Annotated in this window: 50 protein-coding genes, 3 tRNA genes and 3 rRNA genes (2 of these 56 cut by a window edge); 27 read left to right on the forward strand and 29 right to left on the reverse strand. The window is 64.3% G+C overall.

Features of this window, described 5'->3' with window-relative positions:
* Positions 1-102 carry the 5' end (the start) of a DUF1214 domain-containing protein gene (locus tag DCN14_RS26295; RefSeq protein WP_096508656.1) on the reverse strand. The gene continues 1,008 nt to the left of window position 1, outside the view, so only the first 102 of its 1,110 coding nucleotides appear in the window; the start codon lies at positions 100-102; its stop codon lies beyond the left edge, outside the window.
* Between the two features lie 213 nt (positions 103-315).
* Here DCN14_RS26295 and cysD point away from each other — a divergent pair, with 213 nt between their 5' ends.
* From cysD to DCN14_RS26325, 5 genes are all read left to right on the forward strand, one after another.
* Positions 316-1,212, forward strand: coding sequence for a sulfate adenylyltransferase subunit CysD (cysD, locus tag DCN14_RS26300; RefSeq protein ID WP_096508657.1), 897 nt, complete (start codon positions 316-318; stop codon positions 1,210-1,212).
* Positions 1,212-3,152 carry a sulfate adenylyltransferase subunit CysN gene (gene cysN, locus DCN14_RS26305; protein ID WP_096508658.1) on the forward strand — a complete coding sequence of 647 codons (1,941 nt, stop codon included), beginning with the start codon at positions 1,212-1,214 and terminating at the stop codon, positions 3,150-3,152. The genes cysD and cysN overlap by 1 nt, the downstream gene beginning before the upstream one ends.
* 121 nt (positions 3,153-3,273) lie before the next feature.
* Positions 3,274-4,461 carry a helix-turn-helix transcriptional regulator gene (locus DCN14_RS26310; RefSeq protein WP_096508659.1) on the forward strand — a complete coding sequence of 396 codons (1,188 nt, stop codon included), beginning with the start codon at positions 3,274-3,276 and terminating at the stop codon, positions 4,459-4,461.
* Positions 4,462-4,716: 255 nt separating this feature from the next.
* Entirely contained in the window at positions 4,717-6,078 is a 1,362-nt protein-coding gene (locus DCN14_RS26320; protein ID WP_096508661.1) for an MFS transporter, read from the forward strand.
* Positions 6,065-7,114: a beta-propeller fold lactonase family protein gene (locus DCN14_RS26325; RefSeq protein ID WP_096508662.1), complete on the forward strand. Its 1,050-nt coding sequence runs from the start codon at positions 6,065-6,067 to the stop codon at positions 7,112-7,114. Before DCN14_RS26320 ends, DCN14_RS26325 begins: the two co-directional genes overlap by 14 nt.
* Before the next feature lie 63 nt (positions 7,115-7,177).
* On the opposite strand, the gene DCN14_RS26330 is transcribed toward DCN14_RS26325, so the two are convergent.
* A complete protein-coding gene (locus tag DCN14_RS26330) occupies positions 7,178-8,215 on the reverse strand; it encodes an AraC family transcriptional regulator (protein WP_096508663.1) in 1,038 nt (345 codons plus the stop codon).
* 225 nt (positions 8,216-8,440) lie between these two features.
* Here DCN14_RS26330 and DCN14_RS26335 point away from each other — a divergent pair, with 225 nt between their 5' ends.
* Positions 8,441-9,553: a fatty acid desaturase gene (locus tag DCN14_RS26335; RefSeq protein ID WP_096508664.1), complete on the forward strand. Its 1,113-nt coding sequence runs from the start codon at positions 8,441-8,443 to the stop codon at positions 9,551-9,553.
* Between the two features lie 29 nt (positions 9,554-9,582).
* Here the strand turns inward: DCN14_RS26335 and DCN14_RS26340 are convergent, their stop codons facing one another.
* From DCN14_RS26340 to DCN14_RS26375, 7 genes are all read right to left on the reverse strand, one after another.
* Positions 9,583-10,203: an HAD family hydrolase gene (locus DCN14_RS26340; protein ID WP_096508665.1), complete on the reverse strand. Its 621-nt coding sequence runs from the start codon at positions 10,201-10,203 to the stop codon at positions 9,583-9,585.
* 137 nt (positions 10,204-10,340) lie between these two features.
* Complete coding sequence (locus tag DCN14_RS26345) at positions 10,341-11,207, reverse strand: hypothetical protein (RefSeq protein ID WP_162826246.1); 867 nt, start codon at positions 11,205-11,207, stop codon at positions 10,341-10,343.
* Positions 11,208-11,258: 51 nt separating this feature from the next.
* Positions 11,259-11,915 (reverse strand): TerD family protein, encoded by a 657-nt coding sequence (locus DCN14_RS26355; RefSeq protein WP_096509030.1) that lies wholly within the window; start codon positions 11,913-11,915, stop codon positions 11,259-11,261.
* Positions 11,916-12,003: 88 nt separating this feature from the next.
* Complete coding sequence (locus DCN14_RS26360) at positions 12,004-13,020, reverse strand: DUF475 domain-containing protein (RefSeq protein ID WP_096509029.1); 1,017 nt, start codon at positions 13,018-13,020, stop codon at positions 12,004-12,006.
* Between the two features lie 43 nt (positions 13,021-13,063).
* On the reverse strand, positions 13,064-13,801 hold the full coding sequence (locus DCN14_RS26365; protein WP_096509028.1) for a VWA domain-containing protein: 738 nt from the start codon (positions 13,799-13,801) through the stop codon (positions 13,064-13,066).
* Positions 13,802-13,811: 10 nt separating this feature from the next.
* On the reverse strand, positions 13,812-14,900 hold the full coding sequence (locus DCN14_RS26370; RefSeq protein ID WP_096509027.1) for a toxic anion resistance protein: 1,089 nt from the start codon (positions 14,898-14,900) through the stop codon (positions 13,812-13,814).
* Positions 14,901-15,507: 607 nt separating this feature from the next.
* Entirely contained in the window at positions 15,508-16,137 is a 630-nt protein-coding gene (locus DCN14_RS26375; protein WP_096509026.1) for a LysE family translocator, read from the reverse strand.
* A gap of 470 nt (positions 16,138-16,607) precedes the next feature.
* Here DCN14_RS26375 and DCN14_RS26380 point away from each other — a divergent pair, with 470 nt between their 5' ends.
* Both DCN14_RS26380 and DCN14_RS26385 read left to right on the forward strand, forming a co-directional pair.
* A complete protein-coding gene (locus DCN14_RS26380; protein ID WP_096509025.1) occupies positions 16,608-18,809 on the forward strand; it encodes a TonB-dependent siderophore receptor in 2,202 nt (733 codons plus the stop codon).
* Between the two features lie 114 nt (positions 18,810-18,923).
* Positions 18,924-19,014, forward strand: a tRNA-Ser gene (locus tag DCN14_RS26385).
* 119 nt (positions 19,015-19,133) lie between these two features.
* Here DCN14_RS26385 and DCN14_RS26390 read toward each other — a convergent pair.
* The 3 genes from DCN14_RS26390 to acs form a co-directional block, all read right to left on the reverse strand.
* On the reverse strand, positions 19,134-21,149 hold the full coding sequence (locus tag DCN14_RS26390) for a sodium:solute symporter family protein (protein ID WP_096509024.1): 2,016 nt from the start codon (positions 21,147-21,149) through the stop codon (positions 19,134-19,136).
* Positions 21,150-21,152: 3 nt separating this feature from the next.
* Complete coding sequence (locus tag DCN14_RS26395; protein ID WP_096509023.1) at positions 21,153-21,503, reverse strand: DUF4212 domain-containing protein; 351 nt, start codon at positions 21,501-21,503, stop codon at positions 21,153-21,155.
* 85 nt (positions 21,504-21,588) lie between these two features.
* Entirely contained in the window at positions 21,589-23,571 is a 1,983-nt protein-coding gene (gene acs, locus DCN14_RS26400) for an acetate--CoA ligase (protein WP_115531451.1), read from the reverse strand.
* 332 nt (positions 23,572-23,903) lie between these two features.
* Between acs and DCN14_RS26410 the strand changes: the two genes are divergently transcribed.
* The 9 genes from DCN14_RS26410 (at position 23,904) to DCN14_RS26450 (ending at position 31,191) form a co-directional block, all read left to right on the forward strand.
* Positions 23,904-24,821 carry a DMT family transporter gene (locus tag DCN14_RS26410; RefSeq protein WP_096508957.1) on the forward strand — a complete coding sequence of 306 codons (918 nt, stop codon included), beginning with the start codon at positions 23,904-23,906 and terminating at the stop codon, positions 24,819-24,821.
* Between the two features lie 114 nt (positions 24,822-24,935).
* Positions 24,936-25,517 (forward strand): TIGR00645 family protein, encoded by a 582-nt coding sequence (locus DCN14_RS26415; RefSeq protein WP_096508958.1) that lies wholly within the window; start codon positions 24,936-24,938, stop codon positions 25,515-25,517.
* A gap of 44 nt (positions 25,518-25,561) precedes the next feature.
* A complete protein-coding gene (locus DCN14_RS26420) occupies positions 25,562-27,085 on the forward strand; it encodes a fumarate hydratase (RefSeq protein ID WP_096508959.1) in 1,524 nt (507 codons plus the stop codon).
* 194 nt (positions 27,086-27,279) lie between these two features.
* Positions 27,280-27,756 (forward strand): bacterioferritin, encoded by a 477-nt coding sequence (gene bfr / locus DCN14_RS26425; RefSeq protein ID WP_096508960.1) that lies wholly within the window; start codon positions 27,280-27,282, stop codon positions 27,754-27,756.
* Between the two features lie 34 nt (positions 27,757-27,790).
* Positions 27,791-28,648 carry a glutamate racemase gene (gene murI, locus DCN14_RS26430; RefSeq protein ID WP_096508976.1) on the forward strand — a complete coding sequence of 286 codons (858 nt, stop codon included), beginning with the start codon at positions 27,791-27,793 and terminating at the stop codon, positions 28,646-28,648.
* 150 nt (positions 28,649-28,798) lie between these two features.
* Entirely contained in the window at positions 28,799-29,035 is a 237-nt protein-coding gene (locus tag DCN14_RS26435; protein WP_096508961.1) for a (2Fe-2S)-binding protein, read from the forward strand.
* 217 nt (positions 29,036-29,252) lie between these two features.
* Complete coding sequence (locus DCN14_RS26440) at positions 29,253-29,981, forward strand: energy transducer TonB (protein ID WP_096508962.1); 729 nt, start codon at positions 29,253-29,255, stop codon at positions 29,979-29,981.
* 36 nt (positions 29,982-30,017) lie between these two features.
* On the forward strand, positions 30,018-30,749 hold the full coding sequence (locus tag DCN14_RS26445; protein ID WP_096508963.1) for a MotA/TolQ/ExbB proton channel family protein: 732 nt from the start codon (positions 30,018-30,020) through the stop codon (positions 30,747-30,749).
* 13 nt (positions 30,750-30,762) lie between these two features.
* Positions 30,763-31,191, forward strand: coding sequence for a biopolymer transporter ExbD (locus DCN14_RS26450; protein WP_096508964.1), 429 nt, complete (start codon positions 30,763-30,765; stop codon positions 31,189-31,191).
* 368 nt (positions 31,192-31,559) lie between these two features.
* Here DCN14_RS26450 and DCN14_RS26455 read toward each other — a convergent pair whose 3' ends face one another.
* On the reverse strand, positions 31,560-32,537 hold the full coding sequence (locus DCN14_RS26455; protein WP_096508965.1) for a LysR family transcriptional regulator: 978 nt from the start codon (positions 32,535-32,537) through the stop codon (positions 31,560-31,562).
* A 122-nt stretch (positions 32,538-32,659) separates the two neighbouring features.
* Here DCN14_RS26455 and DCN14_RS26460 point away from each other — a divergent pair, with 122 nt between their 5' ends.
* The 3 genes from DCN14_RS26460 (at position 32,660) to DCN14_RS26470 (ending at position 34,497) form a co-directional block, all read left to right on the forward strand.
* Positions 32,660-33,532, forward strand: a complete 873-nt coding sequence (locus tag DCN14_RS26460; protein ID WP_096508966.1) for a pirin family protein — start codon at positions 32,660-32,662, stop codon at positions 33,530-33,532.
* Between the two features lie 98 nt (positions 33,533-33,630).
* Positions 33,631-34,113: an SRPBCC family protein gene (locus DCN14_RS26465; protein WP_096508967.1), complete on the forward strand. Its 483-nt coding sequence runs from the start codon at positions 33,631-33,633 to the stop codon at positions 34,111-34,113.
* A gap of 138 nt (positions 34,114-34,251) precedes the next feature.
* Complete coding sequence (locus tag DCN14_RS26470; protein ID WP_096508968.1) at positions 34,252-34,497, forward strand: hemin uptake protein HemP; 246 nt, start codon at positions 34,252-34,254, stop codon at positions 34,495-34,497.
* Between the two features lie 322 nt (positions 34,498-34,819).
* Here DCN14_RS26470 and DCN14_RS26480 read toward each other — a convergent pair whose 3' ends face one another.
* The 5 genes from DCN14_RS26480 to uvrB all read right to left on the reverse strand — a co-directional run bounded on the left by DCN14_RS26480 (position 34,820) and on the right by uvrB (position 40,364).
* Positions 34,820-36,217 (reverse strand): 4Fe-4S binding protein, encoded by a 1,398-nt coding sequence (locus DCN14_RS26480; protein WP_096508970.1) that lies wholly within the window; start codon positions 36,215-36,217, stop codon positions 34,820-34,822.
* Positions 36,214-37,056 (reverse strand): FTR1 family protein, encoded by an 843-nt coding sequence (locus DCN14_RS26485; protein ID WP_096508971.1) that lies wholly within the window; start codon positions 37,054-37,056, stop codon positions 36,214-36,216. The genes DCN14_RS26480 and DCN14_RS26485 overlap by 4 nt, the downstream gene beginning before the upstream one ends.
* 58 nt (positions 37,057-37,114) lie before the next feature.
* Positions 37,115-37,447, reverse strand: a complete 333-nt coding sequence (locus tag DCN14_RS26490) for a cupredoxin domain-containing protein (protein WP_096508972.1) — start codon at positions 37,445-37,447, stop codon at positions 37,115-37,117.
* Positions 37,448-37,502: 55 nt separating this feature from the next.
* Positions 37,503-38,054 (reverse strand): iron transporter, encoded by a 552-nt coding sequence (locus DCN14_RS26495; protein WP_096508973.1) that lies wholly within the window; start codon positions 38,052-38,054, stop codon positions 37,503-37,505.
* Between the two features lie 219 nt (positions 38,055-38,273).
* On the reverse strand, positions 38,274-40,364 hold the full coding sequence (gene uvrB, locus DCN14_RS26500) for an excinuclease ABC subunit UvrB (RefSeq protein WP_096508974.1): 2,091 nt from the start codon (positions 40,362-40,364) through the stop codon (positions 38,274-38,276).
* Positions 40,365-40,613: 249 nt separating this feature from the next.
* On the opposite strand from uvrB, the gene DCN14_RS26510 reads away from it, so the two are divergent.
* A complete protein-coding gene (locus tag DCN14_RS26510; protein ID WP_096508975.1) occupies positions 40,614-41,813 on the forward strand; it encodes an amino acid aminotransferase in 1,200 nt (399 codons plus the stop codon).
* Positions 41,814-41,916: 103 nt separating this feature from the next.
* Here DCN14_RS26510 and DCN14_RS26515 read toward each other — a convergent pair whose 3' ends face one another.
* Entirely contained in the window at positions 41,917-42,705 is a 789-nt protein-coding gene (locus DCN14_RS26515; protein ID WP_115531452.1) for a 3-hydroxybutyrate dehydrogenase, read from the reverse strand.
* Positions 42,706-42,866: 161 nt separating this feature from the next.
* Between DCN14_RS26515 and DCN14_RS26520 the strand changes: the two genes are divergently transcribed.
* Positions 42,867-43,838, forward strand: coding sequence for an aldo/keto reductase (locus DCN14_RS26520; protein ID WP_096509053.1), 972 nt, complete (start codon positions 42,867-42,869; stop codon positions 43,836-43,838).
* A gap of 112 nt (positions 43,839-43,950) precedes the next feature.
* Entirely contained in the window at positions 43,951-44,796 is an 846-nt protein-coding gene (gene rlmJ, locus DCN14_RS26525) for a 23S rRNA (adenine(2030)-N(6))-methyltransferase RlmJ (RefSeq protein WP_096509052.1), read from the forward strand.
* 15 nt (positions 44,797-44,811) lie between these two features.
* Here rlmJ and DCN14_RS26530 read toward each other — a convergent pair whose 3' ends face one another.
* From DCN14_RS26530 to DCN14_RS26565, 8 genes are all read right to left on the reverse strand, one after another.
* Positions 44,812-45,180 (reverse strand): hypothetical protein, encoded by a 369-nt coding sequence (locus DCN14_RS26530; RefSeq protein ID WP_096509054.1) that lies wholly within the window; start codon positions 45,178-45,180, stop codon positions 44,812-44,814.
* A 114-nt stretch (positions 45,181-45,294) separates the two neighbouring features.
* Entirely contained in the window at positions 45,295-45,441 is a 147-nt protein-coding gene (locus DCN14_RS26535; protein ID WP_006478295.1) for a DUF3563 family protein, read from the reverse strand.
* Positions 45,442-45,656: 215 nt separating this feature from the next.
* Positions 45,657-46,061, reverse strand: a complete 405-nt coding sequence (gene cueR, locus DCN14_RS26540; protein ID WP_096509051.1) for a Cu(I)-responsive transcriptional regulator — start codon at positions 46,059-46,061, stop codon at positions 45,657-45,659.
* Positions 46,062-46,303: 242 nt separating this feature from the next.
* Positions 46,304-46,416, reverse strand: a 5S ribosomal RNA gene (rrf, locus tag DCN14_RS26545).
* A gap of 150 nt (positions 46,417-46,566) precedes the next feature.
* Positions 46,567-49,447 (reverse strand): 23S ribosomal RNA (locus DCN14_RS26550).
* 276 nt (positions 49,448-49,723) lie between these two features.
* A tRNA-Ala gene (locus tag DCN14_RS26555) sits at positions 49,724-49,799 on the reverse strand.
* Positions 49,800-49,840: 41 nt separating this feature from the next.
* A tRNA-Ile gene (locus DCN14_RS26560) sits at positions 49,841-49,917 on the reverse strand.
* Positions 49,918-49,979: 62 nt separating this feature from the next.
* A 16S ribosomal RNA gene (locus DCN14_RS26565) occupies positions 49,980-51,512 on the reverse strand.
* The 16S, 23S and 5S rRNA genes sit together here with 2 tRNA genes alongside, the layout of an rRNA operon.
* Positions 51,513-52,078: 566 nt before the next feature.
* Between DCN14_RS26565 and DCN14_RS26570 the strand changes: the two genes are divergently transcribed.
* From DCN14_RS26570 to DCN14_RS26585, 4 genes are all read left to right on the forward strand, one after another.
* The gene (locus DCN14_RS26570) at positions 52,079-53,296 is read left to right on the forward strand and encodes a DUF2863 family protein (protein WP_096507593.1); all 1,218 of its coding nucleotides are present in this window, start codon (positions 52,079-52,081) and stop codon (positions 53,294-53,296) included.
* Between the two features lie 209 nt (positions 53,297-53,505).
* Complete coding sequence (locus DCN14_RS26575; RefSeq protein ID WP_096507594.1) at positions 53,506-54,342, forward strand: response regulator transcription factor; 837 nt, start codon at positions 53,506-53,508, stop codon at positions 54,340-54,342.
* Between the two features lie 70 nt (positions 54,343-54,412).
* The gene (locus DCN14_RS26580; RefSeq protein ID WP_096507595.1) at positions 54,413-55,087 is read left to right on the forward strand and encodes an energy-coupling factor ABC transporter permease; all 675 of its coding nucleotides are present in this window, start codon (positions 54,413-54,415) and stop codon (positions 55,085-55,087) included.
* Positions 55,088-55,226: 139 nt separating this feature from the next.
* Positions 55,227-55,871, forward strand: a complete 645-nt coding sequence (locus DCN14_RS26585) for a hypothetical protein (RefSeq protein WP_096507596.1) — start codon at positions 55,227-55,229, stop codon at positions 55,869-55,871.
* An 83-nt stretch (positions 55,872-55,954) separates the two neighbouring features.
* On the opposite strand, the gene DCN14_RS26590 is transcribed toward DCN14_RS26585, so the two are convergent.
* Together DCN14_RS26590 and yaaA are read right to left on the reverse strand one after the other, a co-directional pair.
* Complete coding sequence (locus DCN14_RS26590; RefSeq protein ID WP_096507597.1) at positions 55,955-57,109, reverse strand: M14-type cytosolic carboxypeptidase; 1,155 nt, start codon at positions 57,107-57,109, stop codon at positions 55,955-55,957.
* A gap of 88 nt (positions 57,110-57,197) precedes the next feature.
* A protein-coding gene (yaaA, locus tag DCN14_RS26595) for a peroxide stress protein YaaA (RefSeq protein WP_096507598.1) crosses the window boundary here: on the reverse strand, positions 57,198-57,671 show its 3' portion. It continues 309 nt past the right edge of the window; 474 of the gene's 783 nt are visible here — the last part of the coding sequence; its start codon lies beyond the right edge, outside the window; it ends in the stop codon at positions 57,198-57,200.

Consider the following 57,671-nt stretch of genomic DNA (forward strand, 5'->3'; position numbering starts at 1 on the left):
CTCGGTGCGCAGGATCTGCTGTCCGCTGCGCTTCAGGGTGTCGCAGAAATCGGCCCAGGTCTGGCCCGAAAGCAATTGCGTGGCACGTGTGTCGTCCGTCATGTGTCGTCTCCGCCGATGGTCGAGCGCTCACCTTAAGCGAGCGTCCGGCGCGCCACTTCGTCCGGGTGGACTAAGGAAAGATCCGCTGCCCGACGGCGCCCGGGGTTAGTCCACCCGGACGAAGAGCGGCACCGCCCGTGCTCGATACCTTGGTGCCATGCACGAAACGCCGCACATGTCGCGCGGCGCCGGCATGAAACAAGGAGACGAACGATGTTGACCCACTTGGAGCGGCTGGAGGCCGAGAGCATCCACATCATGCGCGAGGTGGTCGCCGAAAGCGAAAACCCGGTGATGCTCTACTCGATCGGCAAGGACAGCTCGGTGATGCTGCATCTCGCGATGAAGGCGTTCTACCCGGCGAAGCCGCCCTTTCCGCTGCTGCACGTCGATACGACGTGGAAGTTCCGCGAGATGATCGCGTTTCGCGACGAAACGGCCGAGCGCCTCGGCCTCGACCTGCGCGTGCACGTGAATCCCGACGGCCTGTCGAACGACATCAATCCGTTCGCGCACGGCTCGGCCGTGCACACCGATGTGTGGAAGACGCAGGGGCTCAAGCAGGCGCTCGACCACTACGGCTTCGACGCCGCGTTCGGCGGCGCGCGCCGCGACGAGGAGAAATCGCGCGCGAAGGAACGCATCGTGTCGCTGCGCTCGGAGCAGCACCGCTGGGATCCGAAGCGTCAGCGGCCCGAGCTCTGGTCGCTGTACAACGCACGCAAGCGCAAGGGGGAAAGCCTGCGCGTGTTCCCGATTTCCAACTGGACCGAGCTCGACATCTGGCAGTACATCCAGCTTCACGACATTCCGATCGTGCCGCTCTACTTCGCGAAGGAGCGCCCCGTCGTGGAACGCGACGGCGCACTGATCATGGTCGACGACGACCGCCTGCCGCTGCGTGACGGCGAAGTGCCGCAGATGCGCAAGGTGCGCTTTCGCACGCTCGGCTGCTATCCGCTGACCGGCGCGATCGACAGCGATGCGACATCGCTCGACGACATCCTGCAGGAGATGCGCGACACGCGCACGTCCGAGCGCCAGGGACGGCTGATCGACAGCGATTCGGCCGGTTCGATGGAAAAGAAGAAACAGGAGGGATATTTCTGATGGCACACGTTCTCGCTTCCCCCGACGCGCTCGCGCACGCGGCGTCCGATCTGCGCGATACGCCCGATACGCTCGACAGGCACACCGACGATACGCAAACGAAGGACCTGCTGCGCTTCATCACCTGCGGCAGCGTCGACGACGGCAAGAGCACGCTGATCGGCCGCCTGCTCTACGAATCGAACATGCTGTTCGACGATCAGCTGACGCAGCTCGAAGCCGATTCGAAGAAAGTCGGCACGCAAGGCGGCGAACTCGATTTCGCGCTGCTCGTCGACGGCCTGTCGGCCGAGCGCGAGCAAGGGATCACGATCGACGTCGCGTACCGCTTCTTCGCGACCGCGCGGCGCAAGTTCATCGTCGCCGATACGCCCGGTCACGAGCAGTACACGCGCAACATGATCACCGGCGCATCGACCGCCGATCTTGCCGTCATCCTGATCGACGCGCGCAAGGGCGTGCTCACGCAGACGCGCCGCCACAGCCATCTCGTCGCGCTGATCGGCATCAAGCGCATCGTGCTCGCGATCAACAAGATGGACCTGGTCGACTACGATCGCGCGGTGTTCGAACGCATCGATGCCGACTATCGCGCGTTCGCGGCCGAACTCGGTCTCGAGGAGATCGTCAGTATTCCTATGTCGGCACTACGCGGCGACAACGTGATCGCGCCGAGTTCTCGGATGCCGTGGTATGCGGGCCCGACGCTGATGCAGCATCTCGACACGCTACCGCTCGTCGAGCGCGTGACGCGCGACGAACCGTTCCGGCTGCCCGTGCAATGGGTCAATCGCCCGCACCTGAACTTCCGCGGTTACGCCGGCAGCATCGCGTCCGGCGAAGTCCGCGTCGGCGAGCGCGTGCGCGTGCTGCCGTCCGGCAAGGAGAGCCGCGTCGTGTCGGTGATCACGCCGGCCGGCGAAGCCGACGTCGCGCGCGCCGGCGAAGCGGTGACGCTCACGCTCGCCGACGAAATCGACATCAGCCGCGGCGACATGATCGCGCGCGCCGACGCGCCGCCGGAAGTGGCCGACCAGTTCGAGGCGACGCTCGTGTGGATGCACGACGAACCGCTGCTGCCGGGCCGGCCTTATCTCGTGAAGCTCGGCACGCAGACCGTCAGCGCCACCTGCGCGACGCCGAAATACAAGATCGACGTGAACACGCGCGAGCATCTCGCCGCGCGTACGCTCGCGCTGAACGAGATCGGCGTGTGCAACCTGAGCTTCGACCGGCCCGTCGCCTTCGATCCGTACGACCGCAACCGCCACACCGGCGGCTTCATCGTGATCGACCGCTTCACCAACGACACGGTCGGCGCGGGGATGCTGCACTTCGCGCTGCGCCGCGCGCACAACGTGCACTGGCAGGCCGTCGACGTCGACCGCGACGCGCGTGCGCTGCAGAAGGCGCAGACGCCGCGCATCGTGTGGCTGACCGGCCTGTCGGGCGCCGGCAAGTCGACGATCGCGAATCTCGTCGAACGGCGGCTGCATGCGCTCGGCAAGCACACGTACCTGCTCGACGGCGACAACGTGCGGCACGGGCTCAATCGCGATCTCGGCTTCACCGAGGCCGATCGCGTCGAGAACATCCGGCGCGTGGCCGAAGTCGCGCGGCTGATGCTCGACGCGGGGCTCATCGCGCTCGTGTCGTTCATCTCGCCGTTCCGCGCGGAGCGCGACATGGCGCGCGCGATGGTCGGCCCGGACGAGTTCGTCGAAGTGTTCGTCGACACGCCGCTCGCGATTGCCGAGGAACGCGATCCGAAGGGGCTGTACAAGAAGGCGCGCAAGGGCGAGCTGAAGCACTTCACCGGCATCGACTCGCCGTACGAGCCGCCCGCGCAGCCGGAATTGCGCATCGATACGGTGGCCGAATCGCCGGAAGCCGCGGCGGACCGGATCGTCGCGTACCTGCTGCGCGAACGCGCCGTATAAGCCGCTTCGGCGGCGTCGTACGGGCACGGCCCGCGTCGTCTACTCCGTTCGGATGACGCGGGCCGCTGGCCGGTCGGTATGCTGGGTCGGGAGCATTCACCCGATCGAGGAGAACACGAGCATGCTGATCGCGCTGGCGCCCGGCGATACGGCCGCGCACGACGGTTTCGACGACGCCGCCTGGAGCGCCCGCGAGCTGAGCGCGTGGCTTGGGCTCGTCTACCAGGGCCCGTCCGAAGCGACGCCGTGGGCGGGCTTTCTCGAAGCGATCCGCGTGCGGCTCGACGCGAGCTTCACGACGCTCGTGCTGCGCAATCCCGGCGGCACGCGGCGCGGACTCATCATCAACGCATCGAGCCACGGCCCGCTGCTGCCCGGCGAGCCGTCGTACAGCGAGCAGTTCTATGCGCTCTGCCCGTTTCTCGACCAGCCGGCCGGCCAGGTCTTCACGGCCGATGCGCTGTTCGGCGAAGCCCGCTGGCGCGCGCATGACTTCTATCGGCAATACCTGCAGCCGCTCGACCTGCGCTACATCCTCGGCGCGAACCTGCGCGGCGAGCGCGGCGTCGAATGCGCGTTCTTCGTGAGCCGCGCGCATGGCGGCCGCGAGTTCGACCCGGCCGAGCGCGCGCGGGTCGCCACGCTGCTGCCGCACCTGCAGCGCGCAGTCGAGCTGCACGCGGCGCTCGACGTGCTCGATGCCGAACGCGCGCTGTACGCCGGCACCGTCGACCGGCTCGATGTCGGCACCGCGATCGTCGACGAGGACGGTCGCGTGATCAAGCACAACCGCATCGCCGAGCGGCTGATCGAGCAGCAGAACGGCCTGTGCCTGCGCCAGGACCGGCTGCATGCGTCATGCCCGCTCGACGAGCGCCGGCTGCAGAAGGCGCTGCAGGCCGCGCTCGAGCATTTCCGCACGGGTGCGCTCGCGCGCATCGAAGCCACCACGCTGTCGCGCCCCGGCGGCGCGATGCCGTTGAACGTGCTGCTGCGCCCGCTCGCGCCCTATCGCGGCGCGCAGGACCGCCAGCACCGGCCGGCCGTGGCGGTCTTCATCCGCGATCCGGCGGCGTCGCCGCAGACGTCGCGCGACATGCTGCACCGGCTGTTCCGGCTGACGCCGATGGAAACCGAGATCGCGCTGCTGCTCGTCGACGGCCTGACGCTCGACGAGGCGGCCGCCGCGACCGGCATCACGAAGAACACCGCCCGCGCACACCTGCGCGGGATCTTCGCGAAAACGGGCGCGACGCGACAGGCCGTGCTCGTGAAGACGCTGCTGAACAGCGTCGTGTCGATGGCATAACGGACGACACACCGCCGGGCCGGCGTCGCCCGGCAGCAACCGGATACTCACACCCGATGTCATACGTCATCGGATGTGATTCATCCGCTGCACGGCTTCATGACATTCCCCAATATCTGAACAATTCCCGGGTAAACCCGCAACCTCATGGATCGATCTCAGGCGTACCATGTTGTACGACAACATACTACTTAACCCATCACCTCGACGCCAACGCGGGCCGCCGCCCCGTTCGCCGCCCGACCGGAGACTCCGTTGACCTCGCCTGCCCTGTCCGGCCGCGACCCGCTCGCGTCCGCCGTCTCGAAAGTGAAGTGGCACGTGCTGCCGCTCGTGCTGATCATGTTCATCGCGAACTACATCGACCGCGTCAACGTCGGCTTCGTCGACCGCCACCTCGAGGCGTCGATCGGTATCGGCGCGGCCGCCTACGGGCTCGGCGCCGGCCTGTTCTTCGTCGGCTACGCGCTGTTCGAAGTGCCGTCGAACCTGTTGATGCAACGCTACGGCGCGCGCCTCTGGCTCGCGCGGATCATGGCGACCTGGGGCATCGTCGCGGCCGCGATGGCGTTCGTATGGAACGACACGTCGTTCTACGTGCTGCGCTTCCTGCTCGGCGCGGCCGAGGCCGGCTTCTTCCCCGGCGTCGTGCTGTACCTGTCGCAATGGCTGCCGCCGCAGGAACGCGGCAAGGCGATGGCGATCTTCCTCGGCGGCTCCGCGTTCGCGTCGGTGCTGTCCGGCCCCGTGACGGGCGCGCTGCTGTCGGTCCACGGCCTCGGCCTGCAGGGCTGGCAGTGGATGTTCCTGATCGAAGGGATGTTCTCGGTCGCGCTGTGCGGCGCGAGCTGGCTGCTGCTGAAATCGCACATCGGCGACGCGACGTGGCTCACCGCCGACGAACGCACGGCGCTGCAGAACGCGCTCGACGAAGAGCGTGCGATCCGCGACGGGCGCTCGACCGTGCGCGTATCGGCCGCCACGCTGCTGCGCGACCCGCAGATCGTGCTGTTCTGCTTCCTGTATTTCGCGATCCAGCTGACGATCTACGCAGCCACCTTCTGGCTGCCGACGATCATCCGCAAGATGGGCGGCCTCACCGATTTCCAGGTCGGCCTGTACAACACGATTCCGTGGATGATCGCGATCGGCGCGATGTACGGCTTCGCGGTGCTGTCCTCGAAATGGAAGCATCCGCAGCGCTGGCTGTCGTTCGCGCTCGTGCTCGCCGCGTGCGGGCTGTTCGCGTCGACGTCGCATGACCCGGTCTGGTCGTTCGTGTCGATCTGCTTCGCCGCGCTCGGCTTCAAGGCCGCGTCGTCGCTGTTCTGGCCGATTCCGCAGGGCTACCTCGACACCCGCGTGGCCGCGGCCGTGATCGCGCTGATCAACTCGATCGGCAACCTCGGCGGCTTCGTCGCGCCGACGGCCTTCGGCTATCTGAAGCAACATACGGGTTCGATCACGGGCGGCCTGTATGCGCTCGCGATCGCGTCCGTCGTCGCCGCGGTCGCCGCGCTGTTCGCGCGCACGCACCGGCGCGGCGATCCGCCGCGCGGCCTGCCGGCCGACGATTCCTTCACGAACACCGCAATGCTCCGCCATGCCGAACACTGACCGCCTGACCGTCGTCGTCTCGAATGCCGCCGACGGCGACCTCGCCACGTTCTCGCTCACGTCCGACGGCGCGCTCGCGCCGCTCGCCCGCTACCCGGCCGGCGACGTCGCGATGCCGATCGCCGTGCAGCCCGATCGCGCGCGGCTCTACGTCGCAACGCGCGGCGAGCAACCGACGATCGTCGCGTTCCGCGTCGCGGCCGCGACCGGTGCGCTCGCGCGTATCGGCACGACCGCGATCGACGCGAGCCACGCGTACCTGTCGCTCGATCGCGGCGGCCGGTGGCTGCTCGGCGCGTCGTACGGCGGCAGTTCGCTGAGCCTCTACGACGCCGCGCGCATGCGCGACGGCGACGGCGCGCCGCTGCAGGTCGCGGACGGCATCGCGAACGCGCATGCGGTCGTCGTGTCGCCGGACAATCGGTTTGCCTACGTGAGCTCGCTCGGCTCGGACCGGATCTTCACGTTCGCGCTGGTCGAGGATGCCGGCGGCCTGCGCGCGCACGAACACGGCGAAACGCGCGTGCCGGGCGGCTTCGGCCCGCGTCACCTGCGCTTCGCGCGCGACGGCCGTACGCTCGTCGTGGTCAGCGAATTCCTCGCGACGCTCGCCACGTTCCCGCGCGACGCCGACAGCGGCCGCCTCGGCGATGCACGCGTGAGCGCGCGCCACCCTGCCGTCGCCGGCCTCGCACAAGGCCATGCGCGCCCGCCCGCGCCGGTCGAGCCTTCCGTCTGGGCCGCCGACGTCCACCTGACGCCCGACGAGCGCTTCGCGTACGTCAGCGAACGCACGTCGAGCCAGTTGCTCTGCTATCGCCGCAATGCGGACGGCACGTTCGAACCCGCGCACGCGACGACCACCGAAACGCAGCCGCGCGGCTTCACGATCGATCCGTCGGGACGCTGGCTCGTCGCGTGCGGCGAGCAATCGGAATACGTGTCGGTGTACGCGATCGCGCCGGACGACGGCGTGCTGACGCCGCATGCGCGCGTACCGGGCGGCCGCGGTGCGAACTGGGTGGCGATCGTCTGATCGATTGATCGGCACCGGCCTCGCGAGCGATACCGGTCCGCGCCGCTCGCCGGCTCTTCGCCTTCAGCGCCGTTCGCTCGGCGCCACGCCGGTCCAGCGCTTGAACGCCCGCGTGAAATTCGCGCGGTCGGTATAGCCGACCCGCGCCGCGATCTCGTCGACCGGCAGCCGTGTGCCCTCGAGTAACCTGAGCGCGTCGCGCAGCCGGATTTCGTCGAGCAGCGTCGAATAGGTCGCGCCGAACTCCGCGAGCTTGCGCTTCAACGTGCGCGCCGACACGTGCAGTTCGCGCGCGACGTCGTCGACCGACGGATAACCGGCCTCCCCGCAGATCAGCAGGTTGCGCACGCGCTCGACGATGCTTTCCGCATAGCCGAGCCGCGCGAGCTCGGCCTCGCACTGCTGGACGATCATCTGCGCGGTCTGCGCGTTCGCGGTGCCGATCGGCTCGTCGAGCAGCGCGGCGTCGCAGCGGATGCGGTTCGCGCTCGCGTCGAAATGACAGCGCGGCAGCCGCACGCGATAGCGCTCGAACCACGGCGGCTCCGGCCATTCGAAGTGCAGTTCGGCACGCGACTGCAGCGTGCGCCCGGGCGCCGGATCGAGCAGCGAATTGAACAGGATCGCCGTCTCGACCAGGAAGTTCTCCATCGCGAACTGGCGCAGCCGGCCGAGCGGAAATGCCTCCAGCACGTCGATGTCGACGATTCCGTCGAGCTCGGCGAGCCGCACCGAAAAGAACGGCACACGGGTCGGCAAGTAACGGATGCCGAGCGCGATCGCCTCGCCGAGCGTGGCGCAACTCATCAGCCCGAAGCCGATCAACCCGGATTTCGTGAGGCTGCTGCGCAGGCCGATCTCGATCGCAATCGACGGATCGCCCGTCGCATCGAGCAGGTTGAATACGATCGCCGCCTGTTGCAGCGGCGTGATGCGCGCATCGGGCTGCGCGAGCCGCTCGCGCGCGACGCCCGAGCCGGCGAGAATGCGGCTCGCCTCGATGCCGCGCTCCTCGGCGAGCATCAGCATGAACAGCGCATACGCGGACGATACCGTCGCCTTGTTCAACTGGCGCGCGGCATCCGGGACGGACAGGGCCATGCGGCGGACTCCGGAGCGGTTTCGGCGGATTGTAGCGTCGCTGGCCCGCAATGACACCCCCGCGGCACTCTAGCCGCGCGGCGCGGGCCAGGGCGCCGGCGCATCGGCCAAGGTGGCCCGAAATGACACCATCATTGGCACCGGCGGCCCTCGCGTGCGCTCCGGGGCGCGCCTATGCTTGTCACATCGGCATTGCGCCCTACTCTTTCCCCTGGATTCCGCTCGATGAGCCAACCCGCACGAACCGTCTTTCGCAACGACGCAGACAAGGTCGCGTACGTCCGCCGCGAGGTCAACGCCGCGAGCGATGCGCTTCGCGCGCGTTTTCCGCTGCTCGACCGCCAGAACGTCGTCGGTGCGACCGTGATGACCGTGTCGGTGAGCGCGATGCTCGCGATCGCGTGGCTGTATGCGCGCGGCGCGATCGCGTGGTACGTCGCGCTGCCGCTTGCCGCGTTCGTCACGTCGCTGATCCACGAGCTCGAGCACGACCTGATCCACCTGATGTACTTCAAGAAGACGCCGTGGGCCTATCACCTGATGATGGCGCTGTGCTGGCTCACGCGGCCGGGCACGATCAACCCGTGGACGCGTCGGCGCATGCACCTGCATCACCACAAGGTGTCGGGCGGCGAATCGGATCTCGAGGAATTCGGCATCACCAACGGCGAACGCTGGGGCGTGAAGCGGCTGCTGATGATCGCGGACGGGATGCTCGCCGTCGTGCTGCGGCCGGACGCGATGCGCCGCAAGGTCAAGCAGTACGTCGCCGCGCAGCCGGTGCAGGATGCGGCCGAGCGCGCGCAGTTGCGCGTCGAACAGGTGTCGTCGTACATGCCGATCGGTCACGCGTACTACGCGCTGTGGCACGCGTTCATCGTCTATCACGCCGGCCTGTTCGCGCTGCATGCGTTCGGCCATGCACCGAACGTGCCGCCGATCGTCGGGCACGTGATGAGCGTCGTCGATTTTCTCGCGGTGGTGTGGCTCGGGCCGAACTTCGTGCGCAGCTTCTGCATCAACTTCGTCAGCTCGAACATCCATTATTTCGGCGACATCGATTCGCGCAACGTGATCCAGCAGACGCAGGTGCTCAACCCGTGGTGGATGCTGCCGTTCCAGCTGTTCTGCTTTAACTTCGGCAGCACGCACGCAATCCATCACTTCGTGGTGCGCGATCCGTTCTACATCCGCCAGCTGACCGCGCGAACCGCGCATGCGGCGCTGCGTGAAGTCGGTGTGCGGTTCAACGACGTCGGCACGTTCAGGCGCGCGAATCGCTGGGGTGCTTATCAACCGTATCGCGGTACGCGTGGCGCGCAGCAGGCCGACGCATAACGCACACGGCCGCGGCCCCCTTCACCGGATCAATCGCCGATCGCCGGCATCGGGCCGTGTCCGCGAATCCATGCCCAGTTCGCGAGTTCGGCCATTTCCTTGTCGCCGCGGCTGTCGCCGTACGCGAACAGTTTCGCGGGCGGCTGATTCCCCCACCAGCCGCGCAAGCGCACGACCTTCTGCGGCCCCCAGCAATTCTCGCCGTTCAGCCGTCCGGTGAACACGCCACGCTCGAACGCGAGGCGCGTCGCGAGCACCGTGTCGATGCCGGCCGTCGTCGCCCACTTCTCCAGATACAGCGACGGCGACGCGCTGACCAGCACGACTTCGTGCCCGCGCGCCCGATGCTCGCGAATCCGCTCGAGCATGTCCGGACGCACGAGGTTCGGCAGATAGCCGTCGACGAACCGGCGCGCCAACGTGTCGAGCGCGTCCTCGCGCATCGGCCCGAACGCAAACCCGGCGAACTTCGCCTTCGCGTCGCCGCGCGACAGCAGCCCCGCCTTCATCGCGACGATCCACGGCAGCGCGCACAGGCCGGCCCATGCGAAACGCGGCGTGCCGACCGCGTAGCGGACGAAATGACGGAAGCTGTCGGTAGTCGTGATGGTGCCGTCGAAATCGAAGGCGGCAACGATGCGGTCGGTCATGGCGAGACGGGGAAGCAGTGAGATGCCCCGGAAGATAGCAGAATCGCGCCGGTCCACGCGAAACGGCGTGCTGCCGTACGCGTCGCGCCGCGAACGCGCGCACCGGCGCGCGCGTGCGTGCGGTTCGTGTCGTTTGCTCAGCGCTGCGGCCGCGCCGCCAGCGCAGCCGGCAGCACGACGTTCATCAGGTGATCGGCGCGCGACAGCAGATCGGTCACGCGCTCGTCGAGCCCGCGCAGTTGCGCGGGCTGCATCCGGATCTGCTGGACAGCCTGCCCGACGATGTTGCGACGGTCGAACAGCGTGCGCTCGATACCGGCGTCATCCGGCGCGCGCACGACGTCCGACACAGCACTCAGCGCCGCGAGCACCACCACGAGGTTTTCTTCCGCATGACGGACCTTCGCGGCGAGTTCCTCGGTGCGCCGCGGGAAAAAACCGAGCGACTGCTTGAGCGCGCCGAGCGCCGCACGGTAGTCGACGTGCGCCGACGCCGCGCCGAACCAGCGGTCGAGCATGCCGGCCTTGCGCGTCGCCTGCGCGAGCATCCCGGCCATCATGTCGGCCGCGCCGAGTTCGTTGAATTCGCGCGTCGTCGCCGCGACGGCTTCGACGAGATTGCCGGCCGTCTCCAGCGCCCCGTCGCCGATCGTCGCGACCGTCGCGAGCTTGAGCGGCACCAGTTGCCGGATATGCCGCTCGATGCGCGGCGCGTAATCGGGATAGAGATTCGGGAAGCTGGCCTGCGCGGCCCGAAAGCATGCTTCGAGCTGCGGATGGTTCGATCCGCCGAACAACGCGCGGCCCAGCGCATCGGCAGGCGCCGCGCGCGCGGCCTGCCCGGGCGCCGGCCCCAGGTCGAGCGCCTGCGGCGCCGGCCGCTCGGGCGCACGCGCGGCCGGCACACCGGCCGCCGCCGGCGTGTCGAACGCAAGACGCCCGGGCGTGCGCTCGGGCGTCGTATCGAACTCGAGCCGCTTCGGCTCGTCGGACGGATTCGTCATCGATGCTTGCTGCCCGGCGCCGCGCAGTCGCGCCGGCCGGGCTGCCGCCAGTCAGACCGCGCCGCCGTACGCGCGCACGAAATCGCCGAGGCCACGGTTGTAGCCGGCGCCGACCGCCTTGAACATGAAGTGGCCGTCGCGACGATAGAAGCTGCCCACCTGCACCGACGTCTCCATCGAGAAGTCTTCCTCGAGCGTGTACTTCGCGATCACCGCGCCCGACACCTCGTCCGCGATCTGGATGTAGCTGTTGCGAACCTGCCCGAAATTCTGGCGGCGCGCTTCGGCCTGGTCGATCGTCACCACCACCGAGATTTCCTCGACGTCGGCCGCGAGCTTCGTCACGTCGATGAAGATCACCTCGTCGTCGCCGTCGCCGCTGCCCGTGCGGTTATCGCCGCTATGCACGACGCCCAGGCACTTCGAGGCGGGCATCCCGCGCTTCGGGAAATCGTCGCCCGGCTGGATGAAGGTTTCCTTGCGCTCCATCGTGCGCACTTCGCTGTTGTAGAACACGAAGTGCTGGTCCGAGATCAGCTTCGGATTGCTCTGCCCGTCGTACTTGCACAGGAACACCGACACGTCGAGATCGAAATCCGAACCCGTGTCCGTCGCGTTCGCGTCCCAACCGAGACCGATGCGGAATTTCTGCGTGCCGGGCGCTTCCTTCGACAGGTTGACGCGACCGCCTTTCGACAAATTGATCATCTGAACCTCTTCTGCTGGAACCGCCGTTGTGCCGGCGGCAATGCCGGGCCGCACCGCGCGGCCCCTGGTTGATGTGGTGCGTGCTGCGTTACTCGCCTGCCACCGCAGTCCGGTCTTCCCTGCGCTGCACGATGATCGACGACCACACGGCCGCCGCGATCATCGCCGCGCCGATCAGGCCCGTGATGACTTCGGGCACGTCGAACTTCACGCCGAGGAACATGATCGCCGCGAGCGCGCCGATCGCCCAGAACGCGCCGTGTTCGAGATAGCGGTACTGCGCGAGCGTGCCCTTCTTCAGCAGCACGAGCGTCATCTCCCGGATGTAGGCCGCGCCGACGCCGAGACCGAGCGCGATCAGGAAGATGTTGTTCGACAGCGCGAACGCGCCGATCACGCCGTCGAAGCTGAACGACGAATCGAGCACTTCGAGGTACAGGAAACCAGCAACACCTTCGCGCACCACGCGGGTGCCCGTGTCCTCGCCGCCGACCAGGTCGCCCACGCCGTGCGCGATCACGAAGCCGATCACGCCGAACGCGCCCGCGAGCAGGAAGCTCACCTGCTCCGCGGCCGGCACGTAGAACGACGCGACGATCACGATCGCGAGCGTCAGCGCCACTTCCAGCGCCGTGATGCGGCCGAGATGGCGCATCGGGCCTTCGAGAAAGCCGATCCAGTGTTCGTCCTTCTCGGTGTCGAGCATGAACTTGAAGAACACCATCAGCAGGAACGCGCCGCCGAACGCCGACACCTCGTGATGCGCGGAGGTCAGCACCGCCGCGTACTTCCCGGGCGATTCGATCGCGAGCGTCAGCGCGTCCCACAGGCCGATGTGGCCGATCACCGCGACGATCAGCAGCGGGAACACGAGCCGCATGCCGAACACGGCGACCGGCAGGCCGAACACCATGAAACGGTTGCGCCACTTCTCCGACCAGTTCTTCAGCACGGAGGCGTTGACGACCGCGTTGTCGAGCGACAACGAGATTTCGAGTACCGACAGGACCGCGACGATCAGCATGTCCTTCACGCCGCCGAGCAGATAGGCGGCAACCAGCGCGATCACCGTGAGCGACAGCGGAATCTTGAAGTCTTTCAACATGATTGGGGTATGGGGTTCCGGAAAATGGGCGTGCGGGCTGCGCTTACTTCGCGCGCACCCAGTCGCAGAATTCCTGCGTGATCAGTTGTTCGTAAATGTGTTCGTCGCTCACGTCGAGCGATTCGAGATGCAGGAAGCCGACGTTCGGCATCTCGTCCGCGACTTCCGCGAGAAAATCGAATTCGCTCGGATCGCCGACACCGACGAGCGACCAGTACAGCGGGAAGTGCTGCGACTCGGCCAGCAGCTGGCGTACGCGCTTGCGGTCGTTCTTCGGGTTCTGGCCGTCGGTGACGAACAGCACCCATGCGGGCAGATCGCCGTTCACCGGTGCGGACGCGGCCGGGGCGGCGGTTTCGGCACCGCCGAACAGCCGGCTCAGAAAGCCGCGCTTTTCTTCGCGCCTGGGCTCCGGCGCGCGGAAGAAGAAGTCGACGATGTCGTTCATCACCGGCGCATACTGCGTGCCGCCCCACTTGTCGATCCGCGCTTCGAGCACGTGATCCGAAATGTACGAGCCGTAGTTTTCCGGCGTCGCGGTCGGCAGGCGGTCGTAGCCTTCGGTGAAGGTCCACGTGTCGACTTCGCCGTTGTCGTCGAACTTCAGTGCAATGCCGAGGATCCGGTCGTGCGTCTCCTGGATCACGCCCGACTGGTAAAGCGGCTTCGCGGAACCCGAGATGTCGAGCGCCGCGCCGACGCGCACGACGGGCGGCTTCAGGATCTGGCGTTTTTCGAGGACGATCGCGACCTTCGCCGCGCGTTTCTCAAGCGTAATCATGCGGTGTTCCTCAATGGTGCTTCGGAGCGAATCGGGTGATCAGGTCTTGCTCGAGCTGGCGCAGGCGCGGTGCGTCCTGCTCGCGCTGGCGCTTGCCGTCGGCGATGATCTGCGTGATGTCGTCGAACGCGCCGAACAGTTGCTGTTGCGCATATTCGAACGTGTCGGTCGAGATCACCGGGCGCTGGCCGAGCTTCGCGACTTCCTGCGCGTTCTGCCGATTCAGGTCGGCTTGCGCGCGAATCGCCTCGTCGGCCGCGTCGTACGTCGCGTTCGCGAGCGCCGCCGCGCGCTTCGTGCCGAGTTGCTCGAGGTAGAGCGCGAACGCGTTGGTCCACGCGGGAATCAGCACCGTCTTGATCGTCATGAACTTCGACGTCAGCGTGCGTTTCTGGTCCTGCTCCATCCGGATCTGCGGCGCGAGCTGCTTCGACATCAGCATCGCGCGGTCGAGATCGTCGAGCTTGCTTTCGAGCGCGTCGACCTTGCGCTTCACGTCGAGCAGGCGCTGCGCGGCAAACGCATCGTCCGCCGGCTGCTGGCCGGCCGCGAGATGCGCACGCAGCGCCGCGAGCGCCGTTTCGCCGAGCGCCTTCGCCTGCGCGAGCTCCTGGTGCAGCGCGTAGTTGTCGTTGTACATGCGCTCGAGCTCGTCGATGCCGGCCTTCTGGCGCTGCGCATGCGTCTCGAGTTCGACGACGAGCGTATCCATCCGCTTGCTCACCGACTCGTATTGCGACAGCAGCTTCTCCTTGGTCGAGCGGAACAGCCGCGTGACCTGCGTGAGCAGCCCGCCCTTGTCGGCGCCGCGCGGGTCGAGCCCCTTCGCGGTCGCGATCAGCTCGTTGAGCTTGTCGCCGAACTGGTCGGCATCCGACGCGCGCACGCTCGTGAGAATCTGCTGCGAGAAAGCGGCGATTCGCGTGCCCTGCGCCGCACCGAGCTGGTCGATCTCGTCGACGGTGATCAGGCGCACGTTCTCCGGCGCGGGTGCGACCGGCGCGACGGCGGCGACAGGAACCGCGACGGGGGACAAAGACGGGGTGGAAGGACGATCGCTGACCGCATCGGATTTCTTGTCATCGAATAGCGGTTTCATGTGGCTGCCACGTTTCCTTTTTTGCTTTTGCTGCGTGTTGTCGTGCGCGCGAGGCGCGCATCCGATTGCCGTCGTGCTCTCTCACGGGCGGCAGACGGACAATAAATGCCGTGGCCGCATGGCGTCAAGGGATCGAATTCTTTCAAATTCCATTCATTTTGTAATCAGACACGTCGATGCCTCGGCCACGCAATGCCGCGCCTGCGGCCATGTCCGGCTGCCGCGCGGGATTCCGGCGCGTCCAGGCTTACATGTCGGATCAATGCGAAATGAAGTTGAAATAATCGGATTTCCGGAGATTCCGGACGACCTGGATGCCGTCGACGGATGCCCGCGCCGATCGACCGCGGGTTATCGGGCCTGCACGTGGAACAGACCGGCGGGGATGGGACGCGCAACCTCAACCGGTCACGAATCGTGAAATTGCGCCGTCAGTCGATGCCCACGGAACGTCGGCACGGCACGTAACGTCACGTCATGCACACATGCATGACGCGGACACCGCATCGACCGTGCATCGCGCGTGCAACGTCGGCAGGTCCTTCAACACGCGAGCGGGCACGATGCCGGCCGCGGCGTGCCGCTTTCCCGATGCATCGGCGTGTCGTCAGTTCACGCTCTTCCGATACAACGCCACATACCCGGCGAGCATCAGCAGCAGCGATCCGCTGACCCGGTTCAGCCACTTCTCCCCGGCCGCCTTCCAGACGCGCACCGAATGCACGCCGAGCAGCGCGTAGCCGGTCATCCCGATGACGTCGATCGCGACGATCGTCGCCGCGAGGATCGCGTATTGCGGCGCGACCGCATGCGAACGGTCGACGAACTGCGGCAGCAGCGCCGACATGAACAGGTAGTACTTCGGATTGCTCATCGCGACGAAGAAGCTCTTCAGGAAGGCAGTCCGGCGATCGGGCGTCGTGAGATCCGGCTCCTGTGCGGCAGGCGCACGGCCGCTCGACATCAGCATCCGGATGCCGACGTACGCGAGCCACGCGGCACCCAGCAGCTTCAGCGTCACGAACGCGGTTTCGGACGCTTCGAGAATGACGCCTAAGCCGAACCCGACCAGCGCAACCAGCACCACGTCGGCCGTCACCGCACCGAGCATGCCGACCATCGCGTGACGCAACCCGTAGCGCGAACCGTTGCTCATCGCGAGCAACACCGTCGGGCCGGGCGTCGCCACGCCGACGGACAGAATCAGGGCAAATGCGAGCAGTGCGGGGATCGTCATGAGCGGGCGGGCGTTGTGAAAGGGATTCGTGATTCGTGCGGGCGGCATGCGCGTCGTTTCGGCGGTGGGGCTGCGCCGGCCGGTTCGCGAGGCGAGGCAGGAATCGACGCGTTCAATGATCGCACGATTGCCGCGCCACGCGCTTGCCGGCCGAACGGTGAACGTTCGATAAGAAACATGACTGCCGAATCTCGTGACCACGCGGCGGCGAATCCGTCCGCCACCCGGATTTCGGCGCGACGAGCCGCCCTTCCCGCTCCCCCTCCCGTCGCGCCGCCCGACACACCATTTCGAGACGATTTTCCCAAATAGAGACACGTCTCATTATCAAACGACAATGATTCTCGTTTACGCTATACTCCGCGCCCATATCCAAAACGGCGTCCGCGACAGCACGGACCCGACTCTCCGCCCGGATTCCGACTTGCCACCCTGGGACGGACCACCCGACCACATCCGTTTTGCGTCCCATGTCGACACTCTCGTTTCCTGTCCGGCGTCTTACGCCAATTGCTTTCGGCATTGCGCTTGCCTGCGCGATGCCTGCCGCCGCGCTCGCACAGACGGCCGCCGCCTCGGCCGTCTCCTCCGACACCGCGCCGGCGCCCGCCGCCGACACCGCCGTGCTGCCATCGATCAACGTCACCGGCACCGCCGATCCGCTGCCGGGCGACCTCGCGCCGACCTATGCGGGCGGTCAGGTCGCGCGCGGCGCGGACTTCGGCGTGCTCGGCCGGCAAAAGGCGAGCGACGTGCCGTTCAGCATGACCACCTATACGTCGAAACTGATCGAGGACCAGCAGGCGCGCACGCTCGCCGACGTGCTCGACAACGATCCGGCCGTGCGCAGCGCATCCGGGTACGGCAACTACTCGCAGGTGTTCGTGATCCGCGGCTTCGAGCTCGACGGTGACGACGTGTCGCTGAACGGCCTGTACGGCGTCACCCCGCGCCAGCTCGTCGAAACCGACGCGATCGAGCGCGTCGACGTCTTCAAGGGTGCGAATGCGTTCCTGAACGGCGCGTCGCCGAACGGCTCGGCGATCGGCGGCGGCGTGAACCTGCAGTTGAAACGCGCGGACGACAAGCCGCTCACGCGCGTGACCGTCGACGGCTCCGTATCCGGCTCGCTCGGCACGCACGTCGACGTCGGCCGCCGCTTCGGCAACGAAGGGCAGTTCGGCGTGCGCGTGAACCAGTCGATCGGCGGCGGCGACACGGCCGTCGACGGCGAGCGCCGCCGCAACAATGTGACGGCCGTGTCGCTCGACTGGCGCGGCGACAAGCTGCGCGTGTCCGGCGATTTCCTGTATCAGCGGCAGCGGATCGACGGCGGCCGCTCCGTCGTGCTCGTGAACGGCAACCAGTTGCCGGGCGTGCCGTCGGCCACGCACAACTATGCGCAGCCGTGGAGCTACAGCGAGCTCGAGGACACCGTCGGCATCGTGCGCGCCGAATATGACTTCCTGCCCGCGTGGACCGCCTATGTCGCGGCCGGCGTGCGTCACACGAACGAGCATGGCGACTACTACACGCCGACCTACTCGTCGTCCGGCACGACCGGCTCGCGCCTGAGCGTGCCGCACAAGGAGGACGCGCAGTCGGCCGAAGCCGGCGTGCGCGGCCGTTTCACGACCGGCCCCGTGTCGCATTTCGTGACGCTCGGCGCGTCGTTCATCCGTATCGACAGCCAGTCCGCCTACACGATGTCGAGCGCGTTCCCGACGACGCTCTACGATCCGTCGGCCGTCGCGTTTCCGTCGACCGCCTATGCGGGCGGCGACATGGATGATCCGGGCACGGTGATGAAGACGTGGCTGCGCAGCGTCGCGGTGTCCGACACCATCGGCTTCCTCAACGATCGCGTGCTGTTCACGATCGGTGCGCGCCGCCAGTCGATCTCGGTCGACAACTTCGACTACACGGGCGCGGTGTCGTCCACGTACAGCGACGCGATCACGACGCCCGTGTTCGGTCTCGTGTTGAAGCCGTGGCAGAACGTATCGATCTTCGCGAACCGCAGCGAGGCGCTCGCGCAGGGCGAAATCGCGCCGAGCACCGCGCGCAACGCAAACCAGTCGCTGTCGCCCTACCGCTCGAAGCAGGTCGAGGCCGGCATTCGCTACGACACGAACAAATACGGCGCCTCGCTTGCGCTGTTCCAGATCGAGAAGCCGATGGCGTACACCGATCCGTCGTCGAACGTGTTCGGCGCCGACGGCACGCAGCGCCATCGCGGCATCGAGACGGCCGTGTACGGCGAACCGTGGAAGGGCGTGCGATTGATCGCGGGCGCGACCTACCTGAACGCGACGCTGCAGAACACGGCCGGCGGCACCAACGACGGCAACCGGCCGATCGGCGTGCCGTCGTTCCTGCTCAATGCGGGCGCCGAATACGACGTGCCGGCGCTGCACGGCCTCACGCTGACCGCGCGCTGGATCCACACGGGGCCGCAATACCTCGACGTCGCGAACACGATGTCGATCCCGGCGTGGGACCGTTTCGATCTCGGCGCGCGTTATGCGACCGAACTGTTCGGCAAGAAGACGACGTTCCGCGCGACCGTGCGCAACGTCGCGAACAAGTCGTACTGGTCGTCGACGATCGGCGGGTATCTGACACAGGGCGATCCGCGCTCGGTATGGCTGTCGATGACGACGGACTTCTGACGCGGGCGAAGGCCCGCCGCGCGGGCCCCGGCGGCCGGATTCCGGGCAGCTTCGACGGGTCGTCGAAAGGGGGTGGCGAGGGGCCGCCAGAGTTTGCTATACTCTCGGTCTTCCGGAGAGATGGATGAGTGGTTTAAGTCGCACGCCTGGAAAGCGTGTATAGGTTAATCGCCTATCGGGGGTTCGAATCCCCCTCTCTCCGCCAGACATACTGAAAGCCCCGCAGAATCAACGATCTGCGGGGCTTTTTCTTTATCGCTCGCTGAACACCGGCGTTGCGCCCGCCGACGGAAAATCCCGCGCCGCCGGGATCGGTCGCGCCCCTCACGGATGCCTGATGTAATCCACCAACGCCCGCGTATATTCATCCGGCGGCCGGTCGAGCAAGCTCACCGCAATCGCCACCGCGAACCCGGCCGGCACACCGAACACGCCCGAACTGATCGGCTCGATCCCGAACCACGTGCGCCCGGCAAACCCCGTGAGCTGCGTGAAGTACGGATACGTCGACACGATGTAGTACACGCACACCGCGAGCCCCGTCACCATCCCGGCGATCGCACCGCGCGTCGTCGTCCGTTTCCAGAACACCCCGAGCACCAGCACCGGAAAGAAACTCGACGCCGCGAGTGAAAACGCCGCCCCCACCAGAAACAGGATCTTCCCCGTATTGAGCGACGCGACATACGACGCGAACAGCGCGACGCCGAGCAGCAGCACCTTCGAGATCGTCACGCGCCGCTGGCTCGACGCATCCGGCGCGACCATGCAGTAATAGACGTCGTGCGACAACGCATTCGCGATCGTCAGCAGCAACCCGTCCGCGGTCGACAACGCAGCCGCCAGTGCACCGGCCGCGATCAACCCCGACACCACATACGGCAACCCCGCGATCTCCGGCGCGGCCAGCACGACCATGTCCGGCTGCATCTGGATTTCCGACCAGTGCACGATGCCGTCGCGAATCACCTCGACGACACTGATCAGGTCGGGTTCGAAGTGATGCCACTGCGTGACCCACGCGGGCAATTCGGCGATCGGCCGCCCGACGAGGTTCGCAAGAATCTCGTACTTGATCATCACCGCGAGCACCGGCACGCTCAGGTAGAACAGCGCGATGAAGAACAGCGTCCACCCGACCGAACGGCGCGCGGACGCCACCGACGTCGTCGTGTTGTAGCGCGTCAGGATGTGCGGCAGGCTCGCGGTGCCGAGCGACAGGCACAGCAGCAGCGCGAGGAAATTCCGCTCGCGCGGCTTGCGCTCGTCGTCGTTCGCGGCGGGAAACGGCTCGTGCATCGGCACCGGCGGCTCGGCGCGCGCAAGCAGGTCGTCGCGCGTCTGTGTCCACGCGACGCGCGCCGCCGTCGGGTCACGCGGAAAATCGGCCAGCTCGCGCTCGCGCTGATTGATCTCGCGCAGCGGACCGTTGTGGCGCCGCAAGTCGGCAAGCTGGTCGACGAGTTGTCGCCGCGCATCCGCATACGACGCCGGCAAGCGGTCGAGCTGCGTCTGGATGACCGCGGCCTGCCGCCGATACGCATCGCGCACCTGCTGCTCTTCGGCTGCGTCGCGCACCTGCGCCTCGCGCGCCGCCACCCGCTCCATCAGCTTGCCGTAATTGAACTGCGGCACCGGCCCGAGCCCGTTCTTCATCGCGATCAGCGACACCGGTATCAGGATCGCGCTGATCAGGATGATGTACTGCGCGACCTGCGTCCACGTGACCGCGCGCATCCCGCCGAGAAACGAACACACGAGAATGCCGGCGAGCCCGCAGAAGATCCCGATCGCGAAATCGACACCGATGAAGCGCGTCGCGATCAGCCCGATCCCCTGGATCTGCGCGACCAGATAGACGAACGAGCACAGGATCGCCGCGCCGGCCGCGAGCGCGCGCACGGCGGTGCTCGAAAAGCGCGTGCCGAGAAAATCGGGAATCGTGTAGCGCGCGAGCTTGCGCACATACGGCGCGAGCAAAAACGCGACGAGGCAGAAGCCGCCCGTCCAGCCCATCACGTAGGCGAGCGCATCGTAGCCGGTGGCGTAAAGCGAGCCGGCGAGCCCGATGAACGACGCCGCCGACAGCCAGTCGGCCGCCGTCGCCATCCCGTTGAACGCGGACGGCACGCGCCGCCCGGCCACGTAGTATTCGACGAGATCGGACGTGCGCGACAACAGTCCGATCACCGCATACACGGCGATCGGCACGAACAGGAACACGTAGCCGATCCACACGCCGGAGCCGGTCGCGCGCTCGATTCGCCACAGCAACGCGATGAAGCCGAGAAAGCCGAGCGTGTAGAGCGCGTACGCGCGAATCAGTCGATGCGTCAGCATGGATCAGCGGGCATTGTGCGCATCGCTCGCGTGCATGGCATGGTCGTCGTACGCGCGGCGCAGCATGCGATCCGCGCGCTGCATCAGGCCGATGTAGACGACGATCAGCACGAGATACACGAGAATCGCGCCTTGCGCGCCGACGTAGAACGGCAGGCTGAAACCGGCGAAGCGAAAGCCCGCGAGCGCGGGCGCGAAGAACGGCACGACGAACGACACCGTAAAGCCGATCGCCATCAGCACCGCGATCAGCGCGACGTTGAAGCGCCAATAGCGCGCATGCGCACGCGCAAGCGGCTCGGGAACGGGTGGCGGCACGGCGCGCGCCGGACGCGGACGGGACGAAACGGTCATGCCGTTATTTAGCAAAAAGCCCCTGCGCGGGCAATCGGGATTGCCGCGCAGGGGCTCGTACGCGCAATGCGCGCAACTGGCGCGATCAGCGCACTTCGGCGAGCTGGTCGAGGATCGCCGGGTTCTCGAGCGTGGAGGTGTCCTGCGTGATCGCCTCGCCCTTCGCGAGCGAGCGCAGCAGGCGCCGCATGATCTTGCCCGAGCGCGTCTTCGGCAGGTTGTCGCCGAAGCGGATGTCCTTCGGCTTCGCGATCGGCCCGATCTGCTTGCCGACCCAGTCGCGCAACGACTTCGCGAGCGCCGCGGCCTCCTCGCCTTCCGGACGCGAACGCTTCAGCACCACGAACGCGACCACTGCCTCGCCCGTCGTGTCGTCCGGGCGCCCGACCACCGCCGCTTCGGCAACCAGTTCGTGCGACACCAGCGCCGACTCGATCTCCATCGTGCCGAGCCGGTGGCCCGACACGTTCAGCACGTCGTCGATCCGGCCCATGATCGTGAAGTAGCCGGTGTCCTTGTCGCGCACGGTGCCGTCGCCGGCCAGATACAGCCGCCCGCCGAGCTCCTCGGGGTAGTAGCTCTTCCTGAAGCGCTCCGGGTCGCCCCAGATCGTGCGGATCATCGCCGGCCACGGACGCTTGACGACGAGGATGCCGCCTTGCCCGTTCGGCACGTCCTGGCCCGTCTCGTCGACCACCGCCGCCATGATGCCCGGCAGCGGCAGCGTGCACGAACCCGGCACCGTCGGCGTCGCGCCCGGCAGCGGCGTGATCATGTGGCCGCCGGTTTCGGTCTGCCACCACGTGTCGACGATCGGGCAGCGTTCCTGGCCGACGTGCTTGTGGTACCACATCCACGCTTCCGGATTGATCGGCTCGCCGACCGTGCCGATGATGCGCAGGCTCGACAGGTCGTAGCTCTTCGGGTGGACCTTGTCGTCGGCCTCGGCGGCCTTGATCAGCGAACGGATCGCGGTCGGCGCGGTGTAGAACACCGTGACCTTGTGGTCGCCGATCATCTTCCAGAAGCGGCCGGCGTCCGGCCAGGTCGGCACGCCCTCGAACACCACCTGCGTGCCGCCGCATGCGAGCGGGCCGTACGTGATGTACGTGTGGCCGGTGACCCAGCCGATGTCGGCCGTGCACCAGAACACGTCGTCGGGTTTCCAGTCGAAGGTCCACTTCATCGTCTGCGCGGCCCACAGCAGGTAGCCGCCCGTGCTGTGCTGCACGCCCTTCGGCTTGCCGGTCGAGCCCGACGTATAGAGGATGAACAGCGGATGCTCGGCGCCGACCCATTCCGGCGCGCACGTGTCGGACTCGGCGTCCGCCAGCGCGTGCATCCACAGGTCGCGCTCGGCATGCCAGTCGATCTTGCCGCCGGTGCGGCGATAGACGATCACGCTCTTGACGGCTTCGCAGCCGCCCATCGCGATGGCTTCGTCGGCGATGCTCTTGAGCGGCAGCGTCTTGCCGCCGCGCGCCTGTTCGTCGGCGGTGACGAGCGCGACGGCGCCGACGTCGACGAGCCGCTCGTTCAGCGATTTCGCGGAGAAGCCGCCGAACACGACCGAGTGCGTCGCGCCGATGCGCGCGCAGGCCTGCATCGCGACGATGCCTTCGATCGACATCGGCATGTAGATGACGACGCGGTCGCCCTTGGCGATCCCGCGTTTCTTCAGCGCATTGGCGAAGCGCGACACGCGTGCGAGGAGGTCGGCATAGGTGACGCGCGTGACGGTGCCGTCGTCGGCCTCGAAGATCACCGCGACGCGCTGGCCGTTGCCGGCTTCGACGTGGCGGTCGAGGCAGTTGTACGACGCGTTGAGCTCGCCGTCGTCGAACCACTTGTAGAACGGTGCGTCGCGCTCGTCGAGCACCTGGGTGAACGGCTTGTGCCAGCTGAGGCCTTCGCGTGCGAGACGCGCCCAGAAGCCTTCGTAATCGCGCTCGGCTTCGGCGGCCAGCGCCTGGTAGGCCGGCATGCCGGAAATGGTCGCCGCCTTCTCGAGCGCCTCGGGCGGCGCAAACTGGCGGGTTTCGTGAAGAACCGATTCAATCGCAGACATCGACTACCCCTTGGTGAACATGAATCCTCTGCATGGCGGCGCGATCGTGCGCGCCGCGCGTCTTGGCCGGCGCATGCGCGCCGCTGTCTCCCACTCACCCGCGCGCAGCCCGAAGGCTGCGCGCGATGCTGCGCCGCACCACGTCACGAGACGGTGGACGTACGGCCCGGCGGTTTCCACGATAAGCGCCTGAACTTACCCGTCACTTACGCGACCGCGCCGTTTCGCACACCGGGCCGCGCCGCTTTACGGTCAGCCGCTGCACGGTCAGCTTTACGCTGTTACAACCGCGACTCTACAATCCTAACTGAACTCGCCTCCCGGATTCCAGCTTGAATCGCTACGCCCTCTTCCTCATCCTGTCGATGCTGTTCGTCGGCAGCAACGTCGGTATCGGTAAATCCATCGTCGTCTTCGTCCCGGTCGCCATCCTCGCGACGCTGCGGTTCGTGATCGCGATCGCCGTGCTGTGGCCGCTGTTCAGTCCGGTGAAGATGCGGGCGGTCCGCCGCGCGGAATGGCTGAACCTGTTCCTGCAGGCGTTCTTCGGCACCTTCATGTTCACGCTGCTGATGCTCAACGGCGTGCAGCACACCAGCGCGGTCGCGGCCGGCGTGATCACGAGCACGATCCCGGCCATCGTCGCACTGTTCGCGTGGCTGATCCTGCGCGAAAAGCCGAACGGCCGCGCGCTCGTGTCGATCGCACTCGCGATCGCGGGCGTCGTGACGATCAACCTCGCCAACGGTAGCGCGGGCAGCGCGTCCGCGCACGGCGCCGGCGGCGCATCGTCCGGCTCGCTGACCGGCAACCTGCTGATCCTCGGCGCCGTATGCTGCGAATCGATCTACGTGATCCTGTCGCGCCGTCTCACGCAGACGCTCGCGCCGATCGACATCTGTGCATACACGCACCTGTTCGGCCTGCTGCTGATGCTGCCGCTCGGCGCGACGGCGCTGTGGCATTTCGATTACGCGAGCGTGCCGGCCGGCACCTGGGCGCTGGTGGTCTGGTACGGGCTGTCGGCCAGCATCTTCTCGTTCTGGCTGTGGATGAAGGGGATCCGCCACGTGCCGGGCAGTCTCGCCGGCGTGTTCAGCGCGGTGTTGCCGATCGCGGCAGCCGCCTATGGCATCGCGTTCCTCGGCGAGCGCCCGACGCTCGCACACGGCATCGCGCTCGCGTGCGTCGTCGCCGGCATCGGCCTCGCCAGCCTGCGCGGCAAGCGCGTGCCGGCAGCAGCAGCCTGATCCGTCCCCGGAAGTACCGGCGCGTCGCTGCAGTCGCGCCGGCCGACGCGTTACAATAGCGCGCCTTTTCGAGATTACCCCCCGATACCTGCGCACCGCGCCCGCACCTCAATCATGTCTGCCCCGCATTTGCCCGGCCCCGCCCGTCGTCCGCTGCGCCCGCTGCCCGCGCTGATCTTCATGAGCCGCTGGCTCCAGGTTCCGCTTTATCTGGGCCTGATCGTCGCGCAAGCCATCTACGTATTCCTGTTCCTGAAAGAAGTCTGGCACCTGCTGTCGCACGCGAGCAGCCTCGACGAAGTCAGCGTGATGCTCGCGGTGCTCGGCTTGATCGACGTCGTAATGATCTCGAACCTGCTGATCATGGTGATCGTCGGCGGCTACGAAACGTTCGTGTCGCGTCTCGGCATCGACGGCCACCCCGACGAGCCCGAGTGGCTCGACCATGTGAACGCGGGTGTGCTGAAGGTCAAGCTGTCGATGGCGCTCATCAGCATCTCGTCGATCCATCTGCTGAAGACCTTCATCAACCCGGACCAGCACACGACGCACGCGATCATGTGGCAGGTGATCATCCACGTGTCGTTCCTCGTGTCGGCACTCGTGATGGCGTGGGTCGACCGCCTGACGACGCACACGCACCCGGCCCATTTCCACGAGACGCATGCGCCAGCGGCGTCCCGACCTGCGGCCTGAACCGCCGCAACGCATTCCCCACAAGTCCCCACAGAGTCTCAGCCATGACCGTCATCAAACAGGAAGACCTGATCCAGAGCATCGCGGATTCGCTGCAGTACATCAGCTACTACCATCCGCTCGACTACATCCAGGCACTCGGCCGCGCGTACGAGCTGGAAGAGAGCCCGGCCGCGAAGGACGCGATCGCGCAGATCCTCACGAACAGCCGCATGTGCGCGGAAGGCCGCCGCCCGATCTGCCAGGACACCGGCATCGTCACGATCTTCGTGAAGGTCGGCATGGACGTGCGCTGGGACGGCGCGACGATGGGCCTCACCGACATGATCAACGAAGGCGTGCGCCGCGGTTACACGCACCCGGACAACGTGCTGCGCGCATCGATCGTCAATCCGCCGGAAGGCGCCCGCAAGAACACGAAGGACAACACGCCGGCCGTGATCCACTACGAGATCGTGCCGGGCGACAAGGTCGACGTGCAGGTCGCGGCGAAGGGCGGCGGCTCGGAGAACAAGTCGAAGTTCGTGATGCTCAACCCGTCCGACTCGATCGTCGACTGGGTGCTGAAGACGGTCCCGACGATGGGCGCGGGCTGGTGCCCGCCCGGCATGCTCGGGATCGGCATCGGCGGCACCGCTGAAAAGGCGATGCTGATGGCGAAGGAATCGCTGATGGAGCCGATCGACATCCAGGAAATCATCGCGCGCGGCCCGAAGGACTGGGTCGAGGAACTGCGCGTCGAGCTGCACGAGAAAGTCAACGCGCTGGGTATCGGCGCGCAGGGCCTCGGCGGCCTCGCAACCGTGCTCGACGTGAAGATCATGGCGGCCCCGACGCACGCGGCGTCGAAGCCGGTCGCGCTGATCCCGAACTGCGCGGCGACGCGCCACGCGCACTTCGTGCTCGACGGCTCGGGCCCCGCGAAGCTCGAAGCGCCGTCGCTCGACGCATGGCCGAAGGTCCAGTGGGAACCGAACACGGAAACGAGCAAGCGCGTCGACCTGAACACGCTGACGCCGGAAGAAGTCGCGAGCTGGGCTCCCGGCCAGACGCTGCTGCTGTCGGGCAAGATGCTCACGGGCCGCGATGCCGCGCACAAGCGCATCGCCGACATGCTCGCGAAGGGCGAGAAGCTGCCGGTCGACTTCACCAACCGCGTGATCTACTACGTCGGCCCGGTCGACCCGGTCCGTGACGAAGTGGTCGGCCCGGCAGGCCCGACGACGGCGACGCGGATGGACAAGTTCACCGAGACGATGCTCGCCCAGACGGGCCTGATCTCGATGGTCGGCAAGGCGGAACGCGGCCCGGTCGCGATCGACGCGATCAAGAAGCACAAGGCTGCATACCTGATGGCGGTCGGCGGCGCGGCGTACCTCGTGTCGAAGGCGATCCGCGGCTCGAAGGTGCTCGCATTCGAAGACCTCGGCATGGAAGCCATCTACGAGTTCGACGTGCAGGACATGCCGGTGACGGTGGCCGTCGATTCGTCGGGCACGTCGGTGCATCAAACCGGCCCGAAGGAGTGGCAGGCAAAGATCGGCAAGATCCCGGTCGCAACCGCTTAAGCGCGATCGAACGAAAGGCCGGACGGAAGTCCGGCCTTTTTACTTCTCATTCTCATTATTGCGCCCGGCCGGATATTCAAGGCTGATTCTCATTACACGCAAAAGGCAGGCCCGACAAGGCTTTGAGGCTTGGCTTTTCTCGTTCGAGCGATTATCGTTCGGTTTCTGAAGCCCCCACTGAACAAGGAACAGCCATGCAAGGCGACAAGAAAGTCATCGAATATCTGAACGCCCAACTGAAGAACGAACTCACGGCGATCAACCAGTACTTCCTGCATGCGCGCATGTACAAGCACTGGGGCCTCGAGAAGCTCGGCAAGCACGAATACGACGAATCGATCGGCGAAATGAAACACGCCGACTGGCTGATCGAGCGCGTGTTCATGCTCGACGGCCTGCCGAACCTGCAGGACCTGCACAAGCTGCTCATCGGCGAGGAAACCGAAGAGATCCTGAAGTGCGACCTGAAGCTCGAGCAGATTTCGCAGTCCACCTGCAAGGAAGCCATCGCCTACTGCGAATCGGTGCGTGACTACGTGTCGCGCGAGATCTTCGAGAAGATCCTCGACGACACCGAAGAGCACATCGACTGGCTGGAAACGCAGATCGACCTGATCGGCAAGGTCGGCCTGCAGAACTACCAGCAAACGATGATGGGCGCGTCCGAGTAAGCGCAACGATCGCCACCGCGCCGCCCGCATGACGATGACGAACCAGCCAGCCGCTTCCGGGGTCCGCCCCGCTGCCCCCGTCGGTATCTTCGATTCTGGGCTCGGCGGCCTGTCGGTGCTGCGCGCCGTGCGCGCGCACCTGCCCGGCGAATCGTTCATCTACGTTGCCGATTCGCAGCATGCGCCGTATGGGCTGCGCGACGAGGCGTTCATTACGGAACGCACGCTGGCGATCGGCGAGTGGCTCGCCCGCGAAGGCGCGAAGGCGCTCGTCATCGCATGCAACACCGCAACGGCGCGAGCGATCGCGGCCATCCGCGAACGCCTGTCGATACCGCTCGTCGGTGTCGAGCCGGGCATCAAGCCGGCCGCCGCGCTGTCGTCGACCGGCGTCGCGGGCGTCCTCGCGACCCAATCGACACTGAACAGCCCGCGCTTCCAGGCGCTGCTCGACCGCTACGGCGCCGGCCGCCGCTTCATCTGCCAACCCGGCCACGGGCTCGTCGAAGCGATCGAACGCGGCGACACCGACTCGCCCGCGTTGCGCGCGCTGCTCGCGCGTTACCTGCAGCCGATGCTCGACGACGGCGCCGATACGCTGGTACTCGGTTGCACGCACTACCCGTTCTTCACCGAAACGATCCGTGACCTTGTTGGCGACCGCCTGACGCTCGTCGACACGAGCGACGCCATCGCCCGCCAGCTCACGCGCGTGCTCGACGAACGCGGCCTGCGCGCGCCGGCCGGCACGCACGCCGCGCCGCCACGCTTCTGCTCGACCAGCGACGGCCTGCAGTTGCGCGCGCTCGCGTCGACGCTCCTCGGCCTCGATGCGCCGGTCGAATCCGTCACCATTTCCTCGCCGAACGCGCGCGCCTGCGCAACCGCCTGACGCGGGCCGGCACGCCGCCGGTACGCCCGCTCCCGCCGCACCTTTCGTTTCAAGGGTCCGATGACCTTAAAAAAAGCCCGCCTCAGGCTTGTCAACGCCCGCAAATTTAATGATAATAATTCGCATTAACGTTAGCTATCGCAACTCATCATGATCGTCTGCGTGTGCAAGTCTGTTTCCGATCGCAAGATTCGCGCGTCCCTCGCCGAGGGCGTCAACTCTTTCGATGAACTCCAGTTCGAGCTTGGCGTGGCCATGTGCTGCGGCAAGTGCGAGGAGTCCGTACGCGACCTCATGGCCGAGCAAGGTGTCTGCGCGAGCCGGTGCGGTGTCGAGCACCACGCTCACCCGATCCCGGTGACGTTCTACGACCGCAAGGCCGCCTGAGCGGCGCGGGGCGTACGTATGCGGCCCGGCCGCACTGTTTGTTTCGACCGTCAGCAAGCCACCATCCGCGCGAGCCAGCGGCTTACCTGCCAAGGAGCCTGTTATGGAATTGCTGATCGGATTTGTGACCACCGTTTGCATCTCGCTGCTGATCTTCCGCAAGTGATGCCGATTCACCCGTCGCCCCCCGGGTGCGGCGTCGTTCTTTCAAGCTAACATGCAGGCTTCACAATCCGCTCCCGCCGGCGTCTTGCCGGCTGCTCCACGTATGAATCCCCGGGTCATCGCTGTCGCGGTCGGTGTGCTGGCCGCACACGCGATCATGCTGACGGCCGCATGGCTCCATCGCAACGCACCGCCGCCGAAGGAAGTCGCGGTACAGTCGATCACCGCGCAGCTCATTCCGCCGGCGCCGGCTGCCCAGCCGGTCGCGGTCCAGTCGGCTGCACAGCAACCTACGCCGCCCAAGCCCACGCCTCGCGTGAAGCCGAAGGTCGAGCCCAGGCCAGTGCGGAAAGCCATCCCGACACCTCAGCCGGTCGCGCAGGCACCGTCGCCGACACCCGCGCCGGCAGCCATCGATCCGACACCGGCCCCCGCCGCACCAGCGCCTGCTGCGCCGGCTGCAGCACCCGGCCCGGCGCGCGAGACGATGCAGGTCAGCGCGCCGAAGAACGTCTCGGCGCTCACCTGCAATTTCGTGAAACCCGCCTATCCGTCGATGTCGAAGCGACGCGGCGAAACGGGCACCGCCTATGTTCACTTCATTATCGGCGTGACGGGCAAGATAGAAAGCGTCCAGTTGCAGAAGAGCAGCGGCTACCCGCGTCTCGACGAAGCCGCGCTCGAGGCAACGCGCGCCAGCACCTGTCCGCCGTACATCGAGAACGGCCAGGCGATCCGCGCCGCCCACACGCTGCCCTTCAACTTCACGCTCGACGACTAACCCGTCATATTCGGTAGATTCAAAGGAAACAAGAAAATGCAAAGCTACGGTATCGCGCACGTCTGGGCGCAAGGTGATTTCGTCACGCGCGCCATCGCGATCACACTGCTCGTGATGTCGGTCCTGTCGTGGATCGTGATCGTCGTCAAGGGCTGGAACGTGGTTCGCTTGAACCGTCTCACGAAGAATGCCGAGCAGGCCTTCTGGCATTCGGACAATTTCGACGACGGCGTCAAGAAGCTCGGCCTTACCGCATCGACGCCGAGCGAGAACCCGTTCCTCGCGCTCGCGCTGTCGGGCAAGGAAGCCGCCGATCACCACCATCAGACGCAACCGCACCTGCACGACCGCATGGACGTGTCGGACTGGGTCACGCGCTGCCTGAAGGACACGATGGACGAAGGCATCTCGCGAATGCAGGCCGGCCTCGCGATTCTCGCGTCGATCGGCAGCACGGCACCGTTCGTCGGCCTGTTCGGCACGGTCTGGGGCATCTATCACGCGCTGCTCGCGATCGGCGCAACCGGCCAGACGTCGATCGACCAGGTCGCGGGCCCGGTCGGCGAATCGCTGATCATGACGGCCTTCGGCCTGTTCGTCGCGATTCCCGCGGTGCTCGGCTACAACGCGCTGACCCGCGCGAACAAGGGTGTCGTCAGCAAGCTGCGCCGCTTCGCACACGGTCTGCACGCGTACTTCGTGACGGGCGCGAGCCTCGCGTCGTCGTCGACCCGCGACGGCCTGCGTCTCGCGACGCGCGCCAGCTGAGACGGGGCGAACCATGGCAATGAACACCGGTTTCAGCGACGATGACGACGATGGCGTGATGAGCGAGATCAACATGACGCCGCTCGTCGACGTCATGCTCGTACTCCTGATCATTTTCCTCGTGACGATCCCGGCGATGCAGCACGCGGTGAAAATCGACCTGCCGCATGCAAGCAGTCAACCCGTCGACGAGAAACCGCAAACGGTCGACGTCGCGATCGAAGGCAATGGCACGCTCCTGTGGAACAACGAGACGGTCACGCGCGAACAACTGCAGGCGCACATCGCGGAAGCGGCACAGCATCAGCCTCAACCGGAGTTGCACCTGCGTGCCGACCGCAAGGTTGCATATGAGCGCGTCGCCGAAGTGATGTCGGATGCGCAGGCCGGCGGCCTGACGAAACTCGGCTTCGTGACGGAGCCGGCCGCGAAGGCGAAGTAACGCACGCGCGTTGCGCGCGTGGCCGGTAGCAGCTTGCCGGCCGCACACAAAGTAAAAGGCCTTCATCGCCAGATGAAGGCCTTTTTTCATGCGCACGCGGGCGCCTTCGGGCGGCGGGCTCTTCGGCGGTATCGGTTGCACCTCGAGCAACGCAAATGCGGCTACCGTGGTCTGCACGGACTGCGCGTTCTGCCCTATCTGGCTCGCAATATATGCGGCCACCTGATTCCGCTCAGAACTTCCTTCACGAAATGGGATTTCAATATAGGCCCGCGCGCTCGCGCATTCAAGGCCCCGCCGATTGAAACTTGCGATTGCAGGCGGCGCTTCAATGACAAAACAAATTTGCCATGACGCGCATCTTCCATTCAGGTGGACGAAGCATCGGCTGCCGCCGCTTCCTTCTTCGCGCGCTCGGGGCACCCCGGCTGCTTGTATTCGCCATGGTCGAGCTTCTCGACCAGATAGTCGACGAACGCACGCACGGCCGGCGGCATCCCCTGCCGCGAGACGAACACGGCATAGAGCTGCGGCACCGGCAGCGTCCAGCCCGGCATCACCGGCGACAGCTGGCCCGCGCGCAGCGCGTTGCCGTACATCATCTCGGGCAGCGCCGCGATGCCGAGCCCGTCGAGCACCGCTTCGCGGATCGTCATCAGGTCGGCCGTCACGAGGCGCGGATCGTGCTCGTGCAAATGACGCGTACCGTCCGGTGCGATCAGGTTGAACACGTGCCGCCCGTCGACGCTCGGCGTATCGAGCGTCTCGAAGTGCGCCAGATCGTCCGGCACCAGCGGCGGCGCGTTCTGGTTCAGCAGGCTCGGCGCGCCGACCAGCATCTGCTCGGTACGCCACAGCGGCCGCACGACGATGTTTGCGTTCTGCGGCGGCTCCGAGCGCACGCGCAACGCGACGTCGATCGAATCCTCGAACAGGTCGATCACGCGATTCGTCACACGGATGTGCACCTTCACTTCGGGATAGCGGTGCAGGAATTCAGGGAGGAGGCGCGACAGCATCGTCTGCGACAGCGTGACGGGCACGCTGACGCGCACCGAACCGCGCGGCGACGCGCGCAGTTGCTGCACGGCGTTCATCGCGGCCTGGGCTTCGGCGAGCATCGCCTGGCAGTGCTGGTAGAACAGTTCCCCCGCCTCGGTCAGCGCGAGCTTGCGCGTCGAGCGCTGCAGCAGGCGCACGCCGAGCGCCGCCTCGAGTTCGGTCAGGCGCCGCGACAGGCGCGATTTCGAGATACCCAGCACGCGCTCGGCCGCCGAGAAACCGCCATGCTCGACGACCTGCGAAAAGTACATGAGGTCGTTCAGGTTGTGTGCATCGATGTTCATGTCATCGTTCCAATTTCAGAACAATCCATTGCGAACCGCCGCAAATCGGACGGTAAAACGCCCAATATAATAGCGCTATGTTTCAAAAATAACGCTATTCCGATGATATCGAGGGCTTCTGCATGACGACCGCTCGCTCGCTTGACCGCACGTACCCCGCACTTCGCACGACCGAAGGCGGCGGCTTCGTGGTTCACCGCCCGTTTCCGACCCGGCTGCTGATGGATTTCGATCCGTTCCTGCTGCTCGATGAAATGGGTCCCGTCGACTATGCGCCCGGCGAAGCCAAGGGCGCACCCGACCATCCGCATCGCGGCTTCGAGACCGTGACGTACGTGCTCGACGGGCACTTTCGCCATCGCGACTCGGCCGGCCATGCCGGCGCGCTCGGGCCCGGCGACGTGCAATGGATGACCGCCGGTGCCGGCGTCGTGCACAGCGAGATGCCGGACCCGGCGTTCGCGCAGGCAGGCGGACGCTCGCACGGCTTCCAGCTGTGGGTCAACCTGCCGCGCCGTGACAAGCTGATCGCGCCGCGCTACCAGGAGATTGCGGCCGACCGCATCCCGAGCGCGACGTCGCCGGACGGTCGTGCGCACGTCCGCGTGATCGCCGGCGAGGCATTCGGCGTACGCGCGGCGATCGAAACGCGCACACCGATCCTCTACCAGCATTTCACGCTGCAACCGGGCGCATCGGTCTCCCAGCCGGTGCCGGCGGGCTATCGCGTGTTCGCCTATCCGCTCGATGGAGCAGGCCGTTACGGGCCCGATAGACAGCTTGTCGACGCACGGCACATGGTGGTCTACGGCGATGACGGCGACGCAGTGACATTCGAAGCCGGCGATACGCCGCTCGACCTGCTGCTGATCGGCGGCGTGCCGCTCAACGAGCCGATCGTCCGCTACGGGCCGTTCGTGATGAATACCGAGGAAGAGATCCGGCAAGCCGTCGTCGACTACCAGACCGGCCGCATGGGACGCATCGAGGCGTGACGCCCGATCGGGACGCGGGTGCCGCGAAATGGTGCGTTTTGCGTCACAATGACTCCTTGAACCATGTGGCCGTCCGCCACCAGAAGGAACCCGTCCCCTTGAACTTCGAACATCTGATCCAGATCAACTCCGACGATCCGGCCGTGCCGTCCCTCACCCGCGCGCAGCTCTGGGAAGGTCTCGTGCTGCGCGCCGAACAGCCGCAGCTGTTCGTGATCGGCCTCGACAGCTGTGTCGTCCACGAACGAACGGACACGACGCTCGAACGCGAACTGCATTACGGCCATGCGACCGTGCGCGATCGCGTGACGCTCACGCCGAACCAGCAAGTGCGCTACGACATCCACGCAGCGGGCGGCGAAATCGGCGGCTCGCTGACGATGACGATCGAGGAACGCGACGACCACGAGCTGTTCCTGCGCTTCGAATACCACACGACGCTGACCGTCACGGACGACAGCGAGGAAGCGCGCCAGACGCACGGCATCGTCAAGGAAGCGTATCGCACGTCGGACATCGACACGGTGCGCCTGATCCGTGAATACGCGCAGGGCCGCAAGGACCCGGATCCGCTGCACTGACGGGCCGGGCGGTCCACGGGCCGCCCTTTTGACTCAGGCTATCAGATTGACCGTTTCGATCGATAAAGAGTTTTTGTAAATGGGAATAGTTATCATTTAGAATTCATTCCATCGTATCGACAGTCACCGATCAACCGAATGACCGACACCACGCGCCCGACCACGCTGACCTTGCGCCGCCCGACCGGCACCGCAGGCGGCAACCGTCAAAAGACGGCAGCGGTCACGACGCCGGCAAAGCCGGCTGCAAGCCGCGATGCAGGCACACGGGTCGTCAGCAGCGATGCGCTGCTGCAAGGCCACAGCCACATCAGCATCGCGCACAACGGAGAAACTTATCAGCTGCGCGCCACGCGGCTCGGCAAGCTGATCCTGACGAAGTAACGACAGAGTATTGTGGGGACCACCTCCCTGAGAGGTGTTGGGCAGTAGCCAGCGTAACGGCTTGCACGCGAGATCTAGACCCCTTCGTGCAAACACACTCAAGCAGCCGTTGCAGCAAGCCAAGCCACTTTTTTTGGTTCTCGCACAAGGAAGAAAAAAAGCGACACGTCCTTCGACGTGTCGCTTTTTTGTTTGGGTGGCCGGACGCGGAAAGAACAAGTATCCGGCCCGTCCACCCTGCTGTTCGAGCGCTTCGGAGCCGGTAACGGAACCTCGTCCACCGGTTGCGAAGCGCAACGGCCGTGAGGCCGTCGATGCTGCGTCAGAAACCCCAGAACATCAGCCACCACGCACTGTCGACGACGGCGAGGCCGGCCGCGAAACATGCGAATGCAGCCAGGCGGCGCGGCCACGCCGCATAGCGTCCCGTCACCTTCCATGCGAGCCAGGCGCTCCATGCATTGGCACCGACCAGAATCGCGATGCGCACGTCCGTCGCCCAGCCGAGCGGCACGTGCTCGGCCCGCAGCAGCGACAGCGTCGTCGCCGACAGTCCGAGGAACACGCCCGCGCCGGCGATCGGGATCAGCGCCTGTGCGAGATGATGGAGACGCACGCGATCGAAGCGACCGAGCATCAGCGTCGCGCCGGCCAGCAGCACGAGCAGTGCCGTGCCGTACACGAGCCCCGTCCCGACGATGTAGCTGACGATCAGGCCGCCGTCGAGCCACGAAAACACGTCGTTGCGATCCGGGTAATGCGTGAGCAGGAACCACGGCGCATTGGTCTCGAGCGGCCACGTGATGTCGTGATCGATCAGCCAGCCCGCGAGCCATTGCTTGATCTGCACGAACCACGGGCTGACGGTCCAGTGGAACGCGCCGATCGCGACGCCGAGCAGGCCGTACAGGATCAGTGCCGTGTCCCACGGATTCGCCTGCTGCGCGCCGAGGTTCACGACTTCGTCGGACGGCGAGCGCAACGACAGCGAGATTGCATCGCGATGCCCGCTGCAGCGGCCGCACATATGGCACGACGCCGCGCCCTTCATGCTGCGCAACGGCACGAGCGGCGCGCAGTTGATCGGAATCACGCGATGGCCATGTTCGCCGTTCTTGTACGAGCGGCGCCACGCCTCCTCGTCGACCTTGTAGCGCATCGGCGCGAGCCGCGACAGCAGCCCGAACACGCCGTTGACCGGGCACAGGTACTTGCACCACACGCGCTTCTCGCGGCCGTACAGCAAGCCGATCACGATCGCGCCGACGGTCGAGCCGCCGAGCACGAACAGTACCGCGAGCGGGTACTGGTACACGCTGACCATCTGTCCGTAGATCGTCGTGAGCCCGAACGCGACGAACGGCCAGCCGCCCCACCGCATCCAGCGCGGAATCGCGCCGCCGCGGCCGAACTTGCTCGCATATTCGGTCAGTGCGCCTTCCGGGCACAGCACGCCGCACCAGACGCGGCCGAGCATCACCATCGACAGCAGCACGAACGGCCACCAGATGCCCCAGAACACAAACTGCGCAATCAGCGTGAGATTGCTCCACAGGTGCGCGGAATCGTCCGGCAGCGGCAACACCGCCGGCACGATGATCAGGAACGCGTAGACGCCGACGACGACCCACTGGATGCCGCGGATCACCGCGCCGTGGCGCTGCATCCACTGGCCGGCCTGCGCGAGCCAGCCCGGCTTGGCTGCGGCGACAACACTCATGCCGTGCGGCCCGCGGTAACGGCCGGACGGCGGCTCGCGCGCTTCATCAGCAGCCACACGACCGCCCAGTACACCGCATACGCGACCAGATTGGTCAGCGCCGGATGTGCGCGGTAGCCCGTTAGCGTGGCGACGAGCGAGCCGAACGTGCTCGAATCGTCGAGGATCCCGGACGTGTCCCACACCTGCGAAATGCCGAGCGGCAGGATTTCCTTGTCGATCAGCTTGTCGACGCCCGTCTGGAACAGGCCCGCGCCCAGGAACAACAGCATGATTTCGGTCACGCGGAAGAAATGCCGCCACGAGAAGTACTTGCCGCCGAGCTGCAGCAAATAGAACGTGAGGAACGCGAGGCCCAGACCGATCACGACCGCGAGCATCTGGCTGCCGTCCACGTGCCCCGACTGGCCGAATCCGAGGCCGTACAGGAAGATCACCGTCTCGCTGCCTTCGCGGGCAATCGCGAGTGCGACCAGCACCCCGACGCCCCACCAGTTCGAATCGCGCGTGCTCTGCTGCAGCGAGTGCTCCATGTCGCGCTTGAGCGTGCGGCCGTGCCGGCGCATCCACAGCACCATCTGCACGATCAGCACGCACGCGACCAACACCATCGCGGTCTGGAAATAGTCCTGCGCGTCGCCGGACAGCACTTCGGTAAAGCCGACGAGCGCGGCGCCGAGGCCGACGGCCATCAGCAAGCCGACCGCGACACCCGTCCACAGATACGGCAGGCCGCGACGCGCATCGTCGTCGCCGTTCTTCAGCCATGCGTAGAGAATGCCGACGACGAGCAGCGCTTCGACGCTCTCCCGCCAGACGATGAACAAGATCTGACCCATTGAATCCTCCTGACGCGCGGGGCAAGGCACTCGTGCGCCCGCACGCAGATAAAACGCGTTACTTCGCGACGATCACGCCCTGTGCCTGCTGGTGGAAATCGTCGAAAAACTTGTATTCGCCCGGCGACAGCGGGGCGACGACCACGAACGAATCGGCGCCCGGCGCAAGCACCTTCTCCTTGCGCAACTGCACGCTCTCGAATTCGGCGGCACCCTTGCCGGTATTCTTGATCTCGATCTTGAAGCGTTGGCCGGCCGGCACTTCGATGCGGGCGGGGTTCAGCTTGCCGTCCGTCATCTCGAGCTTGAACGTCGGCAGATCGGCGGCATGCGCCGCGCCGGCGAGCCACAGCGCGGCGGCTGCGGCGGCGATTTTCTGGGGAAATTTCATTCTGGGTTCTCTACGCCGACGGCGCGCCTGAGCGCGCCGTCCGTGATGCCACCGATCAGTACCCGCCCTTCTTGCCGATACCGGCGAACGGGAAGTCGTATTCGAGGGTGATGGGCTTGAACCACGGGCCCACGCCCGTTTCCTTGTCGACGTGGCGGCCGAACGCCATGTGGCCCGACTGCATCGGCGGCTTGACGGTCATCGTCAGGTGGTACTTGCCGGGGCCGGCCAGCTTCACGTTGTCGCCATAGTGCGGGCCGTCGCTCGCCACCATCGCCATCAGGTCGCCTTCGGCCTTCCACTTCGTGTCGCCCTGCTTCGTCAGCTTGTACGTGACCTGCAGGTACGGCATCCAGTCGCCTTCCGCGAAACCCGTCGGGTTGTTCTTGACCGCGTGGATATCGGCCTCGAGGTGAACGTCGGAATCCGACGCCTTGCGCATCATCCCTTCCGGATCCATCGTGATCGGCTGCAGATACACCGCGCCGATTTCCATGCCACCCTGGATCTGCTGCTTGCCGATCGGATATTCGGCAGCCGAGGCCGACATCGCGGCAAGCGCCGCCGCTACCGCAACCGACGTGCGGATGAACGAAGAACCCAACATGGACACTCCTTGTTATTTGTCTGACGACCTGCGCGGCGCCCTCCCGGGCGCCGCGCTGAAAACACTAACGCAACGAATAACGTTAATGCGAACTATTCTCAATACTTGCGAAGTTTAGCACCGAACGGCCTCCGGAACAAACGGGGTCCCGCGTAAACCCCTGATCCCACAAGGCTTACAACGCCGTTACCGGAATATTTCAGTGACGTTTGGAAAGATTTACCGGCCGCCGCTGACGTGGTCGCCCACGTTCGCGCCAAATACGCGTTCGCGCAGCAGCGCAAGCTGGTCGCGGGTGGCCGCAGCCTTCTCGAACTCCAGGTTCTTCGCGTAATCGGCCATCTGCTTTTCGAGGCGCTTGATTTCCTTCGCGATCTGCTTTTCCGACATGTCCTCGAATTTCGCGCGCTGCTGCGCTTCCTTCAGCTCCGCACGCGCGTCGTCGGCGTTGTAGACGCCGTCGATGATGTCCTTGATGCGCTTCACCACGCCGCGCGGCGTGATCCCCATTTTCTCGTTGTGCGCGATCTGCTTCGCACGACGCCGCTCGGTTTCGCCGATCGCGCGCTTCATCGACTCGGTCATGTTGTCGGCATAAAGAATCGCCTTGCCGTTCACGTTGCGCGCCGCCCGGCCGATCGTCTGGATCAGCGAGCGCTCGGCGCGCAGGAAGCCTTCCTTGTCCGCGTCGAGGATCGCGACGAGCGACACCTCGGGAATGTCCAGACCCTCGCGAAGCAGGTTGATCCCGACCAGCACGTCGAACGTGCCGAGCCGCAGGTCGCGGATGATCTCGACCCGCTCCACTGTGTCGATGTCGCTGTGCAGGTAGCGCACCTTGACGCCGTGGTCGGCCAGGAACTCGGTGAGCTGCTCGGCCATCCGCTTCGTCAGCGTCGTGATCAGCACACGCTCGCCGACGTTCACGCGCGCGTTGATCTCGGTCAGCACGTCGTCGACCTGCGAGCTCGCCGGCCGGACTTCGATTTCCGGATCGACGAGCCCGGTCGGCCGCACCACCTGCTCGGCGATCTGCCCCGTCACGCGCTGTTCGTAGTCGGCCGGCGTCGCCGACACGAACACCACCTGGCGCATCTTGCGCTCGAACTCCGGGAACTTGAGCGGCCGGTTGTCCAGCGCGGACGGCAGCCGGAAGCCATAGTTGACGAGGTTCTCCTTGCGCGCGCGGTCGCCGTTGTACATCCCGTTCAACTGGCCGATCAGCACGTGCGATTCGTCGAGCAGCATCAGCGCGTCGGGCGGCAGGTAATCGACGAGGGTCGGCGGCGGCTCGCCGGGCGCGGCGCCGGAGAAATGCCGCGAATAGTTCTCGATGCCCTTGCAGAAGCCGAGCTCCTGCAGCATCTCGAGGTCGAAACGCGTACGCTGTTCGAGGCGCTGCGCCTCGACGAGCTTGCCGTCGCGGTGGAAGAACTCGAGGCGCTCGCGCAATTCGTCCTTGATCGTCTCGACCGCGCGCATCACGGTGTCGCGCGGCGTCACGTAGTGCGACGACGGATAGACGGTGAAGCGCGGAATCTTCTGCCGCACGCGCCCGGTCAGCGGGTCGAACAGTTGCAGCGTCTCGACCTCGTCGTCGAACAGCTCGACGCGCACGGCCATCTCCGCGTGTTCGGCCGGGAAGATGTCGATCGTGTCGCCGCGCACGCGGAACGTGCCGCGCTGGAAGTCCTGTTCGTTGCGCGAATATTGCATCGCGATCAGCCGCGCGATCACGTCGCGCTGGCCGAGCTTGTCGCCCGTGCGCAGCGTCAGGATCATCTGGTGGTACTCGGACGGGTTGCCGATACCGTAGATCGCCGACACCGTCGCGACGATCACCACGTCGCGGCGCTCCATCAGGCTCTTCGTCGCCGACAGCCGCATCTGCTCGATGTGCTCGTTGATCGACGAATCCTTCTCGATGAACAGGTCGCGCTGCGGCACGTACGCTTCCGGCTGGTAATAGTCGTAGTACGAGACGAAGTACTCGACCGCGTTGCGCGGGAAGAACTCGCGGAATTCCGCGTAGAGCTGCGCCGCGAGCGTCTTGTTCGGCGCGAACACGATCGCCGGGCGGCCGAGCCGCGCGATCGTGTTGGCCATCGTGAAGGTCTTGCCCGAACCCGTCACGCCGAGCAGCGTCTGGAATGCAAGGCCGTCGCCGACGCCTTCGACGAGCGTTTCGATCGCGGTCGGCTGGTCGCCTGCGGGCGGGTACGGTTGATACAGCTGGAATGGCGACCCTTCGAAGGTCACGAATTTCGATTCGTCGAGCGCGTCGCCGACTTCGGCGTGATGTTCGGACATGGAGTGCGGCCGGAGCGAGGGCAAAAAAACTATTCTAGCGCTTCGCGGCAGGACAGACCGCTGACGGCTCCTGACGCACGGCCGTCGCCCGAAATCGCGATTTGCCGCGCAATCACCGCCCCGGCCATCGTGAATTCGCTACAATATCAGGCTGCTGCGCTTTCCGGCGCCGTGCCGTTGGCGCGCGGTCCGCTGCGCCCGCCCCGCCGGCTGAAAGCCTGACCCTCTTTTCACTACTGCCGAATCATCATGTCGCTCTTCTCCGCTGTCCAGCTTGCTCCCCGCGACCCGATCCTGGGCCTGAACGAAGCTTTCAACGCCGATGCGCGTCCGACCAAGGTCAACCTCGGCGTCGGCGTGTACACGAACGAAGAAGGCAAGATTCCGCTGCTGCGCGCCGTCCGCGAAGCGGAGAAGGCACGTGTCGACGCAGGCCTGCCGCGCGGCTACCTGCCGATCGACGGGATCGCCGCCTACGATGCGGCCGTGCAAAAGCTGCTGCTCGGCAACGATTCGCCGCTGATCGCCGCAGGCCGCGTGGTCACGGCGCAAGCACTGGGCGGCACGGGCGCGCTGAAGATCGGCGCCGATTTCCTGCGCACCGTGAACCCGAACGTGAAAGTCGCGATCAGCGATCCGAGCTGGGAAAACCACCGTGCACTGTTCGAAGCCGCCGGCTTCGAAGTCGTCGCCTACCCGTACTACGACGCTGCCACCAACGGCGTGAACTTCGAAGGCATGCTGTCGGCACTGAACGGCTACGCAGCCGGCACGATCGTCGTGCTGCACGCGTGCTGCCACAACCCGACCGGCGTGGACCTGACCGAAGCGCAATGGCAACAAGTCGTCGACGTCGTGAAGGCACGCAACCTCGTGCCGTTCCTCGACATGGCCTACCAGGGCTTCGGCGAGAACATCGAGGCTGACGCCGCCGCCGTGCGTCTGTTTGCCGCGGCCGACCTGAATGCGTTCGTGTCGTCGTCGTTCTCGAAGTCGTTCTCGCTGTACGGCGAACGCGTCGGCGCGCTGTCGATCATCACGTCGAGCAAGGAAGAAGCGACGCGCGTTCTGTCGCAACTGAAGCGCGTGATCCGCACGAACTACTCGAACCCGCCGACCCACGGTGGCGCAGTCGTCGCAGCAGTGCTGGCGTCGCCGGAGCTGCAAGCTTCGTGGGTGCAGGAACTCGGCGAAATGCGCGACCGTATCCGCGCGATGCGCAACGGCCTCGTCGAGCGCCTGAAGGCGAGCGGCGTCGATCGCGACTTCAGCTTCATCAACGCACAGCGCGGGATGTTCTCGTATTCGGGCCTGACCTCGGCGCAAGTCGATCGCCTGCGCGAAGAGTTCGGCATCTACGCGGTCGGCACGGGCCGCATCTGCGTCGCAGCACTGAACACGCGCAACCTCGACGCAGTCGCCACTGCCGTCGCAGCTGTGCTGAAGTAAATCGGCATCGAGAGGCGGCCGCCGTCACCAGGCCGCCCTGCCGAAATGCAAAACGCGCTCCCCGGAGCGCGTTTTTTTATGCCGGCCGGCTTGCCGGCATGCGTTACTGCATGAACCAGCCGTGGCTGACGACGAACGACTGGCCGGTGAGCGCGGCGCTCGGGAACGCCGACAGGAACAGCACCGTCTGCGCGACGTCCTGCACCGTCGTGAACACGCCGTCGACCGTGTTGCCCAGCATCACCTTCTTGATCACGTCCTCTTCGCTGATCCCGAGCTCCTTCGCCTGCTCCGGAATCTGCTTGTCGACCAGCGGCGTGCGCACGAAGCCCGGACACACCACGTGCGAGCGCACGTTGTGCTTCGCGCCTTCCTTCGCCAGCACGCGTGCCAGACCGAGCAGGCCGTGCTTGGCCGTCACGTACGCCGACTTCAGCGGCGACGCTTCGTGCGAGTGCACCGAACCCATGTAGATCACGACGCCGCCGCGATCGTCCTTGTACATGTGCTTGAGCGCGGCCTTGGTCGTCAGGAACGCGCCGTCGACGTGGATCGCCTGCATCTTCTTCCAGTCGGCGAACGAGTAGTTCTCGATCGGGTTGACAATCTGGATGCCTGCGTTCGACACGAGGATGTCGACCGAGCCGAACGCTTCGGCCACCTTGTCGATGCCGCTGTTGACCGCGTCCTCGTTGGTCACGTCCATCGCGACGCCGATTGCCTTGCCGCCTGCCTTGTTGATCTCGTCGGCAACCGCGTTTGCGCCGTCCTGGTTCAGGTCGGCGATCGCGACGGCCGCGCCCGCTTTCGCGAGTTCGAGTGCGATTTCCTTGCCGATGCCGCTCGCGGCGCCCGTGACGACTGCGGTCTTGCCATTCAGATCTGCTGCCATGTCCGTCTCCTTCCGTTATCGGATCCAAAAAGCGCGCCCGTGCGTCCGCTTTCGTCGCACGGGCGTGCACGCGGGCCAGCCGCTATTGTGCACGATCGGCCCCGCCGTTCGCGCGCAAAACGTCTAAGCTTAAGGTCGGTTTCGGGTCGAGGGAGATTCACATGCACTATCGACGACTAGGCCGCTCCGGCCTGCAGGTCAGCGCGCTTTCGCTCGGTTCGTGGGTCACGTACGGCAATCAGGTCGACCAGCGGGTCGCCCGCGAATGCCTCGCGGCGGCCCGCGATGCGGGTGTCAATTTCTTCGACAACGCGGAGGTCTACGCGGGCGGAAAGTCGGAGGAAATCATGGGCCAGGCCCTGAAGTCGCTCGGCTGGCCGCGTATCAGCTACCTGGTATCGACGAAGTTCTTCTGGGGCCTCGCGGAAGCGCCGAACCAGTACCACACGCTCAACCGGAAATATCTGCTGAACGCCATCGACGGCTCGCTGCATCGGCTGCAGCTCGACTACGTCGACCTCGTCTATTGCCATCGCCCGGATCCGAACACGCCGATCGAGGAAACCGTCTGGGCGATGAGCGACATGATCGTACGCGGCAAGGCGCTGTACTGGGGCACGTCCGAATGGAGCGCCGACGAGATCCGCGCCGCGTACGAAATCGCCGAGCGGCACCATCTGCACAAGCCGGTCGTCGAACAGCCGCAGTACAACCTGTTCCACCGTACCCGGGTCGAACAGGAATATGCGCGGCTCTTCGACGACTACGGTATGGGTCTTACGACCTGGAGCCCGCTGGCATCGGGGTTGCTCACCGGCAAATACCGCAACGGAGTGCCACCCGACAGCCGCGCGCAACTGCACGGTTACGACTGGCTCCTCGACCGGCTGACGGATCCGGCCAGTAACGATGTCGTCGAGCGGCTCGGGCAGATCGCGGCCGAACTCGGCTGCAGCACCGGCCAGCTCGCAATCGCATGGGTGCTCGCGAATCCGCGCGTGAGCTCGGTGATTACGGGCGCGTCGCGGCTCGAACAGATCGGCGACAACATGCGCGCGCTCGACGTCGTCGCGAAGTTGACACCGGAGGTCAGGCAACGCATCGAGGCGGTAGTCGGCGACGCATACGAGTAAGGCGACTCACGGCCACTCGCGTACAATACGCGGCCGCATCGGCGCCCGGCTCGTCAGCCGCGCGCGATCGTCCGTTTTCATCGATTCATCTTTTCGTTCCAGGCAGCCAGCCATGCTCAGTTATCGTCACGGTTTTCACGCAGGCAATCACGCGGACGTGCTCAAGCACGCCGTCGTCGTCCAGCTGCTGCGCTACCTGAACAAGAAGGACAAGTCGTACTGGTACATCGATACGCACGCGGGCGCCGGCGTGTACTCGCTGCGCGACGGCTACGCGGCGAAGACCGCGGAATTCGATACCGGCATCGGCCCGCTGTGGAACGACAAGAACCTGCCTGAAGCGCTGGGCGACTACATCGACGAAGTGCGCGCGCTGAACGACGACGGCGAGTTGCAGTTCTATCCGGGCTCCCCGTATCTCGCATGGCGATCGATGCGCGAGCAGGACCGGATGCGCCTGTTCGAAATGCACACGACGGAAATCGACGTGCTGCGTCATAACTTTCGCGATGCAGGGCGACGCGCGATGATCTTCGCCGGCGACGGCTTCGAGGGTATCAAGGCACTGCTGCCGCCGGCACCGCGCCGCGCACTCGTTCTGATCGATCCGTCCTACGAGGATAAAAAGGACTACGCGCGAACCATCACGTGCGTCACGGAATGCCTGAAGCGGTTCGCGACGGGTTGCTACGCGATCTGGTATCCGCAAGTTGCGCGGGTCGAGTCGCAGCGTTTTCCGGAACAACTGAAGCGTCTGCAGCCGAACAACTGGCTGCACCTGACGTTGACGGTATCGAACCCGCCCGCGGACGGACTGGGCCTCTACGGCAGCGGAATGTTCATCCTGAATCCGCCCTACACCCTCGCGCAGAGCATGAACGAAGCGCTACCCTACCTCGTGGAACGACTCGGGCAGGATAGCGGCGCGCGGTGCCAGATCGAGCACCGCGGAAACTGAGCGGGCCAGCCGCCGTTACGGCTGCGGTCGCGGCATAGGCCGTGGCTGATTGGCCGGTGACGCGCCCCAGCCGGGGACATTGATATACGGCGCGACAAACAGCGGAACCGACGAATTCGACGTCTGCCCGGCCGGCGTTCGGATACTCGCCGGTTCGACGATCGGCTCGGACGACAGCGGTGCGGTTTGCAACACCAGGCCGCCCTTGCCGTCCTGAATGCCATGCTGCGTGTCGAGAATCAGCGGCCTGGATGCGGTCGCGGCCCCCGCCGCGACACAATGGAAGAGCACCGCAACGCCCAGAACGAGGCGCGTGCGAAGAACGGAACGCACATTGAGACGCAAGCGCATGGTCGTATTCTTCCGGTTCAAAAGCAGGCCCATACCATAGCGCTGCATCACCGATTTCACCAGATCCGGCGCACAAAAAAACAAAGCCCCGTCAATACGGGGCTTGCTTTTCGTTCGGTGCCACACGGCACCTGACGGTGACTCCGATTACAGCGAGTAGCCGTTGGTTTCGAGCGAACGGATACGGCTCTCGAGCTGGACGATGTCCGACGACGTGGCGAGGTAAGCCTCACGGCGCTCACGCTCTGCGGATTCGAACCAGTTGCTCAGCTTTTCAACGATGTAGGCGATCATGACGTTCTCCAAGGAAGGGGGGACCCCTGGCGAATCGAGATTCAGGGATTTCCCGTATAGGGTTATCCCGAATTATAGCGATGCCGCACCAAGATGCTAGTGAAATACTTGCATGGAAGCCATTCCTGTTTGGAATGAACCTTGAAGCATCGCCGCCAACTCGTTGATTTCCATGGAAATTGCCTCAGGGCCCATTTTGGCCTCGAGGACATGCACTAATCTGGTTCACCGACTGGATCCGCCAAACGCGCCAAAATCGGGCATTCCGGGCGTCCGTCACCATGGCAGTGCGCGGCCAGATCGGCCAGCGTGTTGCGCATGTCGCTCAACTCCGCGATGCGCTTGTCGAGTTCGGCCACGTGTTCGAGGGCGATCGACTTCACTTCGGCGCTCGCGCGCGAGCGGTCTTGCCAGAGCATCAGCAGCTTGCGGATATCCTCGACGAGGAAGCCGAGCCGTCGTGCCTGACGGATGAAGCGCAGAATATGAACTTCGTCCGGACCGTAGATCCGATATCCGGCGTCGCTACGCTTGCTCGGCGCCAGCAGGCCGACTTGTTCGTAGTACCGGATCATTTTTGCACTGACGCCGGATTCGCGTGACGCGTCACCGATATTCATTCCCCCGCCCCCTCCATCAAGCCCAGCTTCGAACGCGAATGCCGGCACGGACGTGCCGGCGACGACACTTCGATCGTATCAAATCGCGTCGTTTCGTTCCGGGATGGGTATTGGTTGGCGAGATCAACCTTAGGTCGGCATGTCTGCGAAGCGGCTTGCCCATCTCCACACTGCCCGCTCGCATTTCGGCCGCACCAATGCAAAAACCCCCGCCTTTTGGGCGGGGGTTCTCGGCTTAGGAAGCCTGACGATTACCTACTTTCACACGGGTATCCGCACTATCATCGGCGTAGAGTCGTTTCACGGTCCTGTTCGGGATGGGAAGGGGTGGGACCGACTCGCTATGGTCATCAGGCAAGAGGGTTGTCACGCTGCTTCGCAACGCGACCAATCCTGGAAGAAGCAGTAATCTTGGTTGTGTGTATCACACACGAGAATCCAACCTGTCGCCTGGATCCTGCTCAGTGCCTTCGCACCGCGCCGATCTACAAGGCAGACTTGTTATAGGATCAAGCCTTACGGGCAATTAGTATCAGTTAGCTGAACGCATTACTGCGCTTACACACCTGACCTATCAACGTCCTGGTCTCGAACGACCCTTCAAGGGGATCCAGTCCCCAGGGATATCTCATCTTAAGGCGAGTTTCCCGCTTAGATGCTTTCAGCGGTTATCTCTTCCGAACATAGCTACCCGGCGATGCCACTGGCGTGACAACCGGTACACCAGAGGTTCGTCCACTCCGGTCCTCTCGTACTAGGAGCAGCCCCCTTCAAATATCCAACGCCCACGGCAGATAGGGACCAAACTGTCTCACGACGTTTTAAACCCAGCTCACGTACCTCTTTAAATGGCGAACAGCCATACCCTTGGGACCGGCTACAGCCCCAGGATGAGATGAGCCGACATCGAGGTGCCAAACACCGCCGTCGATATGAACTCTTGGGCGGTATCAGCCTGTTATCCCCAGAGTACCTTTTATCCGTTGAGCGATGGCCCTTCCATACAGAACCACCGGATCACTATGACCTGCTTTCGCACCTGCTCGACTTGTCGGTCTCGCAGTTAAGCACGCTTATGCCATTGCACTATCAGCACGATTTCCGACCGTACCTAGCGTACCTTCGTACTCCTCCGTTACGCTTTGGGAGGAGACCGCCCCAGTCAAACTGCCTACCATGCACTGTCCCCGACCCGGATCACGGGCCAAGGTTAGAACCTCAAACAAACCAGGGTGGTATTTCAAGGACGGCTCCACCGAAACTAGCGTTCCGGTTTCATAGCCTCCCACCTATCCTACACAGATCGGTTCAAAGTCCAATGCAAAGCTACAGTAAAGGTTCATGGGGTCTTTCCGTCTAGCCGCGGGTAGATTGCATCATCACAAACACTTCAACTTCGCTGAGTCTCGGGAGGAGACAGTGTGGCCATCGTTACGCCATTCGTGCAGGTCGGAACTTACCCGACAAGGAATTTCGCTACCTTAGGACCGTTATAGTTACGGCCGCCGTTTACCGGGACTTCAATCAAGAGCTTGCACCCCATCATTTAATCTTCCGGCACCGGGCAGGCGTCACACCCTATACGTCCACTTTCGTGTTTGCAGAGTGCTGTGTTTTTATTAAACAGTCGCAGCCACCAGTTTATTGCAACCCCTTCACCCTCTGCGCGCAGGCGCATCAAGCTACAAGGGCGTACCTTATCCCGAAGTTACGGTACCAATTTGCCGAGTTCCTTCTCCCGAGTTCTCTCAAGCGCCTTAGAATACTCATCTCGCCCACCTGTGTCGGTTTGCGGTACGGTCATCGTTAGACTGAAGCTTAGAGGCTTTTCTTGGAACCACTTCCAATTGCTTCGCTCCCTAGGGAGCTCGCGCCACACCCTTGAATCCTGCGCCCGGATTTGCCTAAGCGCCTTCTCCAATGCAGCGACCGGGACTTCCAACACCCGGACAACCTTCCGCGATCCGTCCCCCCATCGCATCTAACAATGGTGCAGGAATATTGACCTGCTTCCCATCAGCTACGCATTTCTGCCTCGCCTTAGGGGCCGACTCACCCTACGCCGATGAACGTTGCGTAGGAAACCTTGGGCTTACGGCGAGGGGGCCTTTCACCCCCTTTATCGCTACTCATGTCAGCATTCGCACTTCTGATACCTCCAGCATCCCTTCCGAGACACCTTCGCAGGCTTACAGAACGCTCTCCTACCATGCACATAAATGTGCATCCGCAGCTTCGGTATATAGCTTAGCCCCGTTACATCTTCCGCGCAGGACGACTCGATCAGTGAGCTATTACGCTTTCTTTAAAGGGTGGCTGCTTCTAAGCCAACCTCCTGACTGTTTTAGCCTTCCCACTTCGTTTCCCACTTAGCTATATTTGGGGACCTTAGCTGGCGGTCTGGGTTGTTTCCCTCTTGACACCGGACGTTAGCACCCGATGTCTGTCTCCCGTGATTGCACTCTTCGGTATTCGGAGTTTGCTATGGCGGGGTAATCTGCAATAGACCCCCCAACCATGACAGTGCTCTACCCCCGAAGGTGAGACACGAGGCACTACCTAAATAGTTTTCGGAGAGAACCAGCTATTTCCAAGTTTGTTTAGCCTTTCACCCCTATCCACAGCTCATCCCCTAACTTTTCAACGTTAGTGGGTTCGGACCTCCAGTACGTGTTACCGCACCTTCATCCTGGCCATGGATAGATCACTTGGTTTCGGGTCTACGCCCAGCAACTGAACGCCCTATTCGGACTCGCTTTCGCTACGCCTGCCCTATACGGTTAAGCTTGCTACTGAACGTAAGTCGCTGACCCATTATACAAAAGGTACGCCGTCACCCCTTGCGAGGCTCCGACTGTTTGTATGCATGCGGTTTCAGGATCTATTTCACTCCCCTCCCGGGGTTCTTTTCGCCTTTCCCTCACGGTACTGGTTCACTATCGGTCGATCACGAGTATTTAGCCTTGGAGGATGGTCCCCCCATCTTCAGACAGGATTTCACGTGTCCCGCCCTACTTGTCGCACACCTAGTTCTTTCATACTGCTTTCGCCTACAGGGCTATCACCTGCTATGGCCGCACTTTCCAGAGCGTTCGGCTAACAATACAAATAAAGAGTGCAAGGCTCATCCCATTTCGCTCGCCACTACTTTGGGAATCTCGGTTGATTTCTTTTCCTGCGGTTACTTAGATGTTTCAGTTCACCGCGTTCGCTTCGCATAGCCTATGTATTCAGCTATGGATACTCCAAAAGGAGTGGGTTTCCCCATTCGGACATCTACGGATCAAAGCTCGTTTGCCAGCTCCCCGTAGCTTTTCGCAGGCTACCGCGTCCTTCATCGCCTGTGATCGCCAAGGCATCCACCACATGCACTTGTTCGCTTGACCCTATAACGAGTCTGTCTCGTTACAGGTTGAGTTCTCGCGTTGTGCCGTATTCCAATTGAGCCGAACATTAAGTTCGAATCATCTTGAGATACATCGATACAATCACAACCCGGATAACTTCCACGTCCATCTCGAGACGCTTCCGCTATCCAAATTACTTGCTTCTTCCAGATTGTTAAAGAACGACAGCCGATACTTTCGTACCGCTCTGACTGGCTCAATCGCCAATGACAAAGACTCGAACAACGCTTCGTTCGAACGCTTGTCATTGAAGATTGGTGGAGGCAGACGGGATCGAACCGACGACCCCCTGCTTGCAAAGCAGGTGCTCTCCCAGCTGAGCTATGCCCCCATTTGAGTACAGATACCCTCAGGTGTGTTACCGCCAGACAATGGTGGGTCTGGTTGGATTCGAACCAACGACCCCCGCCTTATCAAGACGGTGCTCTAACCGACTGAGCTACAGACCCCTGAGTCTGTCTTTAATTTACAGCCGATAAGCGTGAGCGCTCAACTTGGCGAGAAGCTCTGGAAAGGAGGTGATCCAGCCGCACCTTCCGATACGGCTACCTTGTTACGACTTCACCCCAGTCATGAATCCTACCGTGGTGACCGTCCTCCTTGCGGTTAGACTAGCCACTTCTGGTAAAACCCACTCCCATGGTGTGACGGGCGGTGTGTACAAGACCCGGGAACGTATTCACCGCGGCATGCTGATCCGCGATTACTAGCGATTCCAGCTTCATGCACTCGAGTTGCAGAGTGCAATCCGGACTACGATCGGTTTTCTGGGATTAGCTCCCCCTCGCGGGTTGGCAACCCTCTGTTCCGACCATTGTATGACGTGTGAAGCCCTACCCATAAGGGCCATGAGGACTTGACGTCATCCCCACCTTCCTCCGGTTTGTCACCGGCAGTCTCCTTAGAGTGCTCTTGCGTAGCAACTAAGGACAAGGGTTGCGCTCGTTGCGGGACTTAACCCAACATCTCACGACACGAGCTGACGACAGCCATGCAGCACCTGTGCGCCGGTTCTCTTTCGAGCACTCCCACCTCTCAGCAGGATTCCGACCATGTCAAGGGTAGGTAAGGTTTTTCGCGTTGCATCGAATTAATCCACATCATCCACCGCTTGTGCGGGTCCCCGTCAATTCCTTTGAGTTTTAATCTTGCGACCGTACTCCCCAGGCGGTCAACTTCACGCGTTAGCTACGTTACTAAGGAAATGAATCCCCAACAACTAGTTGACATCGTTTAGGGCGTGGACTACCAGGGTATCTAATCCTGTTTGCTCCCCACGCTTTCGTGCATGAGCGTCAGTATTGGCCCAGGGGGCTGCCTTCGCCATCGGTATTCCTCCACATCTCTACGCATTTCACTGCTACACGTGGAATTCTACCCCCCTCTGCCATACTCTAGCCTGCCAGTCACCAATGCAGTTCCCAGGTTGAGCCCGGGGATTTCACATCGGTCTTAGCAAACCGCCTGCGCACGCTTTACGCCCAGTAATTCCGATTAACGCTTGCACCCTACGTATTACCGCGGCTGCTGGCACGTAGTTAGCCGGTGCTTATTCTTCCGGTACCGTCATCCCCCGACCATATTAGGGTCAAGGATTTCTTTCCGGACAAAAGTGCTTTACAACCCGAAGGCCTTCTTCACACACGCGGCATTGCTGGATCAGGCTTTCGCCCATTGTCCAAAATTCCCCACTGCTGCCTCCCGTAGGAGTCTGGGCCGTGTCTCAGTCCCAGTGTGGCTGGTCGTCCTCTCAGACCAGCTACTGATCGTCGCCTTGGTAGGCCTTTACCCCACCAACTAGCTAATCAGCCATCGGCCAACCCTATAGCGCGAGGCCCGAAGGTCCCCCGCTTTCATCCAGAGATCGTATGCGGTATTAATCCGGCTTTCGCCGGACTATCCCCCACTACAGGACATGTTCCGATGTATTACTCACCCGTTCGCCACTCGCCACCAGGTGCAAGCACCCGTGCTGCCGTTCGACTTGCATGTGTAAGGCATGCCGCCAGCGTTCAATCTGAGCCAGGATCAAACTCTTCAGTTCAAACCTGTTACTGTTTTCGGTTCTTTCGAACCGGTCGCTCACTCAAAGCTGACAGGAATATGAATTGCTTCATAAACCTGACTTACTTTAGTGTGAGACTCTTGATACTTTCGCTATCTGATCCGAGGATCAGTTCGCGTCCATCAAGCGCCCACACTTATCGGCTGTTAATTTTTAAAGAGCATTTCTGCGAGGAACTTCGTGTTTCTCAGCAGCGCTGCGTTTTCAGCAGCAGAGAAGCGAGATTATGAACCGCTTTTTCCAGATCGTCAACAACATTTTTAACTGCTTCGTCGCGACGGCTGGGGTTCCACTCCGTGTGCGCCAAGGCTCGACCGCAACCTCGACCGCACCGCTTCCCTTCCTTCTTCCCCCGCGCCGCGTTTCCGTTAGCGCGAAAGAGGCGTGATTCTAAGCAGTCGCCGCCGAGCGCGCAAGAGATTTCGGTGCATTTTTTCAATGACCCTCGTTTCGGCCTTCCGGCCATGCCCGAGCACGAGAGCGCTTATGGTGCAAAGAACGGACTAGAATGTGAGGTTCTTCGCCTCTTTCTATACGTATTTAATATGCGCCAGCGAATCGCCAAACGCCTCCCCCCCGACGCCGACAAACTGGTCGGCCTGTCGCTCGCGCTCTTCGCCTCGGGCAGCCGCATCGAGGATCGCTTCTGGGAAGCGAAGCTCGATGCGCTGCTCGCCAAGATCGTTCGCAACGGCAATCAGACCACGCTCGACGCCGCACTCGACCATCTGCAGCAGAATCATCCCGATGCATACGGCGCGCTCGCCGACATGGCCGAGACGCACAGCGAGTCGATGGTGATCGAGCACGATGGTCAGCCGCATGACGCGCTGCTGGTCGCCGTCCCCGTTCTCGCCTGGACGCGCTACATGATTCCGTCGGGCCCGCTCAAGGGTGACGTCGCCGACGCGCTGCGTACGCACCTGCAGGCACACGTGCTCGCGAGCGGCACGCTCGTCGGACTCGCACCGTTCCTGTACAGCATCGACCAGTTGCCGCGGCACCACGTCGAAACTTACCGGCTCGCGCAGCAACTCGCGCATGCGGCAATCGGTCAGCATGCCGCGAAACTGAGCTTCGGCGACCTGCCCGAAACTTCGCCGATTCTGGCCGACCCGCGTTTTCTGCTCGCCGTCGTCGCCGCACCAGCCGGCGCGCCGCTGTTCCGCTGGCAGGAAGAAGAACACGGCAACCGGATCGAACGCGGCCAGTGCCTCGAGCAGTGGACCGCCCAAGGCGGCCCGAACCTGTCGGTTGCCCTCCCCGGCTGCGAGTTCGAATGCCTGCTTCCGGACGCGTACTATTCGGCTTGCCGTGATGCGGACGAACGCATTCGTCCGCACACCGTCCGAACGGCCATCCGTTATCTTTTCGACACACTTGGTGCGGCGCCGCAGGAACTGCGCGCGGTGGTCGCCGGCTTCGGCGAACGCAGGATCGACGAGTATCGCGTCGGCTTCACGCGCCGCGCCAGCAACGACGTGATCTACGGCGTCGTGTGGCCGCTCTACGGCCGCGAGAACGGTGACGTGTCGATCGACAGCGCAACGCTCGAAGGCGAAGCGCCGATGGAAGGGCCGCTCGAAGAAATCGTGAGTCTGCTGAAGGAATGCGGCGTAACCGACGTCCGGCGGCACGCGGGCCGCTTCGAACCCGAGTACTGCGACGACTGCGGCGTGCCGCTGTACGCCGATCCGCTCGGTGAAATCGTCCACGCGGAAATGCCTGAAGACGCCTCCCCCGCGCAGCCGCACTTTCACTGATCCACGCCGCAGGCCTGCAGCGCCTGCCCGCACGAAGCCGCTCCCGGTTCCAGCCGGAGCGGCTTTTTTCTCGTCCGTATTTCCGGCACCGGAAATTTCAGACTTTTCCTAAGCCTTTCAGCCAAGCAGACATCGTGTAAGGTCTTTGTCATTATCGGGCCCACGGCATGCCGACGGCAGCTCAATGACTTACCTTATGGAGGTTGAATATGCGGTTCCTGGTGCTGAACTCAGACGCCGAGCGGCGTGACGGACTGAAGGCCTTGCTACGGCAGATCGACCGTCACGCCAGCATCAACGATGCACCCGACGGCTTCCAGGCGCGCCGGCTGCTGCGCACCCAGCGTTTCGACCTCGTTGCGATCGACTGGCTGGACGTCGGACGGCTCAGCGAACTTCAGGCGCTCTGCAGCGCCTGCTCGCCGACGCCTGCCGCGGTATTGATCGACGAATCCACGCCGGAAGCCATCCAGCGCTTCTACAACTATGGCGTCGCGGGCGTGATCCCGCACTCGACCCGGCCGCACCTGATCGTACGCGCACTCGAAATGGTGATGCTGGGCGGTCATTACATTCCGCCCATCGCGCTCAGCCTGTTGCCGTCCGCAGCGGCAGCACGCCACGACACCCATTTCCAGACGCTCGCCGGATCGCTGCCGCGCCGCCCGCCAACCGGCCTGCTGTCGCCGAGACAGGCGCAGATCATGCGCTTCGTTCATATGGGCAGTACCAACAAGATGATCGCCCGCACGCTCGGCATCAGCGAAGGCACGGTGAAGATCCACCTCGCCAGCATCTTCCAGCAGCTCGGTGCGGCAAACCGCGCCGCCGCGGTTGCGATCTACAACGGCTGGCTGTCGCCACATCTCGAGGTATTGCTGGCAAACCGCGATCGCGTACGCAAGCCCGTCATCGGCGAACGCGGCCCGGTTCCGCTGCGTGCGCAACGGAACAACCGTCCGTACCCGTTGCCTGCCGCGAACGCCGGCACCCCGGATCTGCCGCTCGCGGCCGAGCCGACGCCGCGGTTTCGGCGCGAGCGCTAGTCGTATCGATATTGCGACGGTCGGCATGTGCGGATTCCCACCTTTGATGCCCAACGAGTAATATGAACGCATGGGTTTTCTTTTCACACCGCTTCCGTTCTGGGTTGGCGTCGGTGGCTGGATCGCCGCCGTGGCGCTGCTCGCGCTCGCGATCTGGAGACGCCCCTTCGTCCGGCTCCAGGACGCAACGCTTCAGCACGTGTGGCTCGCGCTCGTCACCGCGATCACGGTTCTCTGGGCCTCGAATGCATGGCTCGAGGACGGCATCGTCATGCATCTGCTCGGCGCGACGCTGCTCGTCACACTGTTCGACTGGACGCTCGCACTGATCGGGATGGCCGCCGTCACGGCCGTCGCCGCGATCGTCTTCGATGCGTCGTGGCAGGGCATCGGCCTCACCTATCTGGTCTACGGCGCGCTCCCGGTCGCCGTGTCCGCGCTGCTGCAGCGCGCCGCGATCGCGTGGTTGCCGCATAACCTCGCGTCGTTCATTACCGGCCAGGGATTTCTGTCGCCGGCCATCGCGATCATCACGGTCGCCGCGGCCGCAGCCGGCGTGCAGCTCGCGCTCGCGGACGGCGTGCCCGTCGTGATTCCTGCCGGCTATCTGCTGAACACCGCGCTGCTCGCGCTTGGCGAAGCATGGTTCACCGGCATGGCAACTGCGCTTATCGCCGTATATCGCCCGGCATGGGTCACGACGTTCGACGTTCGGCGCTATCGTCTCGGCGGTCCGCGCGCGTGAACGCGCTTCGTGTCGAAATGCGGACAACGCGTGCTGCGCCCCTCTCCCGCAGCGCGGCAGAGTGCGGCACCTACTGCCGCGCATCTTTTTTACGCTAAGATTGAACTCCTGTTCTCCATCGGGCATCTATACGTGCCCGATGCCTCATTCGCTCCTCACCAATAACCAGATGGACAGCTCTCCTGCCTCGCTCCGGTTTTTCCGGGCGCTCGGCAAGCTGGCGGCCTGTGTCGCGGGCCTGTCGCTTGCGCTTCCGGCACCGGTATTCGCCGACCTCCTCGACCAGCGCTCCGAACTGATCAACAAATTCGTCAACGAGATGCATGCCGATCCGATCGTTGCCGATTGTGCGGCGCACGGCAGCTTCATCGCCAGCACGTCGTCGGCCTTCGATCGTGTCGACTTCGCGCCGGACGCATTCGACAGCGGCAATGCCACGATCACGCCGTGGAACGACTCGTTCGATCAGGGCAAGCAGCGCGTGAAGGTCGACAACATCGTTACCGTGGATGGCCTCGGCATCCATAGCGACGGCAGCGACCCGACACCGCTGAAATTTCGCTGCGGCTATGTGGGTCAGCAAATGCTTGCATTCAGCTGGAACGACCCTGTTCCGCCGCTGAAGCCGCGCGTTGAACGCCCGTCGTCGACGAAGAAATTCAAGGGTAAATCGCACCGCGGCAAGGTCAAGGCAACAGGCCGCACCGGCAAGAAGGCGGTTGCAGCGAAGAAATCAGGCGGCCAGAAGAAAGCCGTGAAGAAGAGAACCGCGAAGAAGTCCTGATACGACGGAGCGGCAACGACAGAAGCAAAAAGGCCGGGGCATCGCATGATGCCCCGGCCTTTTTCATTTCAGCAAAAGCGCGCTTACGCGAACTTCTCGACGTGCACGAGAATCGCCGCCAGCATGGCCGCACCCAGCGCCGCGCTACGCTCGCCGTTCCAGCCAACCCGCTCGTCGGGCAGGTTCGCATTGTCCTTGAACGGCATCTCGAGCGTCAGCGACAGGCAGCCGAACTGATGACCGATGTACTTCGATGCGAGCTTGAGCGCATCTTCCTTGTACTTGCTCGCCGCATAACCATGCTCGGTCTGGAAGTCCGGGCTCGCGACCTTGAATGCTTCGATGAACGCGGCCTGCTCCTTGCCCTGCTGCTCGGTAAAACTCGGCAGCATCTCCGAACCGGCGACGAACACGTACGGCAGATCCTCGTCGCCGTGGATGTCGAAGAACATGTCGCAGCCGATCGCATGGATCGCATCGCGCACGGCCAGCACTTCGGGGCTGCGCTCGGCGTCGGGCGCCATCCACTCGCGGTTCAGGTTCGCGCCTGCCGCGTTGGTGCGCAGGTTGCCGTGCACGCTACCGTCCGGATTCATGTTCGGGACGATGTAGAACGTCGCGTGATCGTAGAGCTTGCGCGCCACCGGATCGCCCGCCCAGTCGCCCCATCCGGCCAAACGCTTGACGAGCCCTTCGACGAACCACTCGGCCATCGTCTCGCCGGGATGCTGGCGCGCGATGATCCACACCTTCTTCTTCGGCGCGCCGTCGACTTCGGGCGTGCCGAGCGTCAGCAGCGACATCGGACGGCCCTCGACCGTGCGTCCGAGCTCGACGACGCTCGCTTGCGGCAACTGCTGGACCGCACCGAGAAACGCCGCATGACGCTCTTCCGAATATGGCTCGAAATACGCGTAGTAGATGCTGTCGAATTCAGGCGTGTGGTCAATGGTCATCGTCTTGCCGTCGAACGTCGTCGGCACGCGGAACCAGTCGACCCGGTCGTAGCTCGCGACCGCGCCGTAGTTGCGCCATCCGGACGGATACGCGCACTCGGCGGCATTCTCGAACGACATCACGCACCGCTCGCCGCGCGCGCCCGTCAGGCGATAGTAGAACCATTGCGCGAATTCCGAGCGGCTGTCGCCGCGCACGCGCAGCCGGATCGCGTCCGGGCTGTCGCACGACACGACGTCGATTGCGCCCGCGTCGAAATTGCTGGTGATCGAAAGGGCCATCTATCTCTCCTGGTGCGGCCGGAACGGACTGTTTGCCGCCTGCCCGGCCGCATGCATGCGCCGGCCGTCTCGTGAACGGCCGGCAGGGTCACTCGCCGACTCGCCGGCGATATACGTAAGTCGAATCGTTCGATGCGGCTGCATCGAACGCGTAGTCTTCCACCGCGAAATCCTTCAGCGCCGCCGGGTCGGCGATGCGATTCTCGACGATATAGCGCGCCATCAGGCCGCGTGCGCGCTTCGCGTGGAAGCTGATGATCTTGTAGCGGCCGCCCTTCCAGTCCTCGAATACCGGCGTCACGACGGGCGCGGCCAGCAGTTTCGGCTTGACCGACTTGAAGTACTCGGTCGACGCACAGTTGATCAACACGCGCGCCGCGCCGGTGCGTGTCTCGAGCTGTTCGTTGAGCGCGCGCGTGATCCGGTCGCCCCAGAACGCATACAGATCCTTGCCGCGCGCGTTCGCGAAACGGGTACCCATTTCGAGCCGGTACGGCTGCAGCAGGTCGAGCGGACGCAGCAGCCCGTACAGGCCCGACAACACGCGCACGTGCTGCTGCGC

The sequence above is a fragment of the Burkholderia sp. IDO3 genome, from assembly GCF_003366075.1.
GTDB lineage: Bacteria > Pseudomonadota > Gammaproteobacteria > Burkholderiales > Burkholderiaceae > Burkholderia > Burkholderia anthina.

Excerpts from the sequence above, each read along its gene's own strand:
- DCN14_RS26310 (WP_096508659.1), top strand. The coding sequence starts at position 3,274 with ATGCTGATCGCGCTGGCGCCCGGCGATACGGCCGCGCACGACGGTTTC.
- cysN (WP_096508658.1), top strand. The coding sequence starts at position 1,212 with ATGGCACACGTTCTCGCTTCCCCCGACGCGCTCGCGCACGCGGCGTCC.
- DCN14_RS26450 (WP_096508964.1), top strand. The coding sequence starts at position 30,763 with ATGGCAATGAACACCGGTTTCAGCGACGATGACGACGATGGCGTGATG.
- DCN14_RS26340 (WP_096508665.1), bottom strand. The coding sequence starts at position 10,203 with ATGACCGACCGCATCGTTGCCGCCTTCGATTTCGACGGCACCATCACG.
- DCN14_RS26325 (WP_096508662.1), top strand. The coding sequence starts at position 6,065 with ATGCCGAACACTGACCGCCTGACCGTCGTCGTCTCGAATGCCGCCGAC.
- DCN14_RS26455 (WP_096508965.1), bottom strand. The coding sequence starts at position 32,537 with ATGAACATCGATGCACACAACCTGAACGACCTCATGTACTTTTCGCAG.
- DCN14_RS26575 (WP_096507594.1), top strand. The coding sequence starts at position 53,506 with ATGCGGTTCCTGGTGCTGAACTCAGACGCCGAGCGGCGTGACGGACTG.
- DCN14_RS26445 (WP_096508963.1), top strand. The coding sequence starts at position 30,018 with ATGCAAAGCTACGGTATCGCGCACGTCTGGGCGCAAGGTGATTTCGTC.
- cysD (WP_096508657.1), top strand. The coding sequence starts at position 316 with ATGTTGACCCACTTGGAGCGGCTGGAGGCCGAGAGCATCCACATCATG.
- DCN14_RS26365 (WP_096509028.1), bottom strand. The coding sequence starts at position 13,801 with ATGATTACGCTTGAGAAACGCGCGGCGAAGGTCGCGATCGTCCTCGAA.
- DCN14_RS26520 (WP_096509053.1), top strand. The coding sequence starts at position 42,867 with ATGCACTATCGACGACTAGGCCGCTCCGGCCTGCAGGTCAGCGCGCTT.
- uvrB (WP_096508974.1), bottom strand. The coding sequence starts at position 40,364 with ATGTCCGAACATCACGCCGAAGTCGGCGACGCGCTCGACGAATCGAAA.
- DCN14_RS26530 (WP_096509054.1), bottom strand. The coding sequence starts at position 45,180 with ATGGGCCTGCTTTTGAACCGGAAGAATACGACCATGCGCTTGCGTCTC.
- DCN14_RS26470 (WP_096508968.1), top strand. The coding sequence starts at position 34,252 with ATGACCGACACCACGCGCCCGACCACGCTGACCTTGCGCCGCCCGACC.
- DCN14_RS26375 (WP_096509026.1), bottom strand. The coding sequence starts at position 16,137 with ATGACGATCCCCGCACTGCTCGCATTTGCCCTGATTCTGTCCGTCGGC.
- DCN14_RS26435 (WP_096508961.1), top strand. The coding sequence starts at position 28,799 with ATGATCGTCTGCGTGTGCAAGTCTGTTTCCGATCGCAAGATTCGCGCG.
- DCN14_RS26490 (WP_096508972.1), bottom strand. The coding sequence starts at position 37,447 with ATGAAATTTCCCCAGAAAATCGCCGCCGCAGCCGCCGCGCTGTGGCTC.
- DCN14_RS26570 (WP_096507593.1), top strand. The coding sequence starts at position 52,079 with ATGCGCCAGCGAATCGCCAAACGCCTCCCCCCCGACGCCGACAAACTG.
- DCN14_RS26535 (WP_006478295.1), bottom strand. The coding sequence starts at position 45,441 with ATGATCGCCTACATCGTTGAAAAGCTGAGCAACTGGTTCGAATCCGCA.
- rlmJ (WP_096509052.1), top strand. The coding sequence starts at position 43,951 with ATGCTCAGTTATCGTCACGGTTTTCACGCAGGCAATCACGCGGACGTG.
- DCN14_RS26580 (WP_096507595.1), top strand. The coding sequence starts at position 54,413 with ATGGGTTTTCTTTTCACACCGCTTCCGTTCTGGGTTGGCGTCGGTGGC.
- DCN14_RS26380 (WP_096509025.1), top strand. The coding sequence starts at position 16,608 with ATGTCGACACTCTCGTTTCCTGTCCGGCGTCTTACGCCAATTGCTTTC.
- DCN14_RS26335 (WP_096508664.1), top strand. The coding sequence starts at position 8,441 with ATGAGCCAACCCGCACGAACCGTCTTTCGCAACGACGCAGACAAGGTC.
- DCN14_RS26585 (WP_096507596.1), top strand. The coding sequence starts at position 55,227 with ATGCCTCATTCGCTCCTCACCAATAACCAGATGGACAGCTCTCCTGCC.
- DCN14_RS26495 (WP_096508973.1), bottom strand. The coding sequence starts at position 38,054 with ATGTTGGGTTCTTCGTTCATCCGCACGTCGGTTGCGGTAGCGGCGGCG.
- DCN14_RS26485 (WP_096508971.1), bottom strand. The coding sequence starts at position 37,056 with ATGGGTCAGATCTTGTTCATCGTCTGGCGGGAGAGCGTCGAAGCGCTG.
- DCN14_RS26345 (WP_162826246.1), bottom strand. The coding sequence starts at position 11,207 with ATGACGAATCCGTCCGACGAGCCGAAGCGGCTCGAGTTCGATACGACG.
- DCN14_RS26395 (WP_096509023.1), bottom strand. The coding sequence starts at position 21,503 with ATGACCGTTTCGTCCCGTCCGCGTCCGGCGCGCGCCGTGCCGCCACCC.
- DCN14_RS26510 (WP_096508975.1), top strand. The coding sequence starts at position 40,614 with ATGTCGCTCTTCTCCGCTGTCCAGCTTGCTCCCCGCGACCCGATCCTG.
- DCN14_RS26460 (WP_096508966.1), top strand. The coding sequence starts at position 32,660 with ATGACGACCGCTCGCTCGCTTGACCGCACGTACCCCGCACTTCGCACG.
- murI (WP_096508976.1), top strand. The coding sequence starts at position 27,791 with ATGACGAACCAGCCAGCCGCTTCCGGGGTCCGCCCCGCTGCCCCCGTC.
- DCN14_RS26420 (WP_096508959.1), top strand. The coding sequence starts at position 25,562 with ATGACCGTCATCAAACAGGAAGACCTGATCCAGAGCATCGCGGATTCG.
- cueR (WP_096509051.1), bottom strand. The coding sequence starts at position 46,061 with ATGAATATCGGTGACGCGTCACGCGAATCCGGCGTCAGTGCAAAAATG.
- DCN14_RS26590 (WP_096507597.1), bottom strand. The coding sequence starts at position 57,109 with ATGGCCCTTTCGATCACCAGCAATTTCGACGCGGGCGCAATCGACGTC.
- DCN14_RS26370 (WP_096509027.1), bottom strand. The coding sequence starts at position 14,900 with ATGAAACCGCTATTCGATGACAAGAAATCCGATGCGGTCAGCGATCGT.
- bfr (WP_096508960.1), top strand. The coding sequence starts at position 27,280 with ATGCAAGGCGACAAGAAAGTCATCGAATATCTGAACGCCCAACTGAAG.
- DCN14_RS26480 (WP_096508970.1), bottom strand. The coding sequence starts at position 36,217 with ATGAGTGTTGTCGCCGCAGCCAAGCCGGGCTGGCTCGCGCAGGCCGGC.
- DCN14_RS26440 (WP_096508962.1), top strand. The coding sequence starts at position 29,253 with ATGCAGGCTTCACAATCCGCTCCCGCCGGCGTCTTGCCGGCTGCTCCA.
- DCN14_RS26390 (WP_096509024.1), bottom strand. The coding sequence starts at position 21,149 with ATGCTGACGCATCGACTGATTCGCGCGTACGCGCTCTACACGCTCGGC.
- DCN14_RS26515 (WP_115531452.1), bottom strand. The coding sequence starts at position 42,705 with ATGGCAGCAGATCTGAATGGCAAGACCGCAGTCGTCACGGGCGCCGCG.
- acs (WP_115531451.1), bottom strand. The coding sequence starts at position 23,571 with ATGTCTGCGATTGAATCGGTTCTTCACGAAACCCGCCAGTTTGCGCCG.
- DCN14_RS26415 (WP_096508958.1), top strand. The coding sequence starts at position 24,936 with ATGTCTGCCCCGCATTTGCCCGGCCCCGCCCGTCGTCCGCTGCGCCCG.
- DCN14_RS26355 (WP_096509030.1), bottom strand. The coding sequence starts at position 11,915 with ATGATCAATTTGTCGAAAGGCGGTCGCGTCAACCTGTCGAAGGAAGCG.
- DCN14_RS26330 (WP_096508663.1), bottom strand. The coding sequence starts at position 8,215 with ATGGCCCTGTCCGTCCCGGATGCCGCGCGCCAGTTGAACAAGGCGACG.
- DCN14_RS26360 (WP_096509029.1), bottom strand. The coding sequence starts at position 13,020 with ATGTTGAAAGACTTCAAGATTCCGCTGTCGCTCACGGTGATCGCGCTG.